This window comes from Alteromonas portus (assembly GCF_005117025.1).
Classification (GTDB): domain Bacteria; phylum Pseudomonadota; class Gammaproteobacteria; order Enterobacterales; family Alteromonadaceae; genus Alteromonas; species Alteromonas portus.
Genome location: NZ_SWCO01000001.1, coordinates 173,014 through 230,684, shown reverse-complemented (window position 1 = coordinate 230,684; position 57,671 = coordinate 173,014). Strand labels below are relative to the sequence as shown.

Sequence of the window (57,671 nt, the reverse complement as noted above, 5' to 3'; positions counted from 1 at the left end):
CGCAAATCAGCGCCATGGTTTAATAGGTGTGTGGCAAATGCATGGCGCAACGTGTGAGGAGACAGATGCTGCTCAATTCCCGCTTTAACCGCATAATACTTAATGCGATGCCAAAATGTTTGGCGCGTCATTTTTTGTCCACGCTTACTTAAGAAAACTACGTCAGATGCTTTACTCGCTAGAATAGGCCGCGCCGTTTTAATGTAGGTCAACAACCAATCAATGGCATCTTCACCAAGGGGCACTAAGCGCTCTTTGTTTCCTTTACCGACCACCCGCACAACGCCTTGCTGAAGGCTCACTTGGTCCATCGTCAACCCTATTAGTTCACTCACCCGAAGCCCGGTGGCATAAAGTACTTCAAGCATGCTTTTATCCCGACATTCAATAGGGTCGTCGGTAAGGGGCGCATTCAGCAAATCTTCAACTTGCTGCTCACTGAGTGAGGAAGGCAAAGCTTTAGGCGTTTTTGGGTTAGATAGCGCGGAAACTGGGCTATCTACACGCACCTGCTTACTGATTAGAAAAACGAAAAACGCGCGAATAGCGCTAAGCGCCCGTTGCGTACTGCGAGTAGACAGCCCTTGGTCGTGTCGAAAGGCTAAATAATCCTGTAACTGCTCAGTGGTCAGTACAGCAATATCTTTTACACCTTGATTGTTGCTAAAAATAGCCAGCTTAGTGAGGTCGGTACGATAGCTTTGCTGAGTATGATCTGACAACCCTTTCTCAAGCCACAACATTTCAATAAAATCATCGATATGCGCCTGACTTGCTGCAGGCACATAAGTTAATTCACGTTCAGGTTTTGCCATTTAAAAGCCACGCTTTTGTTTAATCAGCTCATAGGCTGACTGAATATCCTGGGCCTTCTTTTTCGCTATTTCCATTGCCTGCTCAGGTAGCCCTTTAGATACCAGTTTATCTGGGTGATGCTCAGACATACGCTTTCTATAGGCACGTTTTATTGTCTTTTCATCGTCAGATGCCGACACACCTAATATGCGATAGGCATCATCTAAGCTTTGCTGCTCTGAGTAGGCCGACTGCTGACCCGACTGACGGTACTGGTGATGACCAGCGCCAGCATTTCCTCGCTGCCCCGCGCCAGAATGAGCCCGCTGCCTAAAGCGAATTTCGGCTTCATACATCGAAATTAAATAGTCTAAGTCACGGCGTCTAAAGCCCAGTGGTTTCGCCACTTTTTCTAATACATTGTACTCTTCTTGAGAAAGCTGACCGTCTGCAAACGCAGCTTGAATAAGGATTTCTAGGAAGACTTGAAGAATATCTCGCCGACCGTGACTGGCATCATAGAAGCCTTTTAACGTATCAACGAGCGGAAAGTCGCGCGCTTTACCTTCTCGAAATGCGTCTTGCGCTTCGCGGCGGGCATCGCCTGTTAGACGCATTTCATCCATTAACGCTGTAGCAATTTGGATTTCTCTGTCGGTCACCTTACCGTCGGACTTAGCAAGGTGGCCTAATGCGCTAAACAAGCTGTGAAAAAAAATCGCCTGCTGTTTTAGGTTGTTTTGATCAGTAAAAAAGCGGCCAAAGCCACCTAACTGATTGAAATCTTGGCGGTAGGCTTTATCAAAAAAGTGCCCGACAATCAGACCAAGAATAGCGCCAGGTATTTTAAGAAACATAAAGCCAAATAAGGCGCCGAGGATTTTTCCCCAAATTGACATCGCGTCATACTCCGTTGGTGCACTGTATAAAAATTTGATGTTGCAGTGTTTAGCTCACGCCGTGCACAGCGTGCTAAGTACATCATCATATCAAATGCTTAAGTATATTAACCAGTGCAGCAAGCGGTTTAGAATACTAGCGCACAAACCACTTAAAACTGGCTTATTAAAATGTGATAGCCCAACGACTAAATTTTTGGTCTAAGTGAAGATAAATCAAGATACACTACTCAATTCCTTTCACAGTTTGATAAGTAAAGTGTTTAAAAGTGCATTTTTTTGTCTGAATGGTTGGTAATTACGGCAGAAGTGCTTAGAATTGACCGCTTAATTAAAATAGTAATAGTTAGTGAACGCCCTAATCCTCCGACAGTAAGGAAGATAAAGGGATTAATCACTGGTTTTTTTAAACGTTATGTCGAACTAACCGAGACGAATACCGTCTTACTTGGGTTTAAAAGCAACATACAACAAAACAGGCCACCCATTAACGCATGAAAAACACCTGCGCCATGCTTGTTTCCGCGACTCTTTTGCCTACAGTCGCGTTTGCACAGGAAACGACAGCTTCAAATTCTCAATCAGCCTCAAGTGCAGCGCCTCTTGCATTTTGCTCGGTCGAACCTGTTACTTTTAGTAGCCAGGCGTTAATGCCCAAAGGCCACGTAAAGGTTGAAGCTAACCGAACGGAAATCATTCAAGACACTGTGGCATTGTTCTCTGGCAACGTAGACATAACGTCAGACACGGCGGTAATTAGTGCGTCTCAAGCCCAGGTCACTGGCAGTGGCCGAGACCTCATTGCTAAAGGCGATGTGACTTACCAAGACGCGCAGCTAAAAGTGGAAAGTGATGCCGTAACTTTGCGTTCTGAAGAAGAGCGTTTAGAGATGCAAAACACCCGCTATAAATTAACGGGTTTTGTAGGGCAAGGGGCAGCCGAAGATATTGTATTAGATACAGATACCGGCATAGTGCTTAAAGAAGTTAGTTTTTCTACGTGCCCGGAGGGTGATGAAGACTGGATGATCCGCGCCAGCGAAATCAGCTTGGAAAAAGGGACCGTATGGGGCCAAGCCAAACACACCCGATTCTACATTGCCGATGTTCCGGTATTTTACTTACCTTACTTTGCGTTTCCAGTAAGCAATGAACGACAAACCGGCTTACTATTCCCTGAACTGACCAGCTCTAGTCGAACAGGTGTAGACTACACTCAGCCTTTTTACTGGAACATTGCACCTAACTACGACATGACGATTTCACCTAGGTTGATGACCCTTCGCGGCCTTCAGCTAAATACTGAATTTCGCTACTTAACAGAGCGTAGTCAGGGTAAAGCATATGTCGAGTATTTACCCAGCGATTCAGATATTTCAGGGAATCCAGACAGGTATTTTTATCGCTTAGAGCATCAAGGGTTAATTGCTGATAATTGGCTGCTCAATATTGATTTTAACGGCTTGAGTGATGACAACTATATAGTCGACCTTGGTTCAGACTACTACAGCCGTTCTGATACCCATTTATACCGAAGCATTGGCTTGAGCTACTACTCTCAAAACCTTTCAATCAATATGCATATAAAAGACTTTGAAGTTTTGGGTGATACTGCCGACAGCTATCGGGCGGTTCCAGAAATTAAAGTTAACTACAGTAAAGACTTGGGTAAATACCTTGAGTTCAATCTTGATTCAGAAATTGCCCACTTTGATAACACGTTAGACAGTGCGCCGACGGCTACCCGCTTTCATATTGCGCCAACGCTTGCTGTACCAGTTCGCGCTGCGTGGGGTGAACTCGTGGCAGAAACCACGCTGTTTCAAACCGTGTACCAGCAAGATAATGTGGAAGGTACTGACTTAAAAGAAGATGTGGAACGTACGCTGGGGCAAGCTCGCCTATACGGTGCTCTATATTTTGAGAGAGACACGTCGTGGTTTAGTGACGATATGTCAATGACCCTCGAACCCAAGGTGCAGTATCTTTACACGTCTTATGAAGATCAAACCGCTATCGGCTTCTATGACTCGACGCCGCTACTAACTGACGTTGAAGGCTTGTTTCGAGGCCAAGAATTTACAGGCCTTGATAGAATTAGCGATAACAACCAAATTACCCTTGGCGCAACCACACGCATGTTAGATAAAAACAATCGGGAACAATTCGTTCTTAGTGTGGGTCAGATATTCTACCTTGAAGATAATAAAGTCATTGCAGCCACAAAAAACCAAGACCGCTCGGCCCTGGCCGCTGAGGTTGATTGGCGCTTTAACAAAAATTGGTTTTTCCATTCTGATGTTCAAGTTACCACTGACACAGATAAAGTTGATTTAAGCAGCGTGGGTATTGAATACCGTAAGGATGACGCACGCTTTATTCAGCTGAGTCATCGCTATGTTCGCGACTTAAGTGGTGAAACCATTGATCAAATTGGTATTTCAGCAAGTTGGCCAATTTCTGAGAATTGGCAATGGGTTGGTCGTACCTACCGTGATCTAGAGCGCAATAGAAGTGTGGAAACCTACGCAGGCATTCAATATGAATCTTGCTGTTGGGCGGTTCGACTGGTCGCACAGCGCAGTCTGAACAACCGCTATAACGACAGCGGTGTCCAGACAACTGACGACTTTGACTCTGGTGTATCGCTCCAGTTTATTTTCAAAGGCATTGGTTCATCGGGAACCCAAAGAAGCATGCTTGAAGACGGTATGTTTGGCTATCGTCAGCCTTATAGTTTAAATTAACCCGCAGTTGAGCGCTTAACCGCGCTTAAATGCAATCAACCAATAATAAAAGAGTGTGTATGAAGTTCATTATCCGTGCATTGATGTTAGGTGCCCTACTCTCGTTTAACAGTGTTGCGCAAGAAGTGATGCTTGACCGTGTCGCTGTAATCGTTGACCAAGGCGTTGTGCTTGAAAGCGAAATTGAAGCCCTTATAGAAGAAGTTAAGCGCAATGCCGAAGCTAATAATCAACAACTTCCTTCAGATCGAGCGCTTCGTACACAGGCAATTGAACGCTTAATCACAAAGAGCCTACAGCTACAAATGGCTGAGCGCATGGGTATTCGTATAAGCGATCCCCAACTTGAGCAAACCATTGGTAATATTGCGGCTAATCAAAACGCTAATATTGAAGAGCTTCGCGCCCAATTAGCCGCTGAAGGCATCGCATACGACGACTATCGTGAAGATATTCGTGAAGAGATTATCATGGGTGAAGTACGCCGCGCTAACGTGCGTCGCCGCGTTTATATCACGCCTCAAGAAATAGATACGCTAGTAGAGCTAATGGAACAACAAGGGGCAAATCAGGCAGAATACCGTTTAGGTCATATTCTGATTGGTTTCCCACCTGAACCTACTGACGAAGACATTCAAGCGTCGCGAGAGCGCGCTGATAAAGTTATTGCGCTATTAGAATCGGGTTCTGATTTTGCTAAAATTGCTATTGCATCATCATCGGGTAACGAAGCCTTGGAAGGTGGTGATATGGGATGGCTTAATATTAACGCAATGCCAACGCTATTCGCTGAAGCAATTCAAGACAAAGATAAAGACGCCCTTGTTGGTCCTATCCGAAGCGGTGCAGGTTTTCACATCCTTAAAGTATTAGATACTCGCGGCATTGAGAAAGTCACTGTTGAAGAAGTTAACTCTCGTCATATTCTGGTTAAGCCCTCGATTATTTTGAGTGAAGATAAAGCGAGAGAAATGCTAGTGCGCTTCAAAGAAGAAGTGAAAAATGATGAAGCGGATTTTGCAGAGCTTGCCAAAGAATATTCAGAAGATCCTGGGTCTGCCCTTCGCGGTGGAGAACTAGGTTGGTCTGACCCAAGCAACTATGTACCTGAGTTTAAAGATGCATTATCACAGCTTGAGCCTGGTGAGTTCAGTGACCCAGTACGCACGGTTCACGGCTGGCACTTAATTCAACTTATCGACCGCCGTATGGATGACGCAACAGATAAGCGTAAAGAAGATAAAGCGTACCAGCTTATCTTCAATCGTAAATTTTCAGAAGAAACCGAGAACTGGTTACGTGAGATGCGCGATGCCGCTTACGTCGAAGTTGTCGAATCTTAATAATAAGTTATTCATGAGTACACCAATTAAAATAGCAATAACGCCGGGAGAACCGGCAGGTATAGGGCCAGATTTAATCATCAAACTGGCCCAGGAAACATGGCAAGCCCAGCTTGTCGTGTTTGCCGATGGCGACATGCTGAAAGCACGAGCGAGCGCCTTAGGGCTTCCGTTAACGCTAATCGAATACGATACAAATAACCCGCAGATACAAGCTGCGGGTTCGTTGTTTATAAAGCAGATAGACAAATCCGTTGAAGTTACCCCTGGAACGCTCGATAGTGAAAATGGACTTTATGTTGTAGAGACCTTGCGCCAAGCCTGTCAGGCTAATATGGATGGCGACTTCGATGCTGTTGTGACTGGCCCAGTGCACAAAGGGATCATCAACAAAGCGGGTGTATCTTTCAGCGGCCATACAGAGTTTTTCGCTTACCAGTCGAACACTATCGATGTGGTTATGCTACTGGCAACTGAAGGTCTGAATGTGGCACTTGCTACTACACATATTCCCCTTGAGTATGTAGCAAAAGCAATAACTCGCGAGCGCCTGCACAAAGTTATTCATATTATCAATACTGACCTAAAGCTGAAGTTTGGCATTAAAGAGCCCCACATTTACGTGTGTGGTTTAAATCCACACGCAGGTGAAGATGGTCATATTGGCACTGAAGAAATTCATACTATTATCCCTGCGCTCAACGAGCTTAGAGATGAAGGCTTAAATATTACAGGCCCACTGCCTGCTGACACCATATTTCAACCTAAATACCTAGAAAATGCCGATGTAGTGCTAGCTATGTATCACGACCAAGGCTTACCCGTGTTAAAATATAAAGGTTTTGGGGCGTCAGTGAATATCACATTAGGATTACCTTTTGTGCGCACTTCAGTCGATCACGGTACTGCATTAGATTTAGCAGGAACCGGTGAAGCCGACGCCGGTAGTTTCAGAAAAGCATTGGAAAAAGCCATTGAGCTTGCACATCATCAACAATGAGTAAAACACACTTAGGCCATACGGCCAGAAAGCGATTTGGGCAGAACTTCCTTCACGACGAGTATGTGATAGGAAAAATCGTTGCCGCGATTGCACCTAAAAACGAGCAAAACCTGGTAGAAATTGGGCCGGGTTTAGGTGCGTTAACAGACCCCGTTTGTGAGGAAGTTGACGCATTAACCGTTATTGAGCTAGACCGAGATCTTGCCAAACGACTACGACACCATCCATTTAACGGCGATAAACTTACCGTTATTGAACAAGATGCGATGACAATGGATTTCGGTGCTTTGTGCAAAGAAATGCCAATAAAAGACAAAAAGCTTCGGGTGTTTGGTAACTTGCCTTACAACATTTCAACGCCGCTAATGTTCCATCTTTTTGACCATGCTCACTGCATTGAAGACATGCACTTTATGCTGCAAAAAGAAGTTGTAAACCGATTAGCAGCGGGACCGGGGTCTAAAAATTACGGTAGGCTTTCTGTTATGGCGCAGTATTACTGCCACGTAATCCCTGTCTTAAATGTTCCTCCGGGTGCCTTTAAGCCGCCCCCGAAGGTAGACTCTGCGGTTGTTAAGCTTGTCCCACATCAGGCCCCACCTGTAGATGTAGAGTCTGTAAATACACTAGAACGTGTTTGTGCACAGGCGTTCAATCAGCGCCGAAAAACTATTCGTAACTCACTGAAAGATAGCTTAAGTGAGGAAGAAATTCGTGAGTTAGGGATAGATCCAACTTCTCGCGCAGAAGTACTATCGCTAAACGATTTTGCCACCATAGCTAATGCTGTGTCGGCAAAAGAGCACCAACAAGAGCAGTAAGTTCTCTATGGATGTACTTGATATTAAGGTGCGGGTAAAAACCCGCCACCTTCCTGACCACCTTCCCTCTGACTCCAAGCAGTTTGCGTTTGCCTATCACATTACGATTGAAAACAATAGCGAACACACGGTGCAGTTGCTTAGTCGCTATTGGAAGATAACCGACGCAAACGGTAAAACGTCAGAAGTTGAAGGTGATGGCGTGGTTGGTAAGCAACCAATTATGAAAGCTGGCGAGAGTTTTGACTATACTAGTGGCGCAGTGATTGACACACCGGTTGGCAATATGGAAGGCTATTACGTAATGGAACTGGAAGGCGGTGAGCGTTTTCGTGTTCCTGTAAATGTATTTCGTTTAGCCATTCCAAGTATTCTTCACTAAGGTTTCTATGTCGCAAGGTAACACCTACGTCATTGGCGATATTCAAGGCTGCTATGAGGGTCTTCGTCGCGCATTAGATAAAGTAAAGTTTGACGAGACAAACGATAAGCTACTTGCCGTCGGTGATTTGGTTGCAAGAGGAGAAGATTCATTAAGCACACTGCGCTTTTTGAAATCTCTCGGAAGTCAGTTTAGCAGTGTTTTAGGTAACCATGACCTACACTTACTCGCTGTTGTAAACGGCGTTCGCCAACCTAAAAAATCAGATAAATTAGAGCCATTACTTAACGCTTCTGATTTGGATGACCTGATCGACTGGCTTCGTCAATTTCCCCTAGCGATGAAATTAGATGAAAACTCGGTAATGGTGCACGCTGGACTTTATCCTAAATGGTCTATCGATGAGTGCGTATCACTCAGTGACGAAGTGAGTAATATCCTTAAATCCGATGATTACGCCTCTTTTCTTTCAAAGATGTACGGAAATAAACCCAACAACTGGGCGGATAAACTTGAAGATGATGAGCGCCTGCGCTTTATCGTGAATGCGTGTACGCGCATGCGGTTTGTTCATACAGATGGCACACTCGATTTTGATAATAAATCACATCCTAGCGCAGTATCACACAGCACCAGTAGCACATTAAGACCGTGGTTTGACGTTGAGAATAAAAAGCTCGGTGATGATCAGCGAGTGGTATTTGGGCACTGGGCCGCTCTATCTGGCCAAACAAATAATTCTCGGTTTATTGGCTTAGATACGGGTTACGTGTGGGGACAAAGTATGACGCTACTCAACCTAAACACATCATCGCTCGTTAGCGTCTCGGCGTAGAGCATCAGTTTAATATCGCTTGGCGCTAAAAAAGCGCTATTTGAGAGGGCCTTCCTCCCCTAAAACTGGTTGTACCAGTAAAAACATTAGTACTTAAGTGCTAAATAAAATAAACATTAAGTTATTGTAGCCGATACACTTACTTGTGATAGTAACGATGATGTTTCGTTATCCACTCTCAGTATGTGAGCAAACACGCGTGTATAAGCGCTATATTTTGTCAGCTGAGACGGGTAATATCGTTAGGGATAAAAATAAAAAACACTCATCCAGGAGTTCCGATGAAAATAACGGTAGCCACACGCGTAATCGGGGGATTTGTAGCGATTAGCGCACTACTAATCGTTATAAGTGTTGTTTCACTATATAACCTCAATTCTATAGGCTCTGCAACAGAAGAAGTAAATGATGTTGCACTTCCCACCGTCGCGGGTAGTAATGCATTAAAAGCAAGCTTTCTAAACATGGGACGACTGACCTTTGAAAGCTATATCGAAGAAGACTTAAGTGACCTAAAGGACAAAAGAGCGTCATTTAATTCGGCCAAAGATACGTTCGAAAGTGAGTATAAGAAGCTAGCTCAAGCGGTAAGTAATGAGCCAGAGCTTAGGAACACGCTGAATACCGTTCGTGAATCTTATGAAGCGTATATCACCAATGTTGAAGCGATGTACAAGAATCATCAAATGTACCTTGATATACGCAACACAATTCAAGATAGACTCGGTGACGCTGAAGACAATGCAGACGATGCATCTACCTATCTTCTAGACTTCTCAGACTTAGACGCGGTTCAGCGCGATCCTAACCTGCGACGTGCAGCTGATATTGGTGGCCAGCTTGAGACCTCGCTGCTTTCTTTGTTAACGGTTTCATATGAGTACATTAAAACGGAGACCCTGGTTCGTTCTCAGACGCTAGGGAACGAAGTCGACCTTGTGGTTGAAAAAGTGGTGACTCAGCTTAGTGACATGGTTCAAGCCGCCGGCGGCCGTGATGATTCAGGCACACTCGACGATATTAATGACTTAGTAAACGATGCGATAAACGCTATTAAAGCCAATGATGGTGTTGTGCAGCTTCATGTAGATCGTCTAGAGCGCAGAAACGATGCGGAAAAAGCACTTAATGCATCTGACTCTAACATCGCGCAGGCAGTAGTTTCCCTTGAAAATTTGCTTAGTCTGGCTGACAAAAAAGCGTCTCATGTAGAGAATCAGGTTAACGGGGCCATTGCGACGGGCAACACGTTCGTTATTGTGGTAGTAATTATTTCTATCGCGGTAGCAGCTTTCATCGGATATGTAACCGTTCGCGCTATCACACGCCCGCTATACCGTGTAAATGAGCTTCTTACTGTAGCGTCATCAGGTGACCTTACTCATCGTCTAGACGATTCGGCTCAAGACGAATTTGGTCTTTTAGCACGAAACTGTAATACCCTCATTGGAAACCTTAAGGAACTTATCACCGCCATAAATGTTCGCGCTGAACAGCTAGCAGCTGCGTCAGAACAAACATCGGCAGTGACGGCTCAAACCACCCATTCTATTCAGGATCAAAAGTCTCAGATAGGCCAAGTAGCAACAGCAACCACGGAAATGCACTCTACGTCGCAGCTTGTTGTTCAAAATGCCGAAGATACGCTTAGCCAAATTCGCCACGCAGATGCTGAGGCTGAAAACGTACGCCAAATCTCGCTAGAGAATAAGAACACCATTGAGATCTTATCTCGTGATGTGCAAGAGGCGGCAGACGTGATTAACAAGCTTCATCAAGACAGTGCAAGCATTGGTGGTATTCTTGACGTTATTCGCGGTGTTGCCGATCAAACTAACTTACTTGCATTGAATGCCGCTATTGAGGCTGCACGTGCCGGCGAGCAAGGCCGAGGTTTCGCAGTTGTAGCTGACGAAGTAAGAACACTTGCTAGTCGCACACAAGAATCGACCCAAGAAATCAACGCTATGATAGAAGTACTTCAAGCAGGTGCCGAAAAAGCCGTGTCGGTAATGAATCAAGGTAAAGAACAGACCGCAGCGTGTGTCGCACAGACAGAAAAAGCCACGCAGGCGTTGGATATCATTACTGATGCAGTTCACAAAGCCCATGACGTTAGCTCTCAAATTGAGCAATCGGCACGTGAACAAAATACAGTATCACAAGAGATTAGCGAAAAGCTTGAAACCATTGTGGGCATCGCTGAAGAGACAACAGCGGGTGCACAGCAAACGTCTGAATCCAGTCATGAAGTGGCTCGTCTTGCCGAAGAGCTACAGCAGTCTATCAGACAGTTTAAAGTCTGATATTCCAAGAGTAATGCAAACAAAAACGGCCGCCCTGGGGCGACCGTTTTTTTTATGCTTTACGCAAACATAGTGCTTATTCAAACAACGCCGAATGTAGCTTGCGAACCACGTCATCACTGTCGGTCTCGTTAACCAAGAACGATAGGTTGTGCGGATTGGCGCCAAAGCAAATCATACGCAGGTTAAAATCTGAAACCGCAGCTAAAATCTTGCTAGAAACACCAATAGCCGTTTGCATGTTGTTACCTACAACGGTGACAAGATCGTAACCTTTTTCAACTTTCACATCACAGATGGTTTCAAGCTCAGCAATGGTTTCTTTGTTAAGCCGCTGAGCCACAGAATTTGCAGGGTTATCAAGGGTAAAAGACACCGAGATTTCTGAAGTGGTGACCAAATCAACACTTAGCTTATGCTTAGCGATGATGGAAAATACCTGCTGCAGGAAACCTTGCGCGTACATCATCTTTGGTGTTTTCACTGTCACCATTACCTGCTCTTTACGGCGAGTAATAGCACGATACGGTGGTTCGTGCTCACAATCACGCACAATCCATGTACCGCCTTTTTCTGGCTCCTTACTAGAGCCTACAAACACCTTAATGTCTTTGCGAAGTGCAGGCTCCATAGTGGCAGGGTGAAGTACCTTGGCACCAAATGTGGCCATTTCCGCGGCTTCTTCAAAGCTCAGTTCAGGTAACGGATGTGCCGCTGGCGTAATGCGTGGGTCAGTCGTGTACACCCCTGTTACATCAGTCCAAATCTCACACGATTCGGCATCAAGCGCTTCAGCAAGTAGCGCCGCCGTAAAATCAGAACCACCACGACCTAGCGTTGTAGTACGGCCTTCTTCGTCGGCTCCAACAAAGCCTTGAGTAACCACTATTGCGTCCTTAATTTCAGGTGCCAGCAGTTGTTTAGATAGCTTTTCGATTTCTTCGATTTGCGGCGCGCCTTCCCCAAACTCACTGTCAGTACGCAACACCTTACGTACGTCGAAGTTCATGGTCTTTACGCCCTGCTCTGCAAGCACGGAAGAGAACATCAGTGATGACATTCGCTCACCCATTGAAAGCAGCTGATCTTTTAAATCATCACGGTGAAGGATCTCTTCGTGAAACGCTAAGCTTCGCATTTCATCTAACAAGTCGTTGAGTTTAGGCTCAACCGCGTCTTTATCTTTCAACTTGTTAAGAATGGCAAGCTCAATATTGATAATAGCCTGACAGGTCTCTTCAATTTGCTGTTGCGTCATAGGTGTGTGCGCTAGGCTTACCAGGTGGTTGGTTACACCTGCCGCAGCGCTCACTACCACAATGCGCGTTTTGTCATTACCGGCAACAATTCGGGCGCAGTTCTGCATTACTTCGTAATTCGCAACGCTAGTTCCACCGAACTTAGCTATCGATAAGGCATTTGTCACTATATTTAACTCCAGAATAAAACTAGCACTTCGCTAGCAGCAACCGCGCGTTCTGCGCGGTTAATCAATCGTTATTTGGTCGCCTACTTTTATATTATTCTCGGCAAACCACCCTTGGTTCATTTCCAATGCGTAAAGTACCTCTTTCGATGATCCGACCGACTCCAAACTATGAGGAGTGAGAGGTTTTATATCCGTTATTACGCCTTTTCTGTCGATAAATGCTACGTCTAGAGGAACAAAGGTATTTTTCATCCACATGCCCGCTAATTTGGGGCTAGAAAACTTAAAAAACATACCACAGTCTTCGCACAAGGCTTTGCGAAACATAAGGCCCTGTGCGCGTTGTTCAAAAGTTTTGGCATACTCAACTTCATAGTGCTTGCCGCCAATCTCCAGTGTAATGGATTCAAAGTCCACTGAATTCAGCGACGATACAGGGTCTACCTGCGCTTTTGCACACCCTAAGGTTAATACAAGTGCAGCAACAATAAAGAAAGATTTTCCCATTAGACATTCCTTTTCGCCATAAAAAAAGCCGGTCACCTTAACGGTCACCGGCTTAGTAGTTTATACACTATTTTAAGCAACATTCAATGTTGGAATAATGCGCGCTTTCGCTTCTTCTTCAGCCTTTTTAAAGCTAGGCATTTTGTCAAAGTTTAAGTAGCGGAATACTTCACCCGACATCGCGTTAATTTTGCTGGCGTATTCCATGTATTCTTCGGCAGTTGGAATGCGCCCAACAATGGCCCCCACCGCAGCAAGCTCTGCTGAGGTCAAATATACATTCGCCCCATCGCCCAAGCGATTAGGGAAGTTACGAGTCGACGTTGAAAGCACGGTTGCGCCCGCATCTACCCTTGCTTGGTTACCCATACATAGTGAGCAGCCCGGCATTTCTGTACGCACGCCTACACGACCATAAATGTTGTAGTAGCCCTCTTCCATTAACTGGGCTTTGTCCATCTTAGTCGGTGGTGACATCCATAAACGAGTTGGCAGTGTTTTGTTGTACTGCTCTAGTAGCTTACCGGCTGCGCGGAAGTGACCAATGTTTGTCATACATGAACCAATGAATACCTCGTCTACCTTATCGCCTGCAACATCAGATAAGGTTTTCGCATCGTCAGGATCATTAGGGCAGCACACAATGGGCTCTTTAATTTCGTTAAGATCGATTTCGATAACCTCGGCATATTCAGCATCCGCATCGGCACGCATTAATTCCGGGTTGGCTAGCCACTCTTCCATTTTCTGCGCACGGCGCTCTAGCGTACGAGGGTCGCCATAACCTTCATTAATCATCCAGCGAAGCATGGTAATGTTTGAACGCAGGTATTCAGCAATCGACTCTTCAGATAAGTTGATAGTACAACCTGCAGCTGAACGTTCCGCCGACGCATCCGATAACTCAAACGCCTGTTCTACAGTAAGGTTTTCTAACCCTTCGATTTCTAAAATACGACCAGAGAAGGCGTTTATCTTGCCTTTTTTCTCGACCGTTAATAGGCCTTGTTTGATGGCGTATAGCGGAATGGCGTGTACAAGGTCACGTAAGGTGATACCCGGCTGCATCTCGCCTTTAAACCGCACTAATATTGACTCGGGCATATCCAGTGGCATAACGCCAGTAGCTGCAGCGAACGCGACCAGGCCCGAACCCGCTGGGAATGAAATACCTAATGGGAAACGGGTATGCGAGTCACCACCCGTGCCTACTGTATCAGGCAGCAGCATGCGGTTTAACCAGCTGTGAATAATGCCGTCCCCCGGACGAAGCGATACCCCACCCCGATTCATAATAAAATCAGGTAGCGTGTGCTGGGTTTCAATATCCACCGGCTTTGGATAAGCAGCAGTGTGACAGAATGACTGCATGGTTAAATCAGCCGTAAAGCCAAGGCAAGCTAAGTCTTTAAGCTCATCACGTGTCATGGGGCCAGTAGTATCTTGCGAGCCTACGGTCGTCATTTTAGGTTCGCAGTAAGTGCCCGGGCGAATACCGTCGACACCGCACGCCTTACCCACCATTTTCTGCGCTAGCGAGAAACCTGCGCCGCTGTCTTTAGGTTGTTCAGGTTTTCTGAATAAGTCCGTCGGGCCTAAACCTAGTGTCTCACGCGCTTTCTCGGTAAGACCACGACCAATAATCAGGTTGATACGTCCGCCGGCACGCACCTCATCTAAAATAACTTTCGATTTATAGCTGTATTCAGCAAGTAGTTCACCAGTTTCGTGATTAGTAATTTTTCCTTCAAATGGGTAGATATCGATCACATCTCCCATATTCATTTTTTCAACGTCTGCTTCAAATACTAATGCACCGGCATCTTCCATAGTGTTAAAGAAAATGGGCGCGACTTTTGAACCAATGCACACACCGCCGCCGCGCTTGTTAGGCACACCCGGCAAATCTTCGCCAAAGAACCACAATACCGAGTTAGTGGCCGACTTACGCGACGAGCCGGTACCGACTACATCACCGACAAAAGCCACGGGATATCCCTTACTTTTGACTTCTTCTATTTGCGCCATTGGGCCTTTAACACCAGGTTCTTCTGGCTCTAAACCTTCGCGCGGCATTTTGTAAGCAGCAAGAGCGTGCAATGGAATATCTGGGCGAGACCATGCGTCAGGTGCGGGCGACAAATCATCTGTATTGGTTTCACCGGTCACCTTAAATACAGTGTAAGTAATTTTATCGTCCATTAACTTGCGCGACGTGAACCACTCACCTTCTGCCCAAGATTTAATGATCTCAGTAGCGTACTCGTTACCCGCTTTGTGTTTTTCTTCCACATCGTGATAAGCATCAAACATTAAAAGGGTATGTTTCAGTTCTTTGGCTGCCAACGGCGCAAGTGCTTCATCTTCAAGTAGTTCAACCAAAGTGGCAATGTTATAGCCACCATGCATATTACCTAATAACTCAACGGCTTTTTCTTTAGAGATAAGCTCACAGCTGTCTTCCCCTCTAGCGATTGCACTTAAAAAACCCGCTTTAACGTAGGCCGCTTCATCAACTCCAGGCGGTACGCGTTCTGAAATCAGTTCTAAAAGGAATTCGCCTTCACCCTCTGGCGGATTCTTTAATAAATCGACAAGGGCTGCTACTTGTTCAGCATTAAGCGGTTTAGGTGGAATATTTTGAGCGGCACGTTCTTCAACGTGATTGCGATAGTCTTGTAACACAGTCTCTTCCTCTAAGTTAGCTTGCGCAATGGGAGTAAACGGTCTTGTACGCACTTGACGCAAGGAGTGTTTAATTAATCATCAACAGTATAACTTCATGGGCCAATTTTTTAAATTTTGCGGCCTTTTAATTTATTTATAATCGCTATTCATATCATAACTTTTGAACGGAAAAAGCAATTAAAAAGAAATATGCAACGTCACTTTTGTAATTAGCGTGTAGTAAAGTTATAGGGCTTTAAGATTTAAAGACAAGGGGTTAGCTGTACACGATACGTCTTCCATCGAAGAAAACCGTAAACGATTAACAACAGTGAGTGGGAGGCTACACATTGGGGCTGGGTAACTCATTGGATGCAAGCTAGAAAGGTCAAAGTTAATTGGGTAAATCAGACTGAGGTCTAGTGCGAAGATAGCTTGCAAACCTTGGCTTTCCACTTTTCGTTAAACCATAATATTTATAAGTTACCCAGCTGCCGATAGCAGGCGGAGATTGGCGCTCATTTTCTGAAAAGCCCGTTCCTAATTTAAATTGAATGCCTTTTCGCGTTTCTACAAGAAGCGAGCCCATCATTTTCTTAAAACGTCCTTTTCCTGGAAGTACTGCTAGTACTTTCGCTTCTGCATCTTCAAAACGTTTTACTTTGAGTAATTTATTACTTCGCCCTGATATGTAGAGTGCTTGTTCATGATGAAGCATTAACCCTTCACCACCTTTTTGAGTTATTTGCTTCAGCTTTTCCTCAAGTGCACCAATAGACATAAGCTTAAATTGAGGGACAACTGCAAACGTTGGATTCGGTGTAGCTTCATTCAGGCGGTTAAGCATGTTGATTCGGCTGCTGAAAGGCTGACCTGAAACAGGCATGTCAAAGGCCATAAATTTGACCTTGGCCCAGCGCTCGCTAGATACAAAATCTTTAGTAGTGATGGCGTCGGCTGTAGATACAGTCTTGGATAACGAGTTGGTGGCAGAGTGCGACCTCTTCTCTATTGACTTAGAAAGCACGATGGAAGCTGTAAGTTCAAATTGCCCTCTTTCTATCCAAAGTTCACCGTCGATAGTCGCTTTAGGCCAATTGGCGGTAAACCAAGCTGGCGCAAATATCTTGTTGTTGTTTCGGGTCCTAAGTTCAGTGCCGTCCCATCGTGCCCGAATACCGTCTAACTTTTCGCTCACCCAGTAATCGGTGATGTTTATATCTTGGCGGCTGTGTTCATACTGCTTGGCAAGCTGCAAACCGTCGACAATATCAAGCTTGCTCTGTGCACAAACGTGAGAAACTGCCGAGATTAAAAACACACAAACAGATGTCAGAATATAACGCATTGGCTCTTTCCATAAGTTATTAAACGGAGTCCGTTAAAGCCATTAGAAAGAGACTAAAACGACAAAGGCAGAGTAGATTACTCTGCCTTTGGACTTTTTTTAACTGTACTTGGGAAGGTTTTTAATAAGCTGAAATAGCCTTAGTCAATAATGATATCAAGAACAGAGATAAGCACATCCTCAGCTAATGCCTCACCAAAAGTTCTTTCTTCGTCACGTCTCTTTTGGTAGGTCTCTAAACAAGCGTTTAGCCGCTCGTCGGCAGTATTCACTTCATATACATCAGCGCTATTAGCTTGTTCGATACAGTGGTTAGTTTGCCCTGTCTTAACTGAACTACACCCGCTCATTACAGCGCCAATCCCAATCATAAAAACGGTAGCGATACTGTTTGTATGTCTAATTTTGCTTTGATATTTCAAAGTAACTTACTCATTCAGTAATTCATGCAAACGCTTTTGTCTATTTGTATACACTTGGTAACCATCGTGCTGCGGTGTCGAGAGCTCCAAAGCCTTGTTTACGCTCTCAAGTGCTTTTTTATACTCACCCATTTGCTCGTAACCATACGCTATGCCGTTATACGGGTCAGGCATTTCAGGGTACTTAGCTATATCGTGCTTAAACAGCTCAATAGCCTTGTCGTAATTTTCAGAACGTACATAATGATAACCTAATTCTCTAATTACCCATTCAGGCGCCTCTAATTTTTCCCCGCGTTGCTTTGAAACGCGATCGTAATATTTGGCAATGCTTTGAATATCACCATCAAACTGTTCAGGCCTTAAATAAGCTGACAAGAACAGGTTGTGATAAGCACTAAAAATAGACGCCGCTGTCACCAAGTTGTGCGGAACATCCGCATAAGCTTCGTTTTCCCACCGCAATCCTGAAGGTTGGCTGGCTCGCATGCCGGAAATCATGTCATCGTAATAAGGTCGCATTGGCGCTCCTTCGTTACCGATAGACGTGTAAATAAAGTGGTCTAATTGGTTAACAGATTCTAAGAACGCAACCGTGTTTTTTGCCGATGCACCATAGTTCCACCACACGGCAGCACTGTACGTCAGCGCGGCGTTAAAAAGCTCAGGCTTTTGGGTAAGTGCGTACAATGCAAATACACCACCGGCTGATGCGCCCTCTATCACTCGAAAGTTATGCACGCGGTATTTTTTCTCTACCATAGGCATAAGCTCAGTGGTTACAAAAGAAAGAAAGTTTGCCCCGCCACCGTCGTAGCCTAAAGGCCCATTTGGATCTTCATTTGCCGTAGGATATAAATCGCGAAGTCGGTCAGTATTTTCAATGGCGACTATAATTACTTCCGGTGCAGCATTTTGCGATTGAAGCGATTCTAGCACTGCATTCATCATAGGTAGATTGCCCGCACCATCTAACCGATAAATAACGGGGAATTTCTTATCGGGATTCTCGGCGTAGCCTTTAGGAAGCTGAACAACCACTTCTCGTCGTTCATTCAACACTTTAGATTGGAGTTTTTCTATTTTCAGTTCGTAACGCTGACTGTCATTGCCTGTTTCGCTGCTAACCGGAAGACTTAGCAAAGCAAGAAATAATAGGGCAATAATAATATGTATTGGTGACTTCAAACTTAAATCCTTTTATGCAACGCGTTTAGGTAGTAGTTAACTAACTGATAACTCAGTATAAGTATTAAACAATGATTCTGCCCAGAAATAAATTAGTCCACGCCGCTTAGCAAACAATGAACACTTTATCGGATACACGGTGCAATGTGTCTTTTATAGACTAGCCTTTAATGACTAACTTTTTATAACGTACTTATCTCTTGTTGGCGCGAACTTTGCCAATACTTTGTATGAAACCGGATCAATAGTAATCCGTTAGCTCTAAACACGTTTTTCCCAATTAGTTGCACTTCAATAGTGCAAGAATAAATTAAATAAGGTCACTATGCGCTTAAGTAGTTTTGTTTTATTCGTGTGTATATCGCTATCGTCGTTAGCAAATGACGATACTAATCAGTACGGTCCAAAAGATTTTTCCAATGTAACAAACAAATGGACAGCCGTGGTTGCTGCTTACGAGCCAGAAATTGAAGCCATTGACGCCGCGTTTGCAACTATGGACGACGCTCAAATTACGCAAACGGTTTATATTAAAGGGGTTAAGTATCAGTTAGGCACGTATAAAGGTGAGCCCATTGTTGTATTTAGCACGGGCGTCAGCATTACCAACGCAGCAATGACCGTACAGATGGCACTGGATTATTTCCCTATTGATAAGCTGGTTATGATGGGTATTGCTGGGGCCATAAACCCCAAATACACACCTGGCGATATCGCAGTACCTGAACGTTGGTATTTTCACGACGAGTCAGTCTATATCAACCCGAAGAAAGATGACGCCAGCGCCTACGAACTTCCGGACTATTACGCTAAACAGCTTGAGTATTATGAAGCACGACGTGATACAGATAAGCACGCACCCAACTACAAAAACATTGGTTTTATTCACCCTACCGAGGTGGCAGTAGTTAAAGAGGGTTGGGACACTCGCAGAAGAATGCCCTATTTTACTGCCGACAAAACGTTATTGGAAATGGCAAGACGCGCGCTCACAAAGATCCCGCCTATCACTATGCCATCTGGTAAGGAAATACTGGTTGATATAGGTGGAAATGGAGTAACAGGTTCGGTATTCGTAGACAACGCTAAATACCGTGAGTGGCTGCGCGACGTCTACACGGCTGATGTTGCGGAAATGGAATCAGCGACCGTCGCACAGGTGAGCTTTGTTAACGACGTAGACTGGTTAATTATCCGCTCAATTAGCGACTTAGCGGGCGGTCAGCACGGTAAAAATGTTGAGAATGTATTTGACGCAATAGCCTCTGGCACCGGCACCAAGCTGCTACTTGGCATACTCGACGAACTCGTAGCCACCGACACCAAATAACAAATAAATGGGGTCAGAGTACATTTTTTGGCTACTAAGCAGAGTAGGTTTCAAAGAAAAGTACTCTGACCCCAATCTTCCTAGTTAATGTACTCTGACCCCATTATTTCAGGTATAAAAAAGCCCCAACCTAGGTTGGGGCTTTTTAATGTTTATTTAGCGTTAAATGCTTAAACGCGCTTAACGGCTACATCAGCTTCGAACTTAGGCTTAACTGCCAAGTCTTCTGAAGGTGGAGCAAACTTAGTTAGGTCAATACCTGCAACCGCTTGCTTGTACTCTTCAGTTGTTGGGAAGCGGCCTAGAACCGTTGAAAGTACTACTAGCGGCGTAGAGCCTAGTAGTGATTCACCTTTCTTCTCAGCAGAGTCAGCTACAACACGGCCTTGGAAAAGACGTGTAGATGTCGCAATTACTGTGTCACCTGGCTCAGCTTTTTCTTGGTTACCCATACATAGGTTACATCCAGGACGCTCTAGGTAAAGAATGTTGTCGTATTTAGTACGCGCAGCTTCTTTAGGCTGAGCATCGTCGAACTCGAAGCCTGCGTATTTCGCAAGTACTTCCCAGTCGCCTTCTGCTTTAAGCTCGTCAACGATGTTGTATGTAGGTGGCGCAACCACTAGCGGTGCTTTGAATTCAACAGAACCATTAAGCTTCTCTAGATTACGCAGCATTTGCGCGATAATTTGCATGTCACCTTTGTGAACCATACAAGAACCAACGAAACCTAGGTCTACTGGCTTACCATCGTAGTAAGAAACAGGACGGATAACGTCGTGGGTGTAACGCTTAGATACGTCTTCGTTGTTTACGTCCGGGTCAGCAATCATTGGTTCGTCGATTTGATCTAGGTCGATAACCACTTCTGCGTAGTACTTAGCGTTGTCATCTGGTGCAAGCGCTGGCTCTTCACCTGACTTGATTTCAGCGATACGTTTGTCAGCAAGGTCAATAAGGCCCTGAAGCATATTCGCTTCGTTGTCCATGCCCTTGTCGATCATAATCTGGATACGGCTCTTAGCAAGCTCAAGTGACGCAATCATTGTCTCGTCGTTAGAGATACAGATTGACGCTTTCGCTTTCATTTCTGCAGACCAGTCAGTGAATGTGAACGCTTGGTCAGCAAGTAGAGTACCGATTTGTACTTCAATTACGCGACCTTGGAACACGTTCTCGCCAGAGAACTGCTTAAGCATTTGAGCTTGAGTAGCATGAACCACGTCACGGAAGTCCATGTGCTCTTTCATTTTACCTTTAAAGGTAACTTTCACAGACTCTGGAATTGGCATTGCCGCTTCACCTGTCGCAAGCGCTAGCGCTACCGTACCCGAGTCGGCACCGAATGCTACACCTTTAGACATACGCGTGTGCGAGTCACCACCGATGATAATTGCACGGTCGTCTACTGTGATGTCGTTAAGCACTTTGTGAATAACGTCAGTCATTGAGTGGTAAACGCCTTTAGGATCACGTGCTGTGATTACGCCAAAGTTGTTCATGAATGACATTAGCTTAGGAATGTTAGCCTGTGCTTTCTTATCCCATACCGACGCCGTGTGACAACCCGACTGGTAAGCACCATCAACTGTTGGAGAAATTGTTGAAGCCGCCATTGACTCTAGCTCTTGGCAAGTCATTGGGCCCGTAGTGTCCTGAGAACCTACAATGTTAACTTTAACGCGAACGTCAGAACCCGCGTGAAGCGGTGCATCTGAGTTTACGCCTACTGCATTACGGTTAAAGATTTTTTCAACCGCTGTAAGGCCTTGACCTTCGTGAGATACTTCTTTCGACGCTGCATAAACAGCTGGCGCTTTAACACCTAAAGTACGCGCAGCGAAAGACTGTAGTTGCTTACCGAATACTACTGCGTAAGAACCACCCGCTTTCATGAACTCCATTTTTTGAGGAGTAAATGAGGCAGATACGTCAGCTAGCTCTTGTGAACCGTTGTAAAGCTTCTTCGCTTTGGTATCGATAGTTAGTACCGTACCTGTTGCAACAGAATAAGCTTCTTCCAGTACTGGGTCGCCGTTTGCATCGCGAACGACTTCGCCGTTCTCGTCTGTTTTCTTAACCCAGTTTTTAAGGTCAAGACCAATACCACCGGTTACATCCACGGTAGTAAGGAAGATTGGTGCGATACCGTTAGTACCAGCTACAATTGGCGCTTTGTTTACAAACGGAATGTAAGGGCTTGTTGGCTCACCAGCCCAAAGTGCAACGTTGTTCACACCAGACATACGTGAAGAACCTACACCCATTGTGCCTTTTTCAGCAATAAGCATAACTTTTGCGTTAGGGTGCTTTTTACCTAGCTCAACAATTTCTTGCTGCGCTTCAGGAGAAATCATGCACTGGCCATGAAGTTCACGGTCTGCACGAGAGTGCGCTTGGTTACCTGGAGAAAGAAGGTCAGTTGAGATATCACCTTCAGCAGCGATATAGGTCACTACTTCAATTTTCTCTGGTACTTCAGGAAGCTTGGTAAAGAATTCAGCTTTTGCGTAGCTTTCTAGTACGTCTTTAGCAATCGCGTTACCCGCTTTAAATGCTGTTTCAAGACGCTCAGTATCGGCTTCGTATAGGTAAACCTGAGTCTTCAACACTTCAGCTGCAGGCTTGGCAACGGCTTCATCATCAGAAAGTGCAAGATCTAGAAGTGCTTCTACAGACGGACCACCTTTCATGTGTGAAAGTAGCTCAAGTGCAAACTCTGGCGTGATTTCTTCTACTTTTTCTTCGCCAAGTACAATTTCTTTCAAAAATTGTGCTTTAACACCAGCAGCAGGCGTAGTTCCCGGCAAGGTGTTGTAGATAAAGAATTTTAGAGAGTCTTCGCGGTGCTCGTTTGTTGTATCTTTAATTTGAGCAATAATTTCAGACAGCAGATCTGCACTGTCAATTGGCTTAGGGTTAAGACCTAATTCCGTTTTACGGGTTTCGATCTCTGCCAGATATTCTGAATACAAACTCATATAGTTCTCTCGGTCTTAGTTTTACTTGGGCGTAGTGTTAAGTCGGTCTTAGCTATACGCATATAAAAATGAGGGATATTTTAACTGATTTTTAGCAGTTACGTAATGACTGAAAGTAATCAGTTGGTTATACAACCGCTCAAACCAAATCTCAACACGCATCGTAGAACATAGGCGCTAAAATTCAACTTTAAGCAATAACAAATTTATTTCTCACAATTCATACACTTAAAAACATACAAATTTAATTTCAAATACGTTTTAGGCAGAAATGGTTTGACCAATAAAGATAAATAATAGTGTTGCACTTATGACAAAGATTCATTCTATTTATGGTGCGACCAGTTCAAATTACCATCAATTTTGAAACAAAATTTCAGTTTATTGAGCTTTTATTGTACTTAGTTCTGTTTGGGCGAAACTTTTACCACCTTGGCATTTTCTCCATCAGTCAGAAGAAGAAGGTTACCTTCATCATCGACCTCGATGTCTCTCAACCTTATTTCCAATGCGTCAAAAATCTTCGTAGAAACATACTTATTCTGAGTTTTATTCACCGCATATAAGGCTTTAGCTTTCAAACTGGTAACAAGCAAGGTATCGGTCAACATTGGATACTGTTCATGCGAATAGTAAATCATAGATGACGGCGCGATGGATGGTGTCCAATCCACAATGGGGTCTGTCATATCCGGGTAGGTTGAAAAAGGTGAAATTCTGGCGCCCGAATAGTCTTTTCCTAACGTCACGACAGGCCAGCCATAATTCGCGCCTTTTTGAAGAAGATTTATCTCATCTCCCCCGTCAGGACCGTGCTCATGCAAAAATATTTGCCCTTGAGCCCCTACTACTAAACCTTGTGGGTTGCGATGTCCCAAGGTAAATATATAAGGGCTTTCAGGGAAAGAAGGGTTCATTAACGGTTCACCTGACAGCGTAAACCCTAGTACTTTGCCTAAATGGGAACTAACGACTTGCGCTTGCTCTCGGTAATCGAATCCGTCACCGGTGGTGACTAAAAAGCCCTGCTCTTGGCTTAAGTCAGTACCTTCAAGCTGAAGGAGCTTTCCACCGTAATGCACTGGCGTATCTTTAGTCTGCATTACCTCGAAAACCGGCTGAATGTTAGTAATACCTGAAGAAAATGAAAGTTCACCTTTTACAACAGCTAGACGGTTAGCATCCTTACTTCCCTTGGAGTAGCTTAGCAACACAGTTCGGCTGGCGGGAAACTGAGAAGGAATAAGAATGTCTAGCACACCTCCCTGTCCTTCAGTGTACAAATGGTCGAGAGCCAAAGAAAATCTAGACACCCCACCGCTATTATCAAGAATGACGAGCTCACCATCTCTTGTCACTATCAATATGTGCGTAGTTGCGTTCACCTTATCGATAACCGTTGCCAACGCTTTTGGGAAAGCTAACGAGGTTATCAGGTTTTTCGTTTCCACATTGCCATCAAAATTTTTTAAAGACGCCGACACATCGCGTTCAAGTGGGTGCTGTTCAGAATTAGGTGCAGGGTCAATAATAGTTTCAGAAACGAGGTTTGTAGCAAGAACTGGCGTAAATGCACCGCAAGCAAATGCAAAAACCAATATTTTTTTCACAGTACGGTCTAACTTCATTGTGACGGCCCTCGTTGATCTAACCCAAGCGCACCTTCAGTGGTACACTCAGCTATAAAGCGTAATATAACTATATTCATTGTGCTTGTTGCGCTTTGTTGATAGTTAATAACAGACCAAACTTGGGATGTAAGACATGAAAAACCTAACTCGCCGCGCTATATCTCATTTTTTCCCATCTTGGGCAGTCGGCTTCCTACTTGCAAGTGTATTTCATTCAATTTCCGTATTACTGGGGCTAGTACAAATTGGCGTCCAGTTAAACACTAGCAATTGGCTTTACATGATATGGCAAGACGCTTTAGGTCTCTTACCCACTTACGGTGCGATTATCGCCGTAGTTTTACTGTTAGCTTTTTTGATAACGCACTTTATCGTTAAGCAGCTTAACCCTCACGAAACAGAGGGCGCTAACCGCTCTACCCGCTTCGCTCTTTTTGCTCTTGCAGGTGGCCTGTCTTTTTTATTGATGTTGCTGGCCATGCAGCCAGTATTAAACGTCACCCTTATTGCAGGCGCCCGCTCTACCGTAGGGCTTGTAGCACAGTGTTTTGCGGGCGTTTGTGCTGGCATTATTTATAGCCAATTAAGTGATAGTTGGGGCGACGATCAATAACTAACGCTTATACTATTAAATAAGCCAACACTGATGTAAATAAAAAGTTAAGTTTGCTAATGTAAGGCTTAGACCCTACATCCTTTGCCTTACTAGGAATAAGCAGCATGATAACTTACCCAGATAATGTGACATGTTTAGCCGACTATATCGAAAGTGTTTTACAGAAGTTCGCAGATAAACCTGCATATACGGCCCTAGGACAAACCCTCACGTTTGCCGATATTGATAGTAAGTCGTCTGCGTTGGCGCGCTACTTTGTACACGAAGCAAATCTGGCTCCTGGTACAAAAGTAGCCATTCAGCTTCCAAATCTAATACAAAATCCTATCGTCGTTTATGCCGCACTGCGCGCTGGACTTGTTGTGGTGAATACCAACCCGCTTTACACCGAGCGTGAGATGAAGCACCAGTTTACCGATAGCGGAGCAAAAGCCTTAGTTATCTTAAGTGACTTACTTCCTAAGTTTACCAACATTAAAGATGATACTGGTATCGAAACAGTTATCACGACCTCAGCGACAGAGCTACTAGATTCGAAAACTGCGCCAGCACTCGATCAAACCGTTTCATTCACCCATGCAATCGAAGTAGGAAGCACGCTACCATCGTTCTCCCGCCCTTCAATAGCGCTAGACGAACTCGCCATGCTGCAATACACCGGCGGCACTACTGGCGTTTCTAAAGGCGCGGCACTTAGCAATAAAAACGTATTGGCTAACTGTATTCAAATGCTTGATCGCATTGGTGATGGCTTCAAAGACGGCGAAGAAGTGTTAGTGTGCCCGTTGCCGCTTTACCATATTTATGCGTTTACAGTCGGTATGATGGCGCTATTTGCGAAAGGCACGCATACTATTCTGATACCCAATCCGCGAGACATCGACGGCTTCATACAAACGCTTAAACCTCACAAAATATCTGCCTTTATGGGGATAAATACGCTGTTTGTAGGTCTTGGTCGACACCCAGAATTTGCAAAGCTAGACTTTTCTAAGCTTCACCTCACTATGTCTGGCGGTACTGCACTGACCCAAGCTGCGGTGTCAATATGGCGAGATGTGACGGGCAACACTATCACTGAGGGCTATGGCCTGTCTGAAACTGCGCCTGTCGTTTCATTTAATATTCCTGGAAAAGAAGAAATAGGCACTGTGGGCCATGAACTAGAGGATACTGAAGTAGCATTGTTAGACAGTTATGATAAACCCGTGGCTGAGGGAGAGTCTGGTCAAATTGCTGTGCGCGGCCCGCAGGTTATGCTGGGCTACTGGAACCGTGAAGACGAAACGGCAAAAGTAATGACCGAAGACGGTTTCTTTAAAACTGGAGATATTGGTATACGCACAGAATCTGGGGCAATCAAAATTGTAGACCGCTTAAAAGACATGATTATTGTCTCGGGCTTTAACGTATACCCAAATGAAATTGAAGAAGTACTAACATCACACCCTGATGTAATGGAAGCTGCGGTAGTGGGTAAGCCAGATGACAAAACTGGTGAGCGCGTTTGTGCGTTTATTACGGTTGCAAATGACATAAGTATCGACACCGTAACAGCATACTGTAAGCAGCATCTTACCAACTACAAAATCCCAAAATCGATAACCATTCTTGAGGAATTACCGAAATCAACAGTAGGTAAAATTCTTCGCAGAGAACTACGTACCGCGTGAAAGTAATGAGACGGCTGACCTGCTCCCCAGGTTGGCTGTTTTTACTTATAAATCAGTTTATTGCTACCAAAGGATAACGTCTTAACATTGTAAATTGTTCCACCTCTTACTATAACTAAAGAACGCTATGGCTAATCTTCGCTAATCATGTTTTCAAAGACGTTCTTTTTTCAAAGTTTAGATGAGTTAGAACAAGAAAGTGACGCTTTGAGAGCGTTCGCTCCTACCCTACTTATTGTGTACGCATCAGCGCCGTTTTTTACCTCTTCCCAACTATATCTTACGGTAAGCAAAATCTGCGCTAACTGCGTTGGCTGCAGTACAGCAGGTGAAATTTCGGCAAACCGAGTAACCAATAATAGTATCTCTGTCGTAGTCGTTCGTTTTGAATCTTCGTCGTACGTAAAAATACACCAAACAAGGTTGAACGACATGCCCTCTTCTTTTGATGCCGGCCAGTCGCTAGCGCGTGATATTGAGCCAATAGGTCTAAAAGGCATTTATGTATTAGCACCCGGCGTTGAAATAAATGGCTCTGCCTTGCTTAAAGGCATTACGGCTTATGTACCACAAAACGTAAGAATAAGTGGCGGCCTTGCCGGCGATGACGGCGCATTCGAACAAACATACCTACTACATCCCATGGGCATTGATAACCGCAGTGTTGTAGCTGTTGCTTTTTACGGTGAGTCACTCGCTTTTGACTACAGTGCAGGTGGTGGATGGCGGTCATTTGGCCCGGCACGAAGGGTGGCTTCGGCAAAAGCGAACCTGCTGTTCGAACTTGACGACAAGCCAGCACTGGATATTTACAAAGCGTATTTGGGTGAATACGCAGAAGACTTGCCTGCTAGTGGGCTTTTGTTCCCGTTTGAAGTGCTAAATGAAAACGGCGAGCCAACAGGAATAATTAGAACTATTCTTGGCATTGACGAGCAAAACAAAAGCTTAGTATTGGCGGGTGAAGTTAACGAGAACCAATACTTGCGTCTTATGAATGCTTCAACGGAAGACCTCATTGGCGGTGCCATAGACGCGATTGCGCCTATTGCGGAAAAAAACAAAGGCGAAGACTTACACTGCCTCGCCCTGGTGACAAGTTGCGTAGGAAGAAAGTTAGTCATGGGTGACCGTATTGAAGAAGAGGTTGAAGAGTTAGAACGGCAACTTAACAACACGACGAATATTGCTGGGTTCTATTCTTATGGGGAAATCAGTCCGTCTAATAATGAATCCAATTGTGAATTGCACAACCAAACTCTCACTCTCATGTTATTAAAGGAAAAACATTGAATTCACTTTTAGAGCGTCAGTTGCGCCGAGCCTTTCAGCTTGACGAGGCAGTGTCGCTCAAACAGTGGCTGGACAGCCTTAATGAAGACAGCGTCGATAATACGAGTATCACTCATCAAGCACTAAAACAGGGGCTTGCTGCTCTCATTTCTCGTATTAACGAGTCTTATACGTTTAACGAAAGAGATATCAAGCTGAGAGATAGAAGTTTACATATCAGCTCTGAAGAACTCATTGCCGTAAATAGAAAAATGCGCGAGGAATTTGACGAACAAAAAGCGGTTGGTGAGACCTTGCGGCTAGCGGTAAATCAACTTTTAGAGGATAGAAATAAGCCTCTGATAGATGAAAACTTCACAAATCTATCAGATCTGTCTTCGCTAATGTACGAGCTGATAAGAGAACAGAAAAACGCAACTAATGAACTGCTCTTACAGCGCAGAGCCATGGATAAGCACGGCATTGTCGCGACCATCGATATCAATGGCAACTTATTATCAGCAAACGATAAATGCTGTCAGCTCTCTGGCTATTCTCGCGAAGAATTAATAGGACAAAGCACCGCTATTTTTCGTGTTGACAATATCTCGAGTACTGAGCAAGTCGAAATATTAGGAACGCTTGTCAAAGGAGAGATTTGGCAAGGAGAACTCAATAGCCTGACTAAAGATGATAAACCTTGGACCGTATTTGCAACCATTGTCCCTATCGTTGAGTACAACCGACAGGTAAATCGTCTTGTCGTGATTTGTACTGATATGTCAGAGCAATTGCGCCTCGCCAGAAGATTAAAAGAGGATAGAACTTTTCATGAGAGCATTACTGATAGCATTGGTGAAGGTGTTTACGCGGTCAACGGTGAAGGTAAAACCCAGTTCCTAAACCCCGCAGCCTCTCGTCTACTTGGATGGACTCTCAAAGAGCTACAGGAAAGACGTTTCCACGACACGGTTCACTATCAAAAAGGTGATGGAACACTGCTTCCAAGAGAACAATGTCCAGTTAATCTAACAATTAAAAGTGGCACATCGTACACCTCTTATGAAGATTTTTTTACTGATAAACGTGGACGCTTATTCCCTATTTCAATCGTCGCTGTTCCACTTTTCGATAAAGAAGGTAAGCCAGATGGGCATGTTGGCGTTTTCAATGACATTAGCAGCCAAAAAGCCATAGAGCACAAGCTCCAGAAAGCCTACGATGAAGCACAAAGCGCTAACAAAGCAAAAAGTGACTTTCTCGCAACAATGAGCCATGAAATTAGAACACCAATGAATGCCATTATTGGGTTAACTCACCTAGCACTGGAGTCACAAGATAACGAGCAGCAGCAACAGTATTTAGAAAAGGTTCAAAACAGCGCCAATGCTCTGCTTGAACTCGTCGACAGCATTTTAGATTTCTCAAAAGTAGAAGCGAATAAGATCGATATTATTGATGAGCCTTTCACGTTAACAAGGACCATTGAAAAACTAGCACAAGTCTTTCAAGTCAAAGCACAACAAAAGCAACTTCAGCTTCTTTTTGACATTCGTTGTAGCGCTAACATTCCCTGCCAAGGTGATAGTGAGAAGATTTACCAGGTGCTATTAAACCTTCTAAGTAACGCTATAAAGTTCACTGAGAGGGGAAGCGTAACACTTATCGTGGAACAGAAAGGCTCTGAGCTGATGTTCTGCGTATCTGACACTGGAATGGGAATAACTGATGAAGGAAAATCTAAGTTATTTAATGCATTTGTTCAGGCTGATGCTTCAATTTCAAGAAAGTACGGCGGCACGGGGCTGGGATTGGCCATATGCAAGCGCTTAGTAGCGTTAATGGGGGGAAACTTAACCTTAGAAAGCAAAGTTAATGAAGGTAGCCGCTTTTCGTTCTCGTTGCCGGTGTGCCGCAACGACAAGGATGAAACCAAGCCCACATTACCTGCTTCTCTTCCTAAAAACATTTTATGTATTCAAACACATGAAAGCGTAAGGCAAGGCTGTGAGGTACTTAGCACCACATTAGATAGACTAGGTATTCACTGCCAGGTAGTAGATGAAATCAACAACAAACTTCCTGATAGCGCTTCTTTAAGCGTGGTGTTTTTGGCTGACGATGAGGGCAGTTGGAACCGGTTCGCTAATAACTTAGAAGCGGGAGAGTACGGCAACATCAACATTCGTGTCTTGATAAGTTCATTCAGCCGTCAGCAGGTTCAAAAAAGATTAGGAGATATTTTACCAACCGACCTTAATATTGTTGAGCTTCCCTTCATTGATAGCGACCTCGTTTCTACATTATCGCCACTTAAGTCCTCTACAAAGAGACAATCAGTGAACGGCTTAGAAAGCAAAAAGTGGCGAACTATTCGGTTAGCTGACAAGCAGGTTTTAGTTGTTGATGACGACCCCATAAGTGTAGAAATTAGCCAGCAAATACTTATCGATTTAGGTATGAATGTGGTTACAGCCACGACGGGAAAACAAGCCATGGCGCTTTGTGAAGCCTCTAAGTTTGACGCATTATTGCTCGATTGCCACCTGCCCGATATTTCTGGATACGACATAGCAGAAACACTTTCACAACAGCATGGCTGGACGGTCCCCATTATTGCGCTAAGTGCAGACGAAACGCAGGAAGCTTCAGAAAAAGCGCTTGCTGCGGGCATGTGTTTTCATTTAGTGAAACCAGCGAAAGCAGATGAGATCATTCACACTATAGATACCAACATTCATGCAGGTTACATCGAAGTAACCATTCCCGATGATCCTAGCCCTTTCATTTCTTCACTGGTTGCTTTTTACAATAAATACAGTCAGCGGCGTGTAATGTCAGATTTGCTCAACATTTTCCACTCACCGGCTGAAGACAACCTACTCTTAACTGAATTGTATAACGATGCACAACATATCGGTGCCACTACGCTGGCGCAGTGCCTTCATATACTAGTAAAAGCAGATGAGAGGCCAGATACAATCATTGCAAAACATGTGGCAACCCTGTCTTTTGAACTAGATGCCACTCTTCGTCTAATTGCTCATACAGTCAATAAAGATGCGCTAGAAGTTGGTGAAACTTCAAATGAAGACTTGGATGAAGCATCTATTCTTTCAAGTTTAGACACCATAAAAAGCGCGTTAGAGACATACGATGCAAAAGCGCTTGAATATATATCCAGCTTTGCAGCTAAACATTCAGAATCTCAGTTTGCAATTGAAATACATAGGCTAAGACAGCTCGCCTCAATATACGATTTTGAAAAGGCCACGGTCCTAATTAACCAGTTGATAGACACTATTAGTAATGAACAACGTTAAACCCCAAAATAATAGATTCAGCGTACTTGTTGTCGATGATGAACCAGCCAATATTGATATATTGCTTGGAATACTTAGTCCTTATTATGACGTCAAGGTTGCGCCCTCTGGTGCCATAGCTCTCAAAATAGTGCAGCAGTTCACCCCTGACCTTATATTGCTCGATATTATGATGCCGGGAATGGATGGATTTGAGGTGTGCAAGCAATTAAAAACCGACAAATTACTAAGCCAAATTCCAGTAATCTTCGTCACGGCGTTATCCCAAGGCGAAAGCGAAGAAAAGGGGTTCAAACTTGGTGCTGTAGATTACATAACCAAGCCAGTATCACCAAGTATTACACTTGCGCGCGTGAAAACACATATTAGTCTTGCGCACCAAATGCGCATCACCGAAAACTTGGTGGCTAAACGTACTGAAGAACTAAGCAAGAGTCAGCAAAGTGCCATTACCATGTTAGCTGCTGCTGGGCATTATAATGATACAGACACGGGGCATCATATCTGGCGAATGGCGGCCTACAGCAAATGTTTAGCTATTGCCTGCGGCTGGTCCTATGACGACGCTTGCTTGTTGGCGCAAGCGGCGCCCATGCACGACACAGGAAAAATTGGTATTCCCGACGCTATTTTGAAAGCACCTCGTAGGCTCATAAACAGCGAAATGGAAGTGATGCGTACACACGCACAAATTGGCCATAAAATTCTCTCGCAGTGCGATACTCCTTTGTTCAACCTTGCAGCGGAGATTGCGCTATGTCATCACGAAAAATGGAACGGCACAGGCTATCCTGAAGGCTTAACCGGTGAGGACATTCCTCAGAGCGCTCGTATTGTCGCAATTGCAGACGTCTTCGATGCACTTACGATGAAACGTCCTTATAAAAAAGCATGGTCTGATGACGATGCGTTTAATTATTTATTAGAGGGCGCAGGCAAACATTTCGACCCCAATTTAGTAGCATCTTTCATCTCTATTAAACAAGAAATCTTAGAAACCAAGAGATATTGGAATCAGTTAGAAGCCGAAGGACAGATGGCATCAGTGAGCGACTTACTTCCTCAAAACTCTTAATTAAGGCATGACACCTTATTCAATTTAACGAAGAAGGTGAGCGACGTTTTGATGATGGAGAGAGTAAATAAATGTCATAAAAAAAGGTCGATATTATCGACCTTTTCAAAAAGTATACGTGTTGAGCGCAGGGCTTAACTTGCGCCAAGCTCGGCAGCGATGGCATCAGCCTGGCGTTTTTCGCCTTGGACAAACTGCTTCCACTGCTGTGCCATAGCCCGGCTTTTCTGATGCTTTTCAGCTTCTGCTAATTGGTTAAGGGCAAGGGCATATTGCTTTTTATTATAAAGGGCCATGCCTTTTATCAAGTAAACCAAACCAGGGTTTCTTAATTCACCTTTTTCAAACGCGCGGTCGGCCGCAGCAATCGCATCGTCAAAACGCTCTTCATTAAGAAGAATTTGCGCTAACTGTGCATCTAACTCACCGTCTTCAGACAGTTCAGCCGCTTGCATCATAACCGGAATGGCTTTGTCTTGCTCTTTAGCAAGTGACCAGCTTTGGCCTAAGAACTTAAGGTTGCGCAAGTTTTTCTCAAGCACACCGTCGTTCATCGCCTGCTCCATCAACTTAGCACCTTTATAAGGTACACGGTGATAGTAATAAAGCTGCGCCATGTTAAACACATCAGCGGATGTATTAACGAACCCGCGCTGATAGGCGGTTTCCATAATAGCCAACTGCTTGCGCTCTTCACCTAGCTCGCCATACATACCAGCTAGCTGGATCCAATATTTAGGCTCGTCAAACAACTTCACCATTTTAATAAGAACGTCTTTAACCTTCTGAGGCTGCTTGAGTTCGTAAAAAATAGCACGTTGAAGAATTAACCACCCTTCATCAGGGATCATGCCTTCTGCTTCGTGATCGGCAACGGCTTCAGAAATCCACATTGCAGCTTCGTCGTACTGTTTATTTTGGTAGTACGCCTGGGCCTTTATCACTTTATTTTTAACCGGTACAGGGCCTGTATTTAGGCTTTCCCAACGTTCCAAATAAGTGATGGTGTCGTCGTAATTACCTTGCATAAGGTTAAGCTGAGCCAAACTGAAAAGCGTGGTCATTTCAAACTTTTCAGGAATAGGCTGCTGCTCTACGACTTTCGCGAACGATTCTAACGCCTTTGTATAGTCTTCGTTGTTGTAATAAATGAAGCCGAAAAAGTTGTACATCATGGCTTTTTCGTAGGCGTTCATAGAGTGAGACTTATCTTCCACTTCTTTCAAAATGGAAATAGCTTCTTCTACATCGCCAGCTTCATCTGCTGCCGTTTGTGCACGGGCTAGTTGCTCGTAGACTTTGCCGCGAAGCGTTGGTACCCGACGGGTTTGCTTATCGCTAGCTTTTATCTCTTGTCCATCTTGCTGCTCAGCCTCTTGCGCTATTGCGTTAGAAGCAATGAACATAGTAGGTACAGATACCGTGGCCGATGCAAATGCAAACGCCAGTGCACTAAGCAAGGTATTCGTTTGTTTTCTCATCATGTTCTGTTACCCGTCAATTTGGAACGTAATACGGTTTTGCACACCAGACACTTCTGTTGCTTCACCGTTAACCACGCGAGGCTTATATTTAAACTTCATAGCAGCATCTATCGCCGCTTGTTCAAAAATACCTGAAGGGTTAGCTTCGACAACAATTGGGTCGCGTACTGCGCCTTGCTTAGTTACTGTAAATTCAACAATAACGAAACCTTCAATACCCCGTTGAAGTGCACGTCGTGGATAAACTGGCGCTACTTTAACGATAGGTAGATATTCACCGTCACCAGATTCAAGAGCCAACCCGCCTTCTAGCGAGATGTCGTCCCCGACTTCAGCACCAAAGTCCATCGACGTGCCTTCCGCATCTGGAGAAGGTGAGTCCATTTGAGGCTGCTCCATTTGCGGTGGCGGCTCTTCAGGCTTAGGTGGCTTTTTCGGCTTACGATCTTTTTTCTCAACCTGTTCATCCTGCTTAACCCTTACGAAGTCAAGCACGCTTCCCTTTGGCGGCTCAGTTAGTGCACTGCCACCCATCTTGATAAGCGATTGCATCAAGAAGAACAGGCCTAACGTGATCGCAAGGGAAATAACAAATGCGATTAAATATCGTGGCATGATTTATTGCTCTTGGGCTGCAATCGAAACATCGTAAACGCCAGCGGCTCGCGACGCATCCATAACCTTAATCAAGGTTTCTGTTGTAGCCTTCTTGTCGGCCTGAATCACAACAGTACCCTGAGGGTTTTCGGCGTGTAAGCGCTCGATGTTCGCCTGAACTGCGCGAACGTCGATACGACGTTTGTTAATCCAAATTTCGCCTTTATCTGAAATAGCGATAAGGATATTAGCGCGGTCCTTTTTCACAGCAGTGGCTGCTTCAGGACGGTTAACATCAATACCTGCTTCTTTCACAAATGACGCAGTCACAATGAAGAAGATCAACATGATAAATACAACGTCCAGCATGGGCGTCATGTCGATGGCTGCTTCTTCTTCATCGACTAAGTTTTGAAAGTGCTGCTTCATAATAAATACCTTACCTTAACGCTTAGCTAGCATTAACGTTGAATAATCAATGCATCCTCAAGATGCGTGCGTTCTGATTTCACCATACGAGTTAACCAGGTAGCGGCGAATACGCCTGAAAGTGCGCCAACCATGCCCGCCATTGTCGGGATGGTAGCTTTCGATACACCTGATGCCATTGAACGAGCATTACCTGAACCCGCAATAGCCATTACATCGAACACTTCAATCATACCGGTAACCGTTCCCATCAAGCCTAGCAGCGGACAAAGCGCAACCAGTGACTGGATAATTGGGATGCTGCCGTTTAGGCGCATGGTTAACTGTGAAATTGTCTTCTGACGAACTTGCTCTGCGAACCAAGAAGAACGATCGGTACGTGCTGTCCACATTGCTACCGCTTCTTTCTTGGCTTGCTTATGCCAAACCATCAGATACATCGCACGCTCGAGGATCAAAAGCCACATAACGAATATCAGCAGACCGATGACCAGGAGAACCTGGCCACCTGTTTCTGTGAAATCGCGAATTGCTTCTAGAAACTCGATCATGATTAGCCTCGCTCAGCGCGCTCTGCAATTACGCCAGACGCCTGTTCTTGTAGGATGTACACAATGTTCTTCGAACGTGTGTTTAGCATTGCGTAAAGCAGTGTCATTGGAATCGCTACAACAAGACCTAGTACTGTTGTTACAAGTGCAGTTGAAATACCACCCGCCATTAGTTTCGGGTCACCTGTACCAAACAAGGTAATTGCCTGGAAGGTATTAATCATACCGGTTACCGTACCTAGTAGACCCATAAGCGGCGCAACTACTGAGATAATCTTAATGATAGTTAGGTTACGACCTAGTTTAGGTACTTCGCCTAAAATCGCTTCTGTAAGGTGAAGCTCAAGTGCTTCTACATCTGCGTTTGGATATTCATCACGAACTTTAAGTACACGGCCAAGCGGGTTGTTAGTATTAACTTCTTTGCTCTTAAGCTGTTTGTTCACTTTCATGCGCGTTAGCGTAAGCGTTACTAAGCGCTCAAGTGCAAGTAGTAGACCGAATGCACCAACGATAAGGATGATATAACCTACAACACCACCCTGCTCTACACGCTCTTTAAGGTTAGGCGCTTGAACAAGAAGCCCAAGGATTGAACCACCTGTTGGGTCGATACCAAACTGAACGAGTTCACCATTTGATGCTTGTAGTTCTGCAGCAGAGTCCATGTAACGGTCAGCAGGCTGACGTACTAACTCAGATACTGTGCCGGTTACGCCGTTGTAGTCTAAGTATTTGCCATCAGCAACTAGAGCAAACGGACCAACGCGTACTACCGATTTATTCACTTTTTCACCGCCCGCTTCAACAACGTCAGTTGTGAAGGTGGTGACTTTGCCGGCTTCCGTCATTTCGCGCTGCATTTCAAACCAAACGCGCTCAATTTCTTCAATTGATGCAAGTTTAGAGCTTGAACCCATGTCTTGTGCCATTTTATCAAGGAAGTCAGCACGACCCGGAATTTGTGCAGAAATAACTGAGTTATAGAATTTATTTTTGGTGTCGCCAGCGATTTGCTGAAGTACACCGAATAGCTCTTTAAGTGAACCGAGGCGCGTGTCTAGTGCACCGTTTAAGTCAGCCAGTTTAAATTCGTTTTCTTCGAACTGAGTTTCAAGCTGCTCTGATTGTGCAAGCATTTGGTCGCGCTTTTCACGGGTTTCGCGAAGAATGCGATCTTGCTCTGCACGTTGCGCTTGGAAATCACGCTCGCGCTGTTTGTTTTGCTGAGACTGTGCGAACTGACCTTCTTCTAATTGCTTAAGAAGTGCGTCTAAGTCCATAGCACGGTCGCTTTGTGCGAAAGCACCAACGCTGATGCTAAGGGCTGCTAGACCAACAGCGATACGTTTTACTGTGTTAAACATTCTCATCAACCTCTTAGTCTGTAATTGCCACTGGCAGCATTAGCAAGTCTGGTGCAAGTTGCTTCTTCGCCATGCGCAGACCTTTTGTAATTTGTGTACGGTAGCTGCTATCAAGCTCTTCCCACTGACGAGTTTGCTTGTTCCAAACACCCTGCATGCTTGCATCACGTGTTTGATAAATTAGCGCTGTACGACCAAGGCGTAGGAATTCAACGTCACGCTCTTGACCGTTAATTGAATGAATACCGCTGTACGCTTCCATAGTGCGGCCATAGTCCATTTCTACTTGGTACGCTTCCATTACGCGGCGGAATTTTTCAGACGCTGCAACGTCAGCTCGGTCCATCATGGCGCGAAGGTCAGCAACGCGATTTGCTCGCTCTTCAGGAAGGAAAGGTACGTCTAGCGCAACGAACTGCTCTAGGCCGTCAATCATGCGCATCATTAGTGGCGTGATTTGACGCTCAACAACAGACACTTCATCGATAGCAGCGTTCAGGTCTGCCATTTCTTGTTCTTGGTTATTGATTTGCTTACGAAGCTGAGTGTTATAAACCTCAAGGCCTTCGATTTCTTTCATCAATGTTTTGAACTGTTGAAGTTTGCTGTCGATTTGATCGGTAATACCGTTAATCTTTTCTTGCGATTTCGCCGCTGACTCGTTTATTTTCGCTGCCTCATCGACAACGGGTTTTAAGACTTCATCGTCTTGTGCAAGCACGGGTGTCGCTGCTAGCGCACCTGCTACAAGCAAGGCATTGATAAGCTTCATACATTCAAACCTTTAAAGTTAAAAGAAATCGGTTGTATCCGACTATAAATTTCTGCGCGTAGGATAGGATTTTTCTGTGACAGTTTTATTACGAAACTGTCATAAATCGATGACTATTGTCACAAAAAGAAAAGCCCGGCAGGAAAACCGGGCTTAATGCGATTGTTGCTGCTCCCTTATTAGAGAAGCAGAACTGGATGTATTTTCTTAGAAGTTATAAGTAATTGAAGCATTAATACCTGTACCTACGCTGAGCTTACGCAGCGTAAGACCTTCTTGCTCAATTTCTTTCTCATCGTTAAAGAGGTTTTGTACACGTAATTTAATCGTAGTGTTGAAGTCTGGATAGTAAGTATAAACGGCATCCAATGAATGGAACGGTTTTTCAATACCATCTTCAAAACCACGTACGCCAGGTGCAATGATACGTTCACCGAATGAGTTATAAACTAATGACGCTGAATGCTCACCGTTATCAGAATCCCAACCTAGCTGAAGGTTAGCAACCCATTCCGAGTGACCTACTAGACGACGTTTGTCGTTAGTAATGGTCGCCGTAATAGTACCGCCGTAAGCTTCACGTGCCTGCTGAGAGAACAGTGATTCTTGATCGCCACTACCAATGGTTACTTCTGAATCGGAAAGCGTCATGTTTCCTGATACAAAGAAGTTACTGAAGTTATCACCAATAAAGCCAAGGTCGTGCAAGAATTCAAACTCGATACCGTACAACTCACCTTCCTGACCGTTAGCCGTTAGTAGCTGAGGTACACCTTCACCGCCGTCAAACTGCACCATCTCAATAGGGTTTTCCATATCTTTATAGAAAAGTGCAACAGACAAGTTGTTACCCTGTGACATATACCACTCCCAACGGAAGTCGATATTGGTCAATTCAGTTTCAACCAATGAAGGAGAACCACGTACAAGGAATTCTGTCAGCGGGTCAATAAAGAAGGTTGAGCTAATATCACGTAGGTCAGGACGAATTAGTGTCTGGCTTATGTTAAAGCGATACTGCATTTCTTCACTTGGGATATAAGTGAAAGCCAATGACGGTAGTACATCAGTTTCGTTGTAGATACTGTCAACAATCGCATCGGTATCATCCGCAAACGTATCAGAATGCTCGACAAATGGAATTGATACTTGCTGGAAGTCTTCATAACGAGCACCGCCACTTACGCGGAACTTCTGGTTGAAGAATGCATCAACCATGAAATAGCCTGCGGTAAGTTTAGTTGCCGCAGAATACTTATCACCTGCACCTGTGTTGTCCTGAAACACAGAACTACCCGTTGAGCTGGTGTAGAAGTCGTCGTTATAGATATTTTCTTGTGAGAAAATTTCGTTCAAACGACTACCTTCTTTAAAGTCAGAAGAAATACCAAAATGACGCACCGCTAAGTCGATATTGTTACCGTCACGGGTTTTGTCGTAGTAATCCATACCGGCTTTAAGTTCAACGTCGTAGCCATCGCCGAAGAACGCAGTAGACACGTTGAAGCCATAGGTATCAGACTCATCATAAAGCACCTGATATTGACGGTTAAGGTTAGTTCCTGGCGTATCATCAAGACGCTCAAGCTCTAATGCACCTGACTCATCGTAGAACTGCTGGAATGTTACCTCCATGATATCCGGCGCTTCACGAGACGCACGGCTAGTTCCCACGTACCAATCGAAAAACACACCGTCCAACAAGTTAAGGAAGTTGTGCGTGCCTTTAAGCTGTGAAGAAACCATTTCACGCTCTTCGAAAATAATATCCATACGGCGGAATTCTTCCACGCCAGGGTTAGATTCACTTTCGTCGAAATAGTATCCATCGCGAACACGGTCACGCATGTCGTGAAGGATCATGTTCACAAGTTCTACTTTGTGGTTGCTGTTGTACTCGTAACCCACGTTGAACATGCCGCTCCAACGTACGTTTTGTTCAGTAGACACCATGTCGCGATATTTAGTGAAGCGTGGATTTTCCTGACCACCACCGATATCGTTACCTAACATCTCTTCGGCAACTGTCCATTCGTTGCTGTAAGAAACCGTTGCAAGGAAACCAAGTACAGAGTCGTTGTCGAATACGTAATTGTTACCAATGGTCGTACCCAAGCTGAAGTTCGGGTCTACAGACTTTTCGTCTGGGCCGATGTCCCAGTTAAATGAACTTAGGATATCCTGCGTTTCAGCCAGAGTTCTTGTACGGTCACCCTCAAAGCCTGCAGAACCATTTGCAGCAAGACCTGAGCTGATAATGTCAGGCAGTGCACGGGTACCGTCGTCACGACCAGTCCAATCATCGCCGCCACCAGAATAGAAAACACCGGTGTCGCTGTTTTGCGTATTCCAACCGCCACCTGCGCTTACATTAAATACAAATTCAGATGGGATTGATTTAGTGCGAATGTTTACGTTACCACCACCAAAGTGACCAGGCATATTGGGTGAGTAAGATTTCTGAACGTTCAGGCTTTCGATGATACTTGATGGGAATAAATCAAGCGGTACAACCGAGCGCGTAGGATCCGGACTTGGTACCGTCATGCCATTTAGCTGTGTGCTTGAATAACGCTCACCCAAACCACGAACGTAGATAAATTTACCGTCAACTAGCGTAAGACCTGTTACACGTCGAAGTGCAGCAGCGGCATCGCCGTCACCGGTACGAGAAATTTGTTCTGCGCCAAGAATATCAGCAACGAACGCCTGATTTTGACGCTCTTGTAAAACCGCCGTTGCGGTTCCTTTAAGTCGCGTGCCCGTAGCAACGACTTCTTCAATTACTTCGTCTTCTGATTGCTGTGCTACTGCTGATAACGGTAACGCACTTGCGCCAAGAATGGACGCGATAGCCAGCGAAAGTCCACCGACTTTAAATGCTGACGTTTGATTGTTTTTCATTGTGTAACTCCTAAGAAACTGTAATCAGGTAGCTGCGCTTACACAAAAGCTAAGGCGTAAGAACGCCTTAGCTTTACTGTGTCTTGCATTCACTTATTAGTCTTGAAGACCAACAGTTACCCAACCCAGTGTCCAGTCAGACTCACCGTCGAATGCACCTTGGAAGTCTGTGCTATCAAAGAAAGCGTCCAAAGTAGAAGCGTCGAAGCCTGAACCTAATAAAACTGAATTGCTTGCAGGTACGAAACCTGTTGAATCAAGGCCAAGTGCTGCAGTGTCAGCAAGTACACTGTTGCCTTCTTGACCTTCAAACCATGCTTGTGTGCTGTCTGTACCAATTGTGTCTGAACCGAAAGCACTCGTAGATGAACATGCTACTGTTGAGTGTGTAACAGTTAGTGAACCTGCTGCCGCATTAGCAATTGACTCATCACCATTCACTCGTAGGCAGTTGCTGTAGTTTGCACCACCAGTGACCACTAGGTTTTTGATTGTACCCGCTGTACCGTTGCGAAGACGTACACCGTTTGTATTGTCTGCACCTAAGATTGTTACATTAGATACTGTTGGTGTAGTCAGAGGTGTCCACGCAGGGTTATCTTCGTTATTGTCAGCTTCGAACGCATTGTCGCCGCCCGCTGCATCTTGCTTGATAACTACGTACTGCGCCTTACCTGTCCAACCGAATGACCAGTCTAGAGAGTCATCACCGATAGCCGTTAATACTAAGTGGCTTACGTTCACTGTACCACCGAAGAACTCAACGCCATCATCTAGGTTTTGGTGAACTTGGATGAAGTCAACTTCAGTGCCACTACCTACACCCGCAAATGAAATACCGTTTAGCTCATCACCTGCCGCAAGTGCTTTACCTGCGTGCTTCACGATAACGTAGCGAAGCGTACCTGAGTTATCTTCACTGTCTGCACCACCGTATAGGCCTGCATCACCTTCTGCAGCTACACCACAGTTAGCCAGTTCAGTTTCAGAAGTATCACCGTCGTCACCTGTATTACACAGGTTTGTTGGTGCGTTACCTAGAATAACCAGACCGCCCCATTGGCCAATAGCTGTTTCGCCACCAGTCATATCTTCTGAAGATGTGAAGGTAATTGGCAGTGTTGCAGTACCAGACGCTTCAATCTTAGAGCCACGACGAACAACTAAGAAATCATCACCATCTTCACCGAATACTGTCGTACCGCGCTGAATGTAAAGTGAAGCGCTGTCAGCGTTGTCGTTACCTACCGCTGTGCGACCTTTAATTAGCCAGTGAGCATCGTTAGTTAGCGATACATCAGTAGTAAACACAGTGTCAGCTGCAAGCTGATAAACAGGCTTGTCAGTAATATCAGGGAAGCTAGCAGACACGTCAGTCGCCAAGCCTTGCTCTAGTGCCGTTGTAACGTCAGCCGGAATGCTATCGTTTACCGCAACAGTCCAACCGTCCATCCAGTTGTTGTCACCGTCAAACGCACCGATATAGTCAGTTGCTGCGAAGAAATCATTCTCTTCTGATACATCAACGCCCGCACCAAGAAGTGGTGAGCCAGAGCGAGGTGTAAAGCCATCGTTAGAAAGCATTAGCGCGTCAGCAGTAAGTACGCTGTTGCCCGTTTGTCCTTCGAACCATGCCTGAGTAGTACCACCACCAATAGTGTCTGAACCAAAGTTATTGCCTGATTCACAAGCAACCACTGAATGTTCTACAGACAGTTCGCCAGATACTGCGTTAGCAATTGACTCGTCGCCATTAACACGTAGGCAGTTAGAGTAGCCTTCACCAGCAGTAACAACCAGGTTGCGAATATTACCCGCAGTACCGTTGCGTAAACGTACGCCGTTAGTAGAGTCAGCGCCAACGATAGTTACGTTAGAAATAGTAGGCTTAGTGAGTGGAAGCCACGCTGGGTTGTCTTCGTTGTTATCAGCTTCAATAGCGTTGTCGCCACCAGCAGCTGACTGTTGGATATAAACGTTTTGCGCGTTACCGGTCCAACCGAAAGACCAATCTAGCGAGTCATCACCGATATCAGTAAGCACAACGTTACGTACGCTAACTGTACCGCCAAAGAACTCAATACCGTCGTCCAGGTTTTGGTGAACCTGAATGTACTCAACTTTAGTGCCTGAACCGATACCTGCAAATGAAATACCGTTTAGCTCGTCACCCGCTGCTAGAGCGCGGCCCGCGTGCTTAACTACTACGTAGCGAAGTGAACCCGTGCTGTCTTCTGGGTTATTACCGCCGTAAAGGCCTGCATCACCTTCAGCAGCAACACCACATGCAGCAAGTTCAGCGTCAGAGGTATCTGAATCGTCACCGGTATTACATAGGTTAGTTGGTGCATTACCTAGAAGTACGATACCGCCCCATTGGCCGATACCTGTTTCATCACCGTTAAGATCTTGTACAGAGGTAAACGTGATAGGTGCACTTGCTGTACCGTTAGCTTCAATCATTGAGCCACGACGTACTACTAAGAAGTCATCACCTTGCTCACCAAACACAGTCGTGCCTTGTTCGATGTATAGTGTTGCGCTGTCTTCGTTATCGTTACCTACTGCAGTACGGCCTTTAATTAGCCAGTAAGCATCGTTGGTAAGAGTAACGTCAGATGTGAATGTGGTGTCTGCAGCAATTTCGTAAACCGGCTTGTCTAGGTCGAAGTCAGCCGATACGTCTGTTGCTAAACCCTGTGCAAGTGCGTTTTGAACGTCAGTTGGGAAACCGCCGTTTACGCCAACCGTCCAACCGACAGTCCAGTCTGTGCCATTAGGGTTGAATGCACCGATATATTGACCGCCGCCAAGTGCAACCGGAGAAGAGGCAGTTGGGAAGTAACCGTTGTCTTCAAGCATTAATGCAGAAGCAGCTAATACGCTGTTGCCATCTTGACCTTCAAACCATGCTTGAGTAGTGCCACCGTTAATGGTGTCAGAACCAAAGTTGTTCGCAGGCGTTTCACACGCAACAATTGAATCAGTAATAGAAAGCTCGCCCGACTCAGCGTTAGCAATTGCTTCGTCACCATTTACACGTAGGCAGTTGTTTGCAAGTGCTGAACCCGTTATTAGAACGTTTGAAAGCACGCCTGCCGTACCATTACGTAGACGTACACCATTGGTGTTGTCTGCACTAACAATAGTCACGTTTGAAATAGTTGGCTTAGTTAGCGGTAACCAAGACGGGTTGTCTTCGTTGTTATCCGCTTCGATTGCGTTGTCGCCACCGTCAGCTGACTGTTGGATATAAACGTTAGTTGCGCTACCAGTCCAACCAAATGACCAATCTAGCGAATCGTCACCGATGTCAGTAAGTACAACGTTACTTACGTTAACTGTACCACCGAAGAACTCAATACCGTCATCAAGGTTTTGGTGAACCTGAATATAGTTAACTGTAGTGCCTGAACCAATACCAGCGAATGAAATACCGTTTAGCTCGTCACCTGATGCCAGTGCTTTACCCGCATGCTTAACTACAACGTACTCTAGTGTACCTGAGTTATCTTCTGGGTTATTACCGCCGTATAGACCGGCATCACCTTCTGCAGAAACACCACAGTTTGCAAGTTCTTCGTCAGAAGTATCTGCGTCGTCACCCGTATTACAAAGGTTGGTCGGTGCATTACCTAGTAGAACCACACCGCCCCACTGACCGATTGAAGTTTCTTCACCAGTAACGTCCTGTACCGATGTCATCACGATAGGCGCTGAAGACGTACCAGATGCGTCAATTTGAGAGCCACGACGAACAACCAAGAAGTCATCGCCATCTTCGCCGATTACTGTAGTACCTTCTTGAATAGTTAATACCGCTGCATCAGCGTTGTCGTTACCAACCGCCGTACGACCTTTGATGATCCAGTGAGCATCGTTCGTTAAGGTCATATCTTGAGTGATAGTTAAATCGGTATCTAAACGATAAACAGGCTTATCTGTAATCGTTCCTGAGAATTCGCTTGATACGTCTGTGGCAAAGCCAAGAGAGAACGGCGTATCTACATCAGGGGTAGTCGGTGTTGTTGGTGTTGTAGGTGTAGTTGGTGTTGTTGGAGTTGTTACTACTTCATCACCTTCATTAATATTGATGTCACCGCCACAGCCTGCAAGGACAAGCGCAGTCGTGATAGCACTTACCTTAAATATGTTACGAATTTCCATTAAATTCTCCAGATTTTCAGATTTTTGTAATACGGATTCTAAGGTTTGCTAGAGAGTAAATGAGATCGGTGACATTTTTGTTACAAAGTAAAAAACTTATCGAATTTATTTGAACTTTTTCAGCTTTGAACTAAAGCCTGCGTAAAGCTATTACTTTTCAATTAGATAAAACGAAGTAGATTAAAAATAAAACTAAAAGCTTGGCTTAAGGTGATTAGTTTTTCGTTCTAAACCATTTGGTTATGACAGTTTTGTGACCACGAGTGACAGGCTCTGCGAAATGAATACTGTTAAGGTTGGGGTCGCCAGAGGGCAGCAAATTATTCCAAAAGAGTGCCATTCCCTTTTTCGGTCTTACTGCAATATCTAGCTTGGTAAAGCGGGTGTGACCGCCGTCACATTCATCATTTAAGTAAATCATACATGTCCATGTTCGCTGACCACGCGATAGGCAATGCGTTTTATACTGCGGGCTTCCTGGAGGAAAGAAATCGTAGTGAGGTTTGTAATATTCCCCAACATTGTAGTGCTGGGCCTGAATAACTTCCCCTTCTCCCACGCCCAAACTAAGGGTTGAAACAATGCGACTATCAACGTCTTTGACTAGCTTATTACCGAGAAAGGCTAATTCACATGTTGAAGAGGTTCTAATGTCATCAGCGCTAGCGGCTCCCGCCAATTTAGAGGGCGCGAGTTTATCTTTGGTCAACGCAACAATGTCGTCACACTCTTGGCTGCTCAAGAAGTCATCGTACGCAAAGAGCTGAATGTCACTGGGTTCGGCCAGAGGTTTAGCCTGTTCCACGCGGGTGATAGCACTTTTTGCTAGCTTCTCGTAGAAACTTGAAGAGGGAGAAAACTGATAATTGGTGGGCAAATTGGCGCCGAGCACTTTTTTAATAGTGTCGGGAGAAAAACCGTTTTCCGCTAGCGTTGTCACGATCGTTGACACAGCTGTCCCTGATAGCAGGCATTTGACTACCCATTGTTTCCACGCTGGCGGCATATACGACACAGTTTTATCCTTTGCTTTTAACGGCGAGTGATGCGACTTCTACTTTCGCTTTTCTATTCCAATAATCGGCGCTGGCGTACCAATACATCTTCACGAATGGGGAAATATCCGTCTCTTAACACCTGCTGCTGCCCTTCCTGTGACAATATATAACGCAAAAACTCCCTTTCCAGAGTAGGTAAAGGCTCACCGGGCTTTTTATTTATCACTAAATAAAGAAAACGGGCAAACGGATACGTTTCGTTACGCACGGTGTCAATAGAAAGAGGGATTAAGCTGTCTAGCGACTCACCTAAAGGCAAAGCGCGAACCCCTGCAGTTTTATAGCCGTAAGCGGCATAGCCAATCGCGCCTGTACCGCTGGCCACAGACAATACTACAGAAGCAGAGCCAGGTTGCTCGTTTACCGTATTCTTAAAGTCACCATCGCACAGCGCCATCACTTTGAACAAGCCATAAGTACCCGATACCGAATTTCGACCGTATAGCCTGATAGGAGAACGATAGCCTATATCGTTAACACCGAGTTGAGACCAATTGGTAATGGCCTTATTGCTGCCACAAAACTGGGTTTCAGAAAACACCGCGTCAACTTGCTCAAGGGTCATACCCGGCAGCGGATTGCGTCTATCCACAAAAATGGCGATGGCATCCATTGCCACTTTTAATACTGTAGGCGGGTAACCGTGGGTTCGCGTGAAGTCCCGTATTTCACTGGGCTTTAATTCCCGGCTCATAGGGCCTATGGTGGCAGTACCTTCAATAAGTGCGGGCGGAGCGGTGGATGAACCAGACGCCTGTATTTGAAAGCCGACCTGAGGATAAAGGGTTTTGAATTCCTGTGACCAAAAAGTCATTAAGTTTGCCAGTGTGTCTGAGCCAACAGAGGATATTTTTCCTGCCACCCCAGGTTTACGTTCATAGGCAGGTACTTGATAAACGCTTAAAGCAGTAGGTGAACTTTTTGTATCTTGGGCGATTGCGTGTGTTGCTAAAGAGCATAACACGCTTATCATCAGAAATAGGTTTGAAAGACTACAATATTGCCCTTTCACCTTGCCATGCCTTTTGCTCACCAACGTTTCTTGCCTCTTAAGGTTACAGCTGCTCTGCAATCAACTCATTATCCAGCACGAACGAGAAATTGCTGCCCTCGCCTAATGTACTGGTTATGTCTAAACGAGAATTATGATGACTTAGTACATGTTTTACAATGGAAAGACCTAAGCCTGAGCCACCGGTTTTGCGAGAGCGGGCTTTATCTACGCGGTAAAAGCGTTCTGTTAGGCGGTTAAGATGATTCTGTTCAATTCCATCACCGTTATCTACCACAGAAAAATACGCGCCGTTTGACTTGCGGCACCAATACACATTAATTTCACCACCCGCAGGGGTGTAGTGCACCGCATTGAATACGAGGTTAGAGCAAGCACTGCGCAGTTCGGTCTCTACACCAAAAACATAAAGTTCGCTATCGATGTGGAAGTTTATTGTGTGGTTTTTTTCTTTATTAAGGGCCTGCGCTTCCCGTTCTACTTGTGCCAGGACCATCGGAATATTCACTACATTTTCGTAGATACGTTCCGAGCTTGCTTCAATGCGCGACAACACCAGCAAGTCTTCTATCAAGTTTTGCATGCGGTGGGTTTGCGATGTCATTTCTTTCATGGCTTTTTGCATGAAAGGATCGGAGTCTTCATCAATAGGAAGAATTTCCAGGTATCCGTTAATAACCGTTAACGGTGTACGCAGTTCATGAGACACGTTTGCCACAAAGTCTTTACGCATTTCTTCAAGCTGGGACACCCGCGTTATGTCACGGGCAATCAGCAGCAGGTGCTCATCGCCATAAGGCATAATCCGGTATTCAAAGGTTTTGTTGGGGTTAGTAGGCGACGGTACCTCAATGGGATATTTATAATTCCCTGCATGAAAGTACTGAATAAATTCTGGGTGACGCAACAAGTTGTCGATACGACGTCCAGAGTCTTGCGGCCACTTGAGCCCTAAATCCAACCGTGCAAGGCGGTTACACCAAATAATACACGCTTTCGCATCAACCACGACTGCTGCATCAGGTAGGGCTTCAGAACCCTCTCTAAAGCGCTTTACCAATTCACCTAGCTCTTTACGCTTATTGCGGTTACGACGCTGAAGGTAATAAATTCCTTCATAAATATGCTCCCACACGCCACGCACAGTAGGTGGGGACATTTTGCGACTGTGCCATAACCAGCGATTTAGCTTATACAGATGCCAATAGTTAAACAGCAATAGCAGGGTTGCGCCAATGGCAACAGCGAATAACATGTCATCCAAATACCACCCGACCAGCGCAAAAACCACAAGGAATAGCACTAAGCGCAATGTACTTCTCAACCAAGAGAACGGGTAATACATGAAATAACTCGCGTTGTTAAAGATGAAAAAAGCGCATGCTTGCGTGGCGCAGAGACGTGATAGGAATAGCATTCGCTATTCCCTAAACACTACATTTATTAAAGCTTAGTAGAAAAACGGTAGCCCGCACCACGTACTGTTTGGATCATAGCATCATGTCCGTGGCGAGATATAGCTTTGCGTAGGCGTCGAATATGTACATCTACGGTTCTATCTTCTACGTAAACGTTGGTTCCCCAGACATTATCTAACAGTAATTCACGGCTGTAGACACGCTCTGGATGGGTCATAAAAAAGTGCAGTAACTTAAACTCTGTCGGCCCCATATCCAGTGGCTCTTCGTTTGCCATAACGCGGTGAGAAACTGGTTCTAATTTTAGACCATTAAATTCGATTGGTTCTTCACTTGAAGTCGGCGTTACTCGGCGCATAACGGCTTTAATTCTTGCCACTAATTCCTTTGGCGAGAATGGTTTAGTAACGTAGTCGTCAGCACCTGCGTCTAAACCTCGAATTTTGTCTTCTTCTTCACCCCGTGCGGTAAGCATGATAACGGGAATGTCACGAGTAAACTCGTGCTGCTTCAAACTTTTAGCTAGCTGTACACCGCTTCCTCCCGGTAACATCCAATCTAATAAGATTAAATCTGGGTAGGGCTCGCAAATTTTTTCTTGCGCGATGTCAAAATCTTCGGCTTCAATAATGTTAAAACCTGATTGCTCAAGGACAAACTTAAGCATTTCACGGATAGGCGCTTCGTCCTCAACCACCAACACTGTACGAGACATCGTAATATTCCTGCTCATTATTAAACGCCGTTATTATTAATGTGGTCTGTGACAGTTTTATTAAAACGATTACATTAATGTGTCAAGTTTAATACGGTTTTAAAACACGCTTTGTCCAAACTTTAAACATAGAATCTTGTTTATTCATACGATTGCGCATATTCTTGAGTTGTCTTAAATATCTACACATATGTAATTTAAAACAACTATCTCGCCATAGTGTGGGTATCATAAAAAGTCTGAAGTAACAGGGGTGCGTTTTTCTATGGCTGCGGTCAAGACTGGGTTATCAAGGAAGCTTTTAGCTAGGGTACTGTCTGTATACTTTGCCCTTACACTGCTGGTAACGATAGGGCAAATCTTTACAGAATATCTCAGCACAAAAAACCACGTAGAAAGCGAGCTACAAACGCTTAAAAACACCTTTTCTTCAAGTCTTACCCGTGCTTTGTGGGAACTAAACAATGATCAGGTTCGCGCTATTGCTGAAGGATTGATGTCGCTGCCCATCGTTGAAGGGCTACAAGTACGTGGTGAAAATGGAAATTACATTGCAGAGTACGGTATTCGTGCTCAACGCTCCCCAGCACCGGTAGACCGTGAACTAATAGAAGATCATCCCGGCGGCGTTTTTAGCTATAGCTTTCCATTGGTATTTAAATTCTCAGGGCGCGAATCTACCGTTGGCGATGTCACTTTGTACTCTAGCTTCGACACTATTTTTAGCCGTATTGAAGTAGGCGTATTTTTTCTTATTGGTAATGCGTTAGTAAAAACCACCTTTCTGGTCTTTTTGTTTATGACCGCATTTCGCACCATGCTTTCTGAGCCGCTGCAGACCATCACCGAGCAGATGGGTAATTTCGATGCTCAGCACCCAGAAGAGAGTAAGCTCAGCATTAAACTTGATGATGATAACGAGTTATTACAACTCAAAGAATCATACAACCAAGTAATTGACGACCTTATTATTTCAAATAATAAGCTTAAAGATGCACAGAGTGAACTCACCCTTGCGAACAAGAAACTGGATGACCAAAACCTTATTTTAGAACAGGAAGTGGCGAAGAAAACCGCGTCCTTGTCTCAGATCATGCTCGACTTAGAGCAACAAAAAGACGAACTTATTGCCCACCAGCGAGAGCTTCGCCAAGAAAACGAAAATCGCCAGTATATAGAAGCCGAACTGCGTAAACGTAATCAAGAGCTAGCCAGTTCTATGGATACACTCCATCAAGCGCAAGAGCAGTTAGTGGAGTCAGAGCGCATGGCTTCGCTTGGCGGGCTTGTTGCGGGTATCGCACATGACGTAAATACGCCGTTGGGCGTAAGTGTTACCGCCGCCAGTTTCCTTCAAGAGCGACTTAACAACTTAAAGACCGACTTTGAAGATAAAAGCCTGACCAGTAAGAATATGGCAAGCTTCATCGATGAAGCAGAGCAAACTGCGCTTTTACTTTTAAGTAACTTAGAGCGCGCATCAGACCTTATCGCCAGTTTCAAACAAGTGGCCGTTGACCAAACCAGCGAGACCGAGCGCGAGTTTGTGTTGGGCGATTATATCAACGAAATCATTCAGTCGTTGAAACCAAGCTTCAAGCATACTGAACATCAGATAAACGTAACTTGCCCTGACAATTTAACCGTAACCTGCGCTCCTGGCGCCATCGCTCAAATTGTTACCAATATGGTGGTTAATTCAATCACACACGGGTTTGAAAACAATGTAGCGGGCACAATCACATTAGATGTGAAAGAAGCCGGTGAAAACGTGGTGATTAACTATAAAGATAACGGTAGAGGCTTGAGCGAAGAAGAGCTAAGTAAATTGTTTGATGCGTTCTTTACCACTAAACGCGCAGAAGGTGGCAGCGGTCTGGGCACACACATTATGTATAACCTAGTTACGCAGTCTCTGCATGGTCATATCGAGGCTGAAAGTACGCTTGGCAGCGGCCTACAATATATCATCCGCTTTCCGAAGAAAAAGATTGCTTAACCTTTCTTGCTATCTTCAATATTAAGAGCGTGTGACAGACACGCTTTTTAGACTCTTTTATTCAATTGCACCGCAAGTCTTACATTGGTACGCTTGCGCCCTATTTTTATCAAGAGAATGCGTAAACTATGTGGTTTAAAAATGTAAAAGCCTATCAAATTACTCAGCCGTTATCGCTAGACGAGGGCGATTTAGAGCGCGCGCTTAACGAGCATGCTTTTCGCCCATGCGGCAGCCAAGACTTGGCAACCATGGGATTCGCTTCCCCTTTTTCTCAGGCAGGTAAGCAAGGTACCATGTTCCATGTTGTTCAACAGCGCTTTTGGATAACGCTAAAGAAACAAGAAAAAATTCTGCCTGGTGCGGTAGTAAATGCCGAGCTTGACGAAATGGTGGCTAAAATTGAAATGGAAACAGGGTCGCCAGTTGGCAAAAAAGCCAAAGCTGACCTTAAGCAAGAAATTCAGACACGCTTGCTGCCACAGGCCTTTACGAAAAACACCTACACCCACGGTTTTATATCACTTGCTGACAACTTAGTCGTAGTTGACGCATCATCTGATGGCAAAGCCGAAGCCTTTTTGGCCATGGTTAGAAAAGCGATTGGCTCACTGCCGGTTGTTCCCTTTACGCGCAGAAGCCTTCAAAGCGAACTTACACACTGGGTTACTGAGTCAACACCAGAAGGCGTAGGCTTACTAGAAGAAGCTGAGCTTAAATCTACCGATGACACCGGCAGCGTTATTCGTTGCAAGAACCAGCCGCTAGACAGCGAAGAAATCAGTATTCATTTAGATGCCGGTAAACTGGTGCAAAAAGTCGCGTTTGAATATGCAGAAACGCTTACAGCTATTATGTGTGAAGATGGTGCTATTAAACGTATTAAGTTCACCGACCGCATTAAAGAAGAAACTGACGATGTGCCAAAAGATCAGGTTGAGGCACGCCTCGATGCAGAGTTTGCACTAATGTCAGCTGAAATTTGTACGCTACTTAACTTCCTTCGCGGAGCGCTTAATCTTAACGACGATAGTTTATAAGCTAGCGGCAAGTAAGTAATAAGCCAATAAGAAAAATAGCCTCGCGCTATCGAAAAGCCTAATTACCTTAGGGTAGTTAGGCTTTTAACCAGGATCATTGAAGTATTTTTAACTAGCACATTTGAACTGGCAACCAACTTTCAGCACAAAGTCTTTCTGGCTTTAACAGAAAAGTGACCAAGCCGCTTTAAGTTCAAGCGGGATAGTGAATCACTACAACAAAGCGTGTCTCTCCTACTACGTCTCGATAACCGTGGGGTTGGTCTGCGCGCAATATACATTGCTCTTGCGCCTGATAGATTTTCCACTGGCCATCTTGCAACACTCCTAACTTTCCTTGTAGTACGTGAATATGTTCGGTGACGCCTATTTGGTGAGCCGAAGAGTGCTGCTCATGAAAGTCTGTTAGGCATAGTTCAAACATTTCAAACTGGGTAGCTGAGTTATAAGGAAATAGCGTTTTAATGGTTACATTTGGGTCGTTAGCGAACTTGTTATCGGCACGTTGAGCCGTAGGGGCGGTTTCATCACCCGATAAGAATGAAGAAAAAGAACACGCAAGACCTGTTGCTATCTTCCACAAGGTAGCGATTGTAGGACTAGACTCACCTCGTTCTATTTGCCCCAACATGGCTTTAGACACGCCCGTCAACTGGGCGGTTTTATCAAGGGAAAGCCCCCTAGCTTTACGAACAGACTGCAGGTGCTGTGCAATACTTCTTGAAATAGCAGAAGGCTGCGCATTTGCTTTTGCCATGTAATAAAGGCCTTTTATTTAGTCGCTGATATTAATAAAGCAGTTGTGCGCTATAACGCACAAATGTTAAGTTACCCATTGTACGTTATAGCGCACAGAAAGGTAGAGTAGCACATTCGATAAACACTAAAAGCGTGTTTTTATCGCTCAGTCGTTTCCAATTCGAAATGCCATCACGAGGGTTTTCATGAGCAAATGGAAGTTAAGTCATATCAGCGCAGGGCTTACCGCCGTTACGGTAGGTTACAGTAGTTCTGTTGTTATTATCATTGATGTAGCGCGCAAAGCTGGCGCTAGCGATGACATGGTAATAAGCTGGTTATTCGCGCTTGGTCTAGGAATGGGTATTACCTGTATTCTGTTTTCGTGGCTCTCCAAGCTGCCCGTTGTTACCGCTTGGTCCACGCCTGGTGCGGCTTTTTTGTTAACCAGTATCGGCGACTATAGTTTAAGTGAAGCCATTGGTGCATTTGTAATATGCGCAACGCTTTCACTTATAACAGCGCAAAGTCGGACTTTACTCAAACAAATTAGTCGCATTCCTCCGGCCATTTCATCTGCACTTTTAGCCGGTATTCTTTTGCCCATATGCCTTGCGATATTCAGTGATGTTAATGAAGCACCCCACTTAGTTGCGTTATTTATCACAGCATATCTAATAGGAAGCCGACTATTTCCCCGCTATTTGATGCTGTTACTACTAATTATGTCGGTGGGCATTAGTTTGTTTATGACCAGTGCCAGCGGTACTGTTGCTTTACCAAGCGGCTCATCAGGGCTGGCATCAATGTTCACGTTGCCTGAGCCTATCTGGGTTACCCCCAGTTTCTCGCTTAGTGCCGCCATTGGCTTAGCCTTTCCTCTTTTTCTTATTACCACGCTTTCCCAAAACTTGCCCGGCATAGCAATTCATCATGCCCACGGCTATACGCCCGACCACAAACCCATTTTGTCAGGCATTGCCATTGTTCAAGCCTTATTAGCACCTTTCGGTGGTTTTACCTTTAACTTAGCGGCAATAACGGCGGCGTTATGCATGGGTGAGCAGGCAGATAATGAAAAGTCACAACGCTATAAAGCGGCTATTGCAGCCGGCGTGGCGTATTTATTTATGGGGCTGTTAGCGTCTGTGGTTGTCGCGTTATTTGTTAATATGCCCAGTATTATCATTCACCTTCTTGCTGGGCTAGCTCTATTAGCTACGCTGCAAGGGGCGGTGGTTCGCGCTATGGAAGTAGAACATCACAGAGCTCCTGCGCTGCTTACCATGCTGTGTACGGCGTCAGGATTTAGCTTATTTTCTATGACCTCTGCCGTGTGGGGGCTGGGGCTAGGTTTAATATTACTGTATGTCCAAAAGAAACCTGCTAACGCCTAGTGTTGCTTTTTAGCGTAATTTCCATAGCTAACTTTACCTAACAAAAAGGCCGATACGTTTTGAAGGTTCTCTTCTGTATCGGCCTTACATTGCTGTGTAGCGCTAGGAGTAGCTTAAAAGCTTACCTGCTTACAAGAATATTTGCTTGGCTACACTTGCTAATTCTTCAAACTCGTCAGAGTGAAGTTCGCCCATATCCTCTACAACACCGCGCTGTATAGCTAAATTCAAGATAGCATCTTTTTGACTGCCTGCGGCGCCTGAGACTGCGGCACCTACACGAACAAAATCAATATAACTTAGTTCATCAGGAAGATAGCTTAAGTCTTTCCAGTTTTTAGCTACGTTGACAAAGCTATCGCCGAAGCCCCACTCTCTCATGATGCTTGCACCAATGCGTCCAGCTAATTTATCTATAGCAACTTCAAGGAATGAAGGGTTAGCAAAGACTTCGGGATGACGTTCAGCTTCAGTCAAAATAGGTAAAACGCCAATGTTGTGAACCAGTGCCGCTAGCGTCATGGTATCCATGCTCATTTCACGCTTTTTCGTACGCGCGATATACAGCTGAAGTACTGCCATAGAGTTAGCAACAATATTTACAGTGTTTGCCCACTCTTGCTGTAAATAGCGTGCAACTACATCGTTTTTAGAAACGAATAGCTGCTCCATTGCTAACGCTGTAGAGATATTCTTAATTTGGCGCAAACCAATTCGTGTTACCGCTTGGCTGATAGAAGTCACTTTTACACTGCGGCCCATGTAAGCGCTATTCGCAATTTTGATCATTCTTGCGCTGAGTGATGGATCTTGACCGATAACATCACCCATTGCGTTCAGGTTAATATCGGGATCGTCTGCCGCTTTACGGACTTTCAATGCAATAGCAGGAAGTGTAGGAAGGACCAGTGTGTCATTATTTATTTTTTCAACCAAGATGGTTGAAAGCGCGTTCTGTGTAGACATATTTCTACCCTTAGAAAGTTCCAAATAGCCTTGATAAGGCGATAGTTTGCGTTACCCGTTGTTCATCTAGGCATCAATAATTCTGACGCACTAAACAAATTGAATGTTCATGCGTTGCATTCCCTGCGTTCATTCACATAGGCCTCTATGTTTCACGCTAAAATACAAACCGTTTATTGTTTTATTATGGTATTTCTATCACCATACTATAGTAGCTCTTTAGTTTCGACCAACTAAAAAGGCTGCTTCACGACGAATAAATTGTGTCAGCTGAAGCACCAGAGCTTTTCTAAAGTATAGACAACTAGTAGCAAACCAGTATTGATATTAGACAAATAATTTTCATACTTTTGTATTAAATCAAAAGCATAGCTATAGTAAGTGACCTAATCACCGCACCAACTACTGTAAAAATACAGCGAAACGACACGGTAAAAATTCATTATGAAAAAGACGATTTCAACATACTCTCCTATTGCGTCAGCAGTGGCAGGGTTATTAATGCTGACTGCGTGTAGTAAAAGCACCGATACAACGCAAACTCAAACGGCAAAGCCTGAAACCGCTACAGAGCAAACCTTACTTATTGACGAGTCTCGCTTGTCAATTTATCACGCCGTAGACCTTACCAGTGATTTGTCACACCTAAGTGACAATCAACACAAGATGCTTTCGCTATTAATAGATGCGTCAAAAATCATGGACGACTTGTTTTGGAAACAGGCGTTTTTTGAAGATAAAGATGCCTTCCTTTCTTCAATAAGTGACGAAAAAGTACGTCACTTTGCAGCGATTAACTATGGTCCTTGGGATCGACTAAATGGCGATACGCCTTTTATTAGCGGCTATGAAGACAAAGCCTTAGGCGCAGAGTTTTATCCCCATGATATGGAAAAGGAAGAATTTGCCACGGCAGATTTTGACGACAAGCAAGGTCTTTACTCTATGGTGAAGCGCGATGAAGCAGGTAAGCTGTATTCTGTGCCTTATTCTGAGGCCTTCAAGAGTGAGTTAATGAAGGCGTCTGACCTGCTCAAAAAAGCGTCAGAGTTGGCTGAGGACGAAAGCTTCAAGCAATACCTGCAACTGCGTTCTGAAGCTTTATTGTCAGACGATTACCTGGCTTCTGACATGGCGTGGATGGATATGAAAACCAATCCTGTTGAGCTGGTTATCGGCCCTATTGAAAGCTACGAAGACCAATTGTTTGGCTATCGAGCAGCGTTTGAAGCCTACGTGCTTATTAAAGACTTAGCATGGAGTGAAAAGCTAGCTAAATACGCGGCCTTCTTGCCTGAATTACAGCAAGGCCTTCCGGTTGCTGAAGCATATAAAGCGGAAATGCCAGGTTCTGATGCAGATCTAAACGCTTACGATGTTATTTATTATGCGGGCCACTCTAATGCTGGCAGTAAGACCATTGCGATCAACTTGCCCAATGACGAGCGAGTGCAGCTAGAAAAGGGTACCCGCCGCCTTCAGCTTAAAAACGCGATGCGTGCAAAGTTCGATACTATTTTAGTGCCTATTGCAGACACGCTAATTGTACCAGAGCAACGTGAACACATTACGTTCGACGCCTTTTTCGCGAACACCATGTTTCACGAAGTGGCGCACGGTTTAGGCATTAAGAATACCTTAGATGGTTCAGGGACTGTTCGCGGCGCACTTAAAGAGCATGCGTCAGCTCTTGAAGAAGGCAAAGCGGATATTCTAGGTTTGTACATGGTACAAAGCCTTCTTGAAAAAGGTGAAATCACTGAAGGTACACTTGAAGACTACTACGTGACCTTTATGGCTGGCATTTTCCGTTCTGTCCGTTTCGGCGCAAGCTCTGCACACGGAAAAGCGAACATGATCCGCTTTAACTTCTTTGCCCAGCAGGGCGCCTTCGAAAAAACAGAAGACGGCATGTATCGCGTAAATATGCAGAAGATGGGCGCAGCAGTAGAAGCGCTATCTGAATTAATCCTTACACTACAAGGCGACGGTGATTACGACGGCGTGGCAAAGCTAGTAGAAACTATGGGTGTCATTAAACCCGATCTTGCTTCGGATTTAGCACGCTTAGAAGCAGCCAGCATCCCGGTTGATATTCACTTTAATCAAGGTAAGAAAGAGCTAGGGCTTGCAGATTAACTCTGATCGAGCCACTTAATTGCACATTCAAAAAAAGCAGTGTTTTTAAAATTGCAAGCACTGCTCTTTTTATTTTGTCGATTTATAATCAGTGAGTTAAGTCCAACCCCGCTTAACTTAAATTAAATATGACATCTACTTCGACCTAGCTTTTTAAATGAGCTCCAAAAGCTAGAGTTAATCATATTTTATATATTCAAAATCGTGTTCTGAGTGAGATAAGTTGAAAGAATACATTTCTGATAAAACGTGAATTCTAAAATCACGCTCGATAACAGATTTCCACGGACGTGCACAAATATAGTGAGTCAAGCGTCTACAAGAA

General features: G+C 44.7%; 42 protein-coding genes (2 of these 42 only partly in view). 17 read left to right on the top strand and 25 right to left on the bottom strand.

What is annotated here, in order from left to right:
• Both xerD and djlA read right to left on the bottom strand, forming a co-directional pair.
• On the bottom strand, positions 1-815 hold the 5' portion of the coding sequence (gene xerD / locus E5672_RS00925) for a site-specific tyrosine recombinase XerD (protein ID WP_136780526.1). The gene continues 112 nt to the left of window position 1, outside the view; only the first 815 of its 927 coding nucleotides appear in the window; its start codon is at positions 813-815; its stop codon lies off the left edge, out of view.
• Positions 816-1,694 (bottom strand): co-chaperone DjlA, encoded by an 879-nt coding sequence (gene djlA / locus E5672_RS00920; protein ID WP_136780525.1) that lies wholly within the window; start codon positions 1,692-1,694, stop codon positions 816-818. It abuts the gene before it with no gap.
• A 494-nt stretch (positions 1,695-2,188) separates the two neighbouring features.
• On the opposite strand from djlA, the gene lptD reads away from it, so the two are divergent.
• The 7 genes from lptD to E5672_RS00885 all read left to right on the top strand — a co-directional run bounded on the left by lptD (position 2,189) and on the right by E5672_RS00885 (position 11,131).
• Positions 2,189-4,441, top strand: a complete 2,253-nt coding sequence (gene lptD / locus E5672_RS00915; protein ID WP_136780524.1) for an LPS assembly protein LptD — start codon at positions 2,189-2,191, stop codon at positions 4,439-4,441.
• A 29-nt stretch (positions 4,442-4,470) separates the two neighbouring features.
• Positions 4,471-5,784, top strand: coding sequence for a peptidylprolyl isomerase SurA (surA, locus tag E5672_RS00910; protein ID WP_276606280.1), 1,314 nt, complete (start codon positions 4,471-4,473; stop codon positions 5,782-5,784).
• A 13-nt stretch (positions 5,785-5,797) separates the two neighbouring features.
• Complete coding sequence (gene pdxA / locus E5672_RS00905; RefSeq protein WP_136780522.1) at positions 5,798-6,784, top strand: 4-hydroxythreonine-4-phosphate dehydrogenase PdxA; 987 nt, start codon at positions 5,798-5,800, stop codon at positions 6,782-6,784.
• Positions 6,781-7,608 (top strand): 16S rRNA (adenine(1518)-N(6)/adenine(1519)-N(6))-dimethyltransferase RsmA, encoded by an 828-nt coding sequence (gene rsmA / locus E5672_RS00900; RefSeq protein WP_136780521.1) that lies wholly within the window; start codon positions 6,781-6,783, stop codon positions 7,606-7,608. Before pdxA ends, rsmA begins: the two co-directional genes overlap by 4 nt.
• Positions 7,609-7,615: 7 nt before the next feature.
• On the top strand, positions 7,616-7,990 hold the full coding sequence (gene apaG, locus E5672_RS00895; RefSeq protein ID WP_136780520.1) for a Co2+/Mg2+ efflux protein ApaG: 375 nt from the start codon (positions 7,616-7,618) through the stop codon (positions 7,988-7,990).
• Positions 7,991-7,997: 7 nt separating this feature from the next.
• Entirely contained in the window at positions 7,998-8,825 is an 828-nt protein-coding gene (locus E5672_RS00890; protein WP_136780519.1) for a symmetrical bis(5'-nucleosyl)-tetraphosphatase, read from the top strand.
• A 281-nt stretch (positions 8,826-9,106) separates the two neighbouring features.
• Positions 9,107-11,131 (top strand): HAMP domain-containing methyl-accepting chemotaxis protein, encoded by a 2,025-nt coding sequence (locus E5672_RS00885; protein WP_136780518.1) that lies wholly within the window; start codon positions 9,107-9,109, stop codon positions 11,129-11,131.
• Between the two features lie 76 nt (positions 11,132-11,207).
• On the opposite strand, the gene lysC is transcribed toward E5672_RS00885, so the two are convergent.
• From lysC to E5672_RS00855, 6 genes are all read right to left on the bottom strand, one after another.
• Positions 11,208-12,557: a lysine-sensitive aspartokinase 3 gene (gene lysC / locus E5672_RS00880; protein WP_136780517.1), complete on the bottom strand. Its 1,350-nt coding sequence runs from the start codon at positions 12,555-12,557 to the stop codon at positions 11,208-11,210.
• 60 nt (positions 12,558-12,617) lie between these two features.
• Positions 12,618-13,067: a DUF192 domain-containing protein gene (locus E5672_RS00875; protein WP_101563500.1), complete on the bottom strand. Its 450-nt coding sequence runs from the start codon at positions 13,065-13,067 to the stop codon at positions 12,618-12,620.
• A gap of 72 nt (positions 13,068-13,139) precedes the next feature.
• The gene (acnB, locus tag E5672_RS00870; RefSeq protein WP_136780516.1) at positions 13,140-15,752 is read right to left on the bottom strand and encodes a bifunctional aconitate hydratase 2/2-methylisocitrate dehydratase; all 2,613 of its coding nucleotides are present in this window, start codon (positions 15,750-15,752) and stop codon (positions 13,140-13,142) included.
• A gap of 376 nt (positions 15,753-16,128) precedes the next feature.
• Positions 16,129-17,082: a DNA ligase gene (locus E5672_RS00865; RefSeq protein ID WP_136780515.1), complete on the bottom strand. Its 954-nt coding sequence runs from the start codon at positions 17,080-17,082 to the stop codon at positions 16,129-16,131.
• 140 nt (positions 17,083-17,222) lie between these two features.
• Positions 17,223-17,504 (bottom strand): DNA ligase, encoded by a 282-nt coding sequence (locus E5672_RS00860; protein ID WP_136780514.1) that lies wholly within the window; start codon positions 17,502-17,504, stop codon positions 17,223-17,225.
• 6 nt (positions 17,505-17,510) lie between these two features.
• Complete coding sequence (locus tag E5672_RS00855; protein WP_136780513.1) at positions 17,511-18,692, bottom strand: alpha/beta hydrolase-fold protein; 1,182 nt, start codon at positions 18,690-18,692, stop codon at positions 17,511-17,513.
• A 325-nt stretch (positions 18,693-19,017) separates the two neighbouring features.
• Between E5672_RS00855 and E5672_RS00850 the strand changes: the two genes are divergently transcribed.
• Complete coding sequence (locus E5672_RS00850) at positions 19,018-20,022, top strand: 5'-methylthioadenosine/S-adenosylhomocysteine nucleosidase family protein (protein WP_136780512.1); 1,005 nt, start codon at positions 19,018-19,020, stop codon at positions 20,020-20,022.
• 170 nt (positions 20,023-20,192) lie between these two features.
• Here E5672_RS00850 and E5672_RS00845 read toward each other — a convergent pair whose 3' ends face one another.
• The gene (locus tag E5672_RS00845; RefSeq protein WP_136780511.1) at positions 20,193-23,003 is read right to left on the bottom strand and encodes a bifunctional aconitate hydratase 2/2-methylisocitrate dehydratase; all 2,811 of its coding nucleotides are present in this window, start codon (positions 23,001-23,003) and stop codon (positions 20,193-20,195) included.
• A 401-nt stretch (positions 23,004-23,404) separates the two neighbouring features.
• Positions 23,405-24,631, bottom strand: coding sequence for a PQQ-dependent sugar dehydrogenase (locus E5672_RS00840; RefSeq protein ID WP_136780510.1), 1,227 nt, complete (start codon positions 24,629-24,631; stop codon positions 23,405-23,407).
• Positions 24,632-24,767: 136 nt separating this feature from the next.
• Here E5672_RS00840 and E5672_RS00835 point away from each other — a divergent pair, with 136 nt between their 5' ends.
• The 5 genes from E5672_RS00835 (at position 24,768) to E5672_RS00815 (ending at position 32,593) form a co-directional block, all read left to right on the top strand.
• Complete coding sequence (locus tag E5672_RS00835; protein ID WP_205676462.1) at positions 24,768-25,247, top strand: hypothetical protein; 480 nt, start codon at positions 24,768-24,770, stop codon at positions 25,245-25,247.
• 107 nt (positions 25,248-25,354) lie between these two features.
• A complete protein-coding gene (locus tag E5672_RS00830) occupies positions 25,355-26,923 on the top strand; it encodes an AMP-binding protein (RefSeq protein WP_136780509.1) in 1,569 nt (522 codons plus the stop codon).
• A gap of 147 nt (positions 26,924-27,070) precedes the next feature.
• Positions 27,071-28,216, top strand: a complete 1,146-nt coding sequence (locus E5672_RS00825; protein WP_136780508.1) for an FIST signal transduction protein — start codon at positions 27,071-27,073, stop codon at positions 28,214-28,216.
• Positions 28,213-31,518: a PAS domain-containing hybrid sensor histidine kinase/response regulator gene (locus E5672_RS00820; RefSeq protein ID WP_136780507.1), complete on the top strand. Its 3,306-nt coding sequence runs from the start codon at positions 28,213-28,215 to the stop codon at positions 31,516-31,518. The genes E5672_RS00825 and E5672_RS00820 overlap by 4 nt, the downstream gene beginning before the upstream one ends.
• On the top strand, positions 31,505-32,593 hold the full coding sequence (locus E5672_RS00815) for an HD domain-containing phosphohydrolase (protein ID WP_136780506.1): 1,089 nt from the start codon (positions 31,505-31,507) through the stop codon (positions 32,591-32,593). Before E5672_RS00820 ends, E5672_RS00815 begins: the two co-directional genes overlap by 14 nt.
• A gap of 134 nt (positions 32,594-32,727) precedes the next feature.
• Here E5672_RS00815 and E5672_RS00810 read toward each other — a convergent pair whose 3' ends face one another.
• From E5672_RS00810 to phoB, 12 genes are all read right to left on the bottom strand, one after another.
• Positions 32,728-34,077 carry a tetratricopeptide repeat protein gene (locus tag E5672_RS00810; protein ID WP_136780505.1) on the bottom strand — a complete coding sequence of 450 codons (1,350 nt, stop codon included), beginning with the start codon at positions 34,075-34,077 and terminating at the stop codon, positions 32,728-32,730.
• A 6-nt stretch (positions 34,078-34,083) separates the two neighbouring features.
• Positions 34,084-34,692, bottom strand: coding sequence for an energy transducer TonB (locus tag E5672_RS00805; protein ID WP_014948290.1), 609 nt, complete (start codon positions 34,690-34,692; stop codon positions 34,084-34,086).
• A 3-nt stretch (positions 34,693-34,695) separates the two neighbouring features.
• Positions 34,696-35,103 (bottom strand): ExbD/TolR family protein, encoded by a 408-nt coding sequence (locus E5672_RS00800; RefSeq protein ID WP_071817097.1) that lies wholly within the window; start codon positions 35,101-35,103, stop codon positions 34,696-34,698.
• 32 nt (positions 35,104-35,135) lie between these two features.
• Complete coding sequence (locus tag E5672_RS00795; RefSeq protein ID WP_014978335.1) at positions 35,136-35,654, bottom strand: MotA/TolQ/ExbB proton channel family protein; 519 nt, start codon at positions 35,652-35,654, stop codon at positions 35,136-35,138.
• Positions 35,655-35,656: 2 nt separating this feature from the next.
• Positions 35,657-37,021 (bottom strand): MotA/TolQ/ExbB proton channel family protein, encoded by a 1,365-nt coding sequence (locus tag E5672_RS00790; RefSeq protein WP_136780504.1) that lies wholly within the window; start codon positions 37,019-37,021, stop codon positions 35,657-35,659.
• Between the two features lie 13 nt (positions 37,022-37,034).
• Entirely contained in the window at positions 37,035-37,793 is a 759-nt protein-coding gene (locus E5672_RS00785; RefSeq protein ID WP_014948287.1) for a DUF3450 domain-containing protein, read from the bottom strand.
• 207 nt (positions 37,794-38,000) lie between these two features.
• Positions 38,001-40,697, bottom strand: coding sequence for a TonB-dependent receptor domain-containing protein (locus E5672_RS00780; protein WP_136780503.1), 2,697 nt, complete (start codon positions 40,695-40,697; stop codon positions 38,001-38,003).
• 96 nt (positions 40,698-40,793) lie between these two features.
• Entirely contained in the window at positions 40,794-44,864 is a 4,071-nt protein-coding gene (locus tag E5672_RS00775; protein ID WP_136780502.1) for a beta strand repeat-containing protein, read from the bottom strand.
• A gap of 214 nt (positions 44,865-45,078) precedes the next feature.
• Complete coding sequence (locus tag E5672_RS00770; RefSeq protein ID WP_240692127.1) at positions 45,079-45,816, bottom strand: prolyl hydroxylase family protein; 738 nt, start codon at positions 45,814-45,816, stop codon at positions 45,079-45,081.
• Positions 45,817-45,932: 116 nt separating this feature from the next.
• Entirely contained in the window at positions 45,933-46,895 is a 963-nt protein-coding gene (locus E5672_RS00765; protein WP_240692154.1) for a PstS family phosphate ABC transporter substrate-binding protein, read from the bottom strand.
• Between the two features lie 82 nt (positions 46,896-46,977).
• A complete protein-coding gene (gene phoR / locus E5672_RS00760) occupies positions 46,978-48,279 on the bottom strand; it encodes a phosphate regulon sensor histidine kinase PhoR (protein WP_136781024.1) in 1,302 nt (433 codons plus the stop codon).
• 98 nt (positions 48,280-48,377) lie between these two features.
• Positions 48,378-49,067, bottom strand: coding sequence for a phosphate regulon transcriptional regulator PhoB (phoB, locus tag E5672_RS00755; RefSeq protein ID WP_014948281.1), 690 nt, complete (start codon positions 49,065-49,067; stop codon positions 48,378-48,380).
• A gap of 265 nt (positions 49,068-49,332) precedes the next feature.
• Between phoB and E5672_RS00750 the strand changes: the two genes are divergently transcribed.
• A complete protein-coding gene (locus E5672_RS00750) occupies positions 49,333-51,066 on the top strand; it encodes a sensor histidine kinase (RefSeq protein WP_136780500.1) in 1,734 nt (577 codons plus the stop codon).
• A 128-nt stretch (positions 51,067-51,194) separates the two neighbouring features.
• Positions 51,195-52,106 carry a recombination-associated protein RdgC gene (gene rdgC / locus E5672_RS00745; RefSeq protein WP_136780499.1) on the top strand — a complete coding sequence of 304 codons (912 nt, stop codon included), beginning with the start codon at positions 51,195-51,197 and terminating at the stop codon, positions 52,104-52,106.
• 193 nt (positions 52,107-52,299) lie between these two features.
• On the opposite strand, the gene E5672_RS00740 is transcribed toward rdgC, so the two are convergent.
• The gene (locus tag E5672_RS00740) at positions 52,300-52,863 is read right to left on the bottom strand and encodes a helix-turn-helix domain-containing protein (RefSeq protein ID WP_136780498.1); all 564 of its coding nucleotides are present in this window, start codon (positions 52,861-52,863) and stop codon (positions 52,300-52,302) included.
• Between the two features lie 187 nt (positions 52,864-53,050).
• Here E5672_RS00740 and E5672_RS00735 point away from each other — a divergent pair, with 187 nt between their 5' ends.
• Entirely contained in the window at positions 53,051-54,241 is a 1,191-nt protein-coding gene (locus E5672_RS00735; RefSeq protein ID WP_136780497.1) for a benzoate/H(+) symporter BenE family transporter, read from the top strand.
• Positions 54,242-54,370: 129 nt separating this feature from the next.
• Here E5672_RS00735 and E5672_RS00730 read toward each other — a convergent pair whose 3' ends face one another.
• Entirely contained in the window at positions 54,371-55,207 is an 837-nt protein-coding gene (locus E5672_RS00730; protein WP_136780496.1) for an HDOD domain-containing protein, read from the bottom strand.
• 444 nt (positions 55,208-55,651) lie between these two features.
• Here E5672_RS00730 and E5672_RS00725 point away from each other — a divergent pair, with 444 nt between their 5' ends.
• Positions 55,652-57,346: a dipeptidyl-peptidase 3 family protein gene (locus E5672_RS00725; protein ID WP_136780495.1), complete on the top strand. Its 1,695-nt coding sequence runs from the start codon at positions 55,652-55,654 to the stop codon at positions 57,344-57,346.
• 177 nt (positions 57,347-57,523) lie between these two features.
• Here the strand turns inward: E5672_RS00725 and E5672_RS00720 are convergent, their stop codons facing one another.
• A protein-coding gene (locus E5672_RS00720; protein WP_136780494.1) for an enoyl-CoA hydratase/isomerase family protein crosses the window boundary here: on the bottom strand, positions 57,524-57,671 show its end. Its footprint extends 677 nt past the window's final position; the window shows 148 of its 825 coding nt (coding positions 678-825); the start codon falls outside the window, past its right edge — the gene reads right to left on this strand; the stop codon is at positions 57,524-57,526.

What these genes read in the sequence shown, in the direction of transcription:
- E5672_RS00865 (WP_136780515.1), bottom strand. Translation starts at nt 17,082, where the DNA reads ATGCGTTATATTCTGACATCTGTTTGTGTGTTTTTAATCTCGGCAGTT.
- apaG (WP_136780520.1), top strand. Translation starts at nt 7,616, where the DNA reads ATGGATGTACTTGATATTAAGGTGCGGGTAAAAACCCGCCACCTTCCT.
- E5672_RS00780 (WP_136780503.1), bottom strand. Translation starts at nt 40,697, where the DNA reads ATGAAAAACAATCAAACGTCAGCATTTAAAGTCGGTGGACTTTCGCTG.
- E5672_RS00805 (WP_014948290.1), bottom strand. Translation starts at nt 34,692, where the DNA reads ATGCCACGATATTTAATCGCATTTGTTATTTCCCTTGCGATCACGTTA.
- E5672_RS00815 (WP_136780506.1), top strand. Translation starts at nt 31,505, where the DNA reads ATGAACAACGTTAAACCCCAAAATAATAGATTCAGCGTACTTGTTGTC.
- E5672_RS00840 (WP_136780510.1), bottom strand. Translation starts at nt 24,631, where the DNA reads ATGAAGTTAGACCGTACTGTGAAAAAAATATTGGTTTTTGCATTTGCT.
- E5672_RS00740 (WP_136780498.1), bottom strand. Translation starts at nt 52,863, where the DNA reads ATGGCAAAAGCAAATGCGCAGCCTTCTGCTATTTCAAGAAGTATTGCA.
- E5672_RS00835 (WP_205676462.1), top strand. Translation starts at nt 24,768, where the DNA reads ATGAAAAACCTAACTCGCCGCGCTATATCTCATTTTTTCCCATCTTGG.
- E5672_RS00735 (WP_136780497.1), top strand. Translation starts at nt 53,051, where the DNA reads ATGAGCAAATGGAAGTTAAGTCATATCAGCGCAGGGCTTACCGCCGTT.
- E5672_RS00850 (WP_136780512.1), top strand. Translation starts at nt 19,018, where the DNA reads ATGCGCTTAAGTAGTTTTGTTTTATTCGTGTGTATATCGCTATCGTCG.
- E5672_RS00800 (WP_071817097.1), bottom strand. Translation starts at nt 35,103, where the DNA reads ATGAAGCAGCACTTTCAAAACTTAGTCGATGAAGAAGAAGCAGCCATC.
- E5672_RS00885 (WP_136780518.1), top strand. Translation starts at nt 9,107, where the DNA reads ATGAAAATAACGGTAGCCACACGCGTAATCGGGGGATTTGTAGCGATT.
- E5672_RS00810 (WP_136780505.1), bottom strand. Translation starts at nt 34,077, where the DNA reads ATGATGAGAAAACAAACGAATACCTTGCTTAGTGCACTGGCGTTTGCA.
- E5672_RS00890 (WP_136780519.1), top strand. Translation starts at nt 7,998, where the DNA reads ATGTCGCAAGGTAACACCTACGTCATTGGCGATATTCAAGGCTGCTAT.
- pdxA (WP_136780522.1), top strand. Translation starts at nt 5,798, where the DNA reads ATGAGTACACCAATTAAAATAGCAATAACGCCGGGAGAACCGGCAGGT.
- E5672_RS00775 (WP_136780502.1), bottom strand. Translation starts at nt 44,864, where the DNA reads ATGGAAATTCGTAACATATTTAAGGTAAGTGCTATCACGACTGCGCTT.
- E5672_RS00825 (WP_136780508.1), top strand. Translation starts at nt 27,071, where the DNA reads ATGTTTTCAAAGACGTTCTTTTTTCAAAGTTTAGATGAGTTAGAACAA.
- rdgC (WP_136780499.1), top strand. Translation starts at nt 51,195, where the DNA reads ATGTGGTTTAAAAATGTAAAAGCCTATCAAATTACTCAGCCGTTATCG.
- E5672_RS00875 (WP_101563500.1), bottom strand. Translation starts at nt 13,067, where the DNA reads ATGGGAAAATCTTTCTTTATTGTTGCTGCACTTGTATTAACCTTAGGG.
- phoR (WP_136781024.1), bottom strand. Translation starts at nt 48,279, where the DNA reads ATGTATTACCCGTTCTCTTGGTTGAGAAGTACATTGCGCTTAGTGCTA.
- rsmA (WP_136780521.1), top strand. Translation starts at nt 6,781, where the DNA reads ATGAGTAAAACACACTTAGGCCATACGGCCAGAAAGCGATTTGGGCAG.
- E5672_RS00830 (WP_136780509.1), top strand. Translation starts at nt 25,355, where the DNA reads ATGATAACTTACCCAGATAATGTGACATGTTTAGCCGACTATATCGAA.
- E5672_RS00785 (WP_014948287.1), bottom strand. Translation starts at nt 37,793, where the DNA reads ATGAAGCTTATCAATGCCTTGCTTGTAGCAGGTGCGCTAGCAGCGACA.
- E5672_RS00725 (WP_136780495.1), top strand. Translation starts at nt 55,652, where the DNA reads ATGAAAAAGACGATTTCAACATACTCTCCTATTGCGTCAGCAGTGGCA.
- surA (WP_276606280.1), top strand. Translation starts at nt 4,471, where the DNA reads ATGCAATCAACCAATAATAAAAGAGTGTGTATGAAGTTCATTATCCGT.
- djlA (WP_136780525.1), bottom strand. Translation starts at nt 1,694, where the DNA reads ATGTCAATTTGGGGAAAAATCCTCGGCGCCTTATTTGGCTTTATGTTT.
- E5672_RS00790 (WP_136780504.1), bottom strand. Translation starts at nt 37,021, where the DNA reads ATGTTTAACACAGTAAAACGTATCGCTGTTGGTCTAGCAGCCCTTAGC.
- E5672_RS00845 (WP_136780511.1), bottom strand. Translation starts at nt 23,003, where the DNA reads ATGAGTTTGTATTCAGAATATCTGGCAGAGATCGAAACCCGTAAAACG.
- E5672_RS00795 (WP_014978335.1), bottom strand. Translation starts at nt 35,654, where the DNA reads ATGATCGAGTTTCTAGAAGCAATTCGCGATTTCACAGAAACAGGTGGC.
- E5672_RS00765 (WP_240692154.1), bottom strand. Translation starts at nt 46,895, where the DNA reads ATGATAAGCGTGTTATGCTCTTTAGCAACACACGCAATCGCCCAAGAT.
- phoB (WP_014948281.1), bottom strand. Translation starts at nt 49,067, where the DNA reads ATGTCTCGTACAGTGTTGGTGGTTGAGGACGAAGCGCCTATCCGTGAA.
- lptD (WP_136780524.1), top strand. Translation starts at nt 2,189, where the DNA reads ATGAAAAACACCTGCGCCATGCTTGTTTCCGCGACTCTTTTGCCTACA.
- E5672_RS00730 (WP_136780496.1), bottom strand. Translation starts at nt 55,207, where the DNA reads ATGTCTACACAGAACGCGCTTTCAACCATCTTGGTTGAAAAAATAAAT.
- E5672_RS00750 (WP_136780500.1), top strand. Translation starts at nt 49,333, where the DNA reads ATGGCTGCGGTCAAGACTGGGTTATCAAGGAAGCTTTTAGCTAGGGTA.